The organism is Sporosarcina beigongshangi, assembly GCF_033485195.1.
In the GTDB taxonomy this organism is placed as follows: domain Bacteria; phylum Bacillota; class Bacilli; order Bacillales_A; family Planococcaceae; genus Sporosarcina; species Sporosarcina beigongshangi.
In genome coordinates, this window is sequence record NZ_JAWLIR010000006.1 from 171,655 (window position 1) to 229,325 (window position 57,671).

Annotated in this window: 57 protein-coding genes, 2 riboswitches and 1 other annotated feature (2 of these 60 only partly in view); of the genes, 44 read left to right on the forward strand and 13 right to left on the reverse strand. The window is 42.9% G+C overall.

The window, feature by feature from the left end; translation table 11 throughout:
- The 15 genes from R2B77_RS05300 to mdh all read left to right on the forward strand — a co-directional run.
- On the forward strand, positions 1 to 921 hold the 3' portion of the coding sequence (locus R2B77_RS05300; RefSeq protein WP_203247478.1) for a sensor histidine kinase. The gene continues 537 nt to the left of window position 1, outside the view; 921 of the gene's 1,458 nt are visible here — the last part of the coding sequence; its start codon lies beyond the left edge, outside the window; it ends in the stop codon at positions 919 to 921.
- Complete coding sequence (locus tag R2B77_RS05305; protein WP_203247479.1) at positions 896 to 1,465, forward strand: ANTAR domain-containing response regulator; 570 nt, start codon at positions 896 to 898, stop codon at positions 1,463 to 1,465. The genes R2B77_RS05300 and R2B77_RS05305 overlap by 26 nt, the downstream gene beginning before the upstream one ends.
- A gap of 141 nt (positions 1,466 to 1,606) precedes the next feature.
- Positions 1,607 to 2,875, forward strand: coding sequence for an ethanolamine utilization protein EutH (gene eutH, locus R2B77_RS05310; RefSeq protein ID WP_203247480.1), 1,269 nt, complete (start codon positions 1,607 to 1,609; stop codon positions 2,873 to 2,875).
- 33 nt (positions 2,876 to 2,908) lie between these two features.
- Positions 2,909 to 3,250: an ethanolamine utilization microcompartment protein EutS gene (gene eutS, locus R2B77_RS05315; protein WP_203247481.1), complete on the forward strand. Its 342-nt coding sequence runs from the start codon at positions 2,909 to 2,911 to the stop codon at positions 3,248 to 3,250.
- A gap of 15 nt (positions 3,251 to 3,265) precedes the next feature.
- Positions 3,266 to 3,787, forward strand: coding sequence for a EutP/PduV family microcompartment system protein (locus R2B77_RS05320; protein WP_203247482.1), 522 nt, complete (start codon positions 3,266 to 3,268; stop codon positions 3,785 to 3,787).
- A 147-nt stretch (positions 3,788 to 3,934) separates the two neighbouring features.
- A complete protein-coding gene (locus R2B77_RS05325) occupies positions 3,935 to 5,383 on the forward strand; it encodes an ethanolamine ammonia-lyase reactivating factor EutA (RefSeq protein ID WP_203247483.1) in 1,449 nt (482 codons plus the stop codon).
- Between the two features lie 16 nt (positions 5,384 to 5,399).
- Entirely contained in the window at positions 5,400 to 6,764 is a 1,365-nt protein-coding gene (locus R2B77_RS05330) for an ethanolamine ammonia-lyase subunit EutB (RefSeq protein WP_203247484.1), read from the forward strand.
- Positions 6,765 to 6,776: 12 nt separating this feature from the next.
- On the forward strand, positions 6,777 to 7,754 hold the full coding sequence (gene eutC, locus R2B77_RS05335; protein WP_203247485.1) for an ethanolamine ammonia-lyase subunit EutC: 978 nt from the start codon (positions 6,777 to 6,779) through the stop codon (positions 7,752 to 7,754).
- 16 nt (positions 7,755 to 7,770) lie between these two features.
- A complete protein-coding gene (eutL, locus tag R2B77_RS05340) occupies positions 7,771 to 8,418 on the forward strand; it encodes an ethanolamine utilization microcompartment protein EutL (protein WP_203247486.1) in 648 nt (215 codons plus the stop codon).
- Between the two features lie 16 nt (positions 8,419 to 8,434).
- Positions 8,435 to 9,943, forward strand: coding sequence for an aldehyde dehydrogenase family protein (locus R2B77_RS05345; protein WP_203247487.1), 1,509 nt, complete (start codon positions 8,435 to 8,437; stop codon positions 9,941 to 9,943).
- A gap of 22 nt (positions 9,944 to 9,965) precedes the next feature.
- The gene (locus R2B77_RS05350) at positions 9,966 to 10,253 is read left to right on the forward strand and encodes a BMC domain-containing protein (protein ID WP_203247488.1); all 288 of its coding nucleotides are present in this window, start codon (positions 9,966 to 9,968) and stop codon (positions 10,251 to 10,253) included.
- Positions 10,254 to 10,287: 34 nt separating this feature from the next.
- Positions 10,288 to 11,160 (forward strand): phosphate propanoyltransferase, encoded by an 873-nt coding sequence (gene pduL, locus R2B77_RS05355; protein WP_203247489.1) that lies wholly within the window; start codon positions 10,288 to 10,290, stop codon positions 11,158 to 11,160.
- 16 nt (positions 11,161 to 11,176) lie between these two features.
- Entirely contained in the window at positions 11,177 to 11,479 is a 303-nt protein-coding gene (locus tag R2B77_RS05360) for a EutN/CcmL family microcompartment protein (RefSeq protein ID WP_203247490.1), read from the forward strand.
- Positions 11,454 to 11,795: a BMC domain-containing protein gene (locus tag R2B77_RS05365; protein WP_203247491.1), complete on the forward strand. Its 342-nt coding sequence runs from the start codon at positions 11,454 to 11,456 to the stop codon at positions 11,793 to 11,795. The genes R2B77_RS05360 and R2B77_RS05365 overlap by 26 nt, the downstream gene beginning before the upstream one ends.
- A gap of 29 nt (positions 11,796 to 11,824) precedes the next feature.
- Positions 11,825 to 12,766, forward strand: a complete 942-nt coding sequence (mdh, locus tag R2B77_RS05370; RefSeq protein WP_203247492.1) for a malate dehydrogenase — start codon at positions 11,825 to 11,827, stop codon at positions 12,764 to 12,766.
- A 381-nt stretch (positions 12,767 to 13,147) separates the two neighbouring features.
- Here mdh and R2B77_RS05375 read toward each other — a convergent pair whose 3' ends face one another.
- The 4 genes from R2B77_RS05375 to R2B77_RS05390 all read right to left on the reverse strand — a co-directional run bounded on the left by R2B77_RS05375 (position 13,148) and on the right by R2B77_RS05390 (position 18,240).
- On the reverse strand, positions 13,148 to 15,004 hold the full coding sequence (locus R2B77_RS05375) for a ribonucleotide reductase N-terminal alpha domain-containing protein (protein WP_203247493.1): 1,857 nt from the start codon (positions 15,002 to 15,004) through the stop codon (positions 13,148 to 13,150).
- A 213-nt stretch (positions 15,005 to 15,217) separates the two neighbouring features.
- A riboswitch (cobalamin riboswitch) is annotated at positions 15,218 to 15,399 on the reverse strand.
- Positions 15,400 to 15,569: 170 nt separating this feature from the next.
- On the reverse strand, positions 15,570 to 16,487 hold the full coding sequence (locus R2B77_RS05380) for a glycine betaine ABC transporter substrate-binding protein (protein ID WP_232843460.1): 918 nt from the start codon (positions 16,485 to 16,487) through the stop codon (positions 15,570 to 15,572).
- Positions 16,460 to 17,113 carry an ABC transporter permease gene (locus R2B77_RS05385; protein ID WP_203247495.1) on the reverse strand — a complete coding sequence of 218 codons (654 nt, stop codon included), beginning with the start codon at positions 17,111 to 17,113 and terminating at the stop codon, positions 16,460 to 16,462. Before R2B77_RS05385 ends, R2B77_RS05380 begins: the two co-directional genes overlap by 28 nt.
- Positions 17,110 to 18,240, reverse strand: coding sequence for a betaine/proline/choline family ABC transporter ATP-binding protein (locus R2B77_RS05390; RefSeq protein WP_203247496.1), 1,131 nt, complete (start codon positions 18,238 to 18,240; stop codon positions 17,110 to 17,112). The genes R2B77_RS05385 and R2B77_RS05390 overlap by 4 nt, the downstream gene beginning before the upstream one ends.
- Before the next feature lie 247 nt (positions 18,241 to 18,487).
- Between R2B77_RS05390 and R2B77_RS05395 the strand changes: the two genes are divergently transcribed.
- The 4 genes from R2B77_RS05395 (at position 18,488) to R2B77_RS05410 (ending at position 23,127) form a co-directional block, all read left to right on the forward strand.
- Complete coding sequence (locus R2B77_RS05395; protein WP_322555658.1) at positions 18,488 to 19,171, forward strand: response regulator transcription factor; 684 nt, start codon at positions 18,488 to 18,490, stop codon at positions 19,169 to 19,171.
- Between the two features lie 18 nt (positions 19,172 to 19,189).
- A complete protein-coding gene (locus tag R2B77_RS05400; RefSeq protein WP_203247497.1) occupies positions 19,190 to 20,227 on the forward strand; it encodes a sensor histidine kinase in 1,038 nt (345 codons plus the stop codon).
- A gap of 160 nt (positions 20,228 to 20,387) precedes the next feature.
- A complete protein-coding gene (locus tag R2B77_RS05405; protein WP_203247498.1) occupies positions 20,388 to 21,164 on the forward strand; it encodes an ABC transporter ATP-binding protein in 777 nt (258 codons plus the stop codon).
- Positions 21,151 to 23,127: an FtsX-like permease family protein gene (locus R2B77_RS05410; RefSeq protein ID WP_203247499.1), complete on the forward strand. Its 1,977-nt coding sequence runs from the start codon at positions 21,151 to 21,153 to the stop codon at positions 23,125 to 23,127. Before R2B77_RS05405 ends, R2B77_RS05410 begins: the two co-directional genes overlap by 14 nt.
- Positions 23,128 to 23,293: 166 nt before the next feature.
- On the opposite strand, the gene argS is transcribed toward R2B77_RS05410, so the two are convergent.
- Together argS and R2B77_RS05420 are read right to left on the reverse strand one after the other, a co-directional pair.
- Positions 23,294 to 24,958, reverse strand: coding sequence for an arginine--tRNA ligase (gene argS / locus R2B77_RS05415; RefSeq protein WP_203247500.1), 1,665 nt, complete (start codon positions 24,956 to 24,958; stop codon positions 23,294 to 23,296).
- Positions 24,959 to 25,011: 53 nt separating this feature from the next.
- Positions 25,012 to 25,217: a binding site (T-box leader), on the reverse strand.
- 98 nt (positions 25,218 to 25,315) lie between these two features.
- Positions 25,316 to 25,813, reverse strand: coding sequence for a DUF3231 family protein (locus tag R2B77_RS05420; RefSeq protein WP_203247501.1), 498 nt, complete (start codon positions 25,811 to 25,813; stop codon positions 25,316 to 25,318).
- Positions 25,814 to 26,080: 267 nt separating this feature from the next.
- Between R2B77_RS05420 and R2B77_RS05425 the strand changes: the two genes are divergently transcribed.
- The 17 genes from R2B77_RS05425 (at position 26,081) to R2B77_RS05505 (ending at position 45,546) form a co-directional block, all read left to right on the forward strand.
- Positions 26,081 to 26,938, forward strand: a complete 858-nt coding sequence (locus R2B77_RS05425; RefSeq protein ID WP_203247502.1) for an MBL fold metallo-hydrolase — start codon at positions 26,081 to 26,083, stop codon at positions 26,936 to 26,938.
- Between the two features lie 149 nt (positions 26,939 to 27,087).
- Positions 27,088 to 27,276 (forward strand): hypothetical protein, encoded by a 189-nt coding sequence (locus R2B77_RS05430; RefSeq protein WP_203247503.1) that lies wholly within the window; start codon positions 27,088 to 27,090, stop codon positions 27,274 to 27,276.
- A gap of 410 nt (positions 27,277 to 27,686) precedes the next feature.
- A riboswitch (cobalamin riboswitch) is annotated at positions 27,687 to 27,868 on the forward strand.
- Positions 27,869 to 28,035: 167 nt separating this feature from the next.
- Entirely contained in the window at positions 28,036 to 30,258 is a 2,223-nt protein-coding gene (locus tag R2B77_RS05435; RefSeq protein WP_212391452.1) for a ribonucleoside-diphosphate reductase subunit alpha, read from the forward strand.
- The gene (locus R2B77_RS05440) at positions 30,243 to 30,683 is read left to right on the forward strand and encodes a flavodoxin (protein WP_212391454.1); all 441 of its coding nucleotides are present in this window, start codon (positions 30,243 to 30,245) and stop codon (positions 30,681 to 30,683) included. The genes R2B77_RS05435 and R2B77_RS05440 overlap by 16 nt, the downstream gene beginning before the upstream one ends.
- Positions 30,638 to 31,699, forward strand: coding sequence for a ribonucleotide-diphosphate reductase subunit beta (locus R2B77_RS05445; RefSeq protein ID WP_203247506.1), 1,062 nt, complete (start codon positions 30,638 to 30,640; stop codon positions 31,697 to 31,699). Before R2B77_RS05440 ends, R2B77_RS05445 begins: the two co-directional genes overlap by 46 nt.
- Before the next feature lie 265 nt (positions 31,700 to 31,964).
- Complete coding sequence (gene ric / locus R2B77_RS05450; RefSeq protein WP_203247507.1) at positions 31,965 to 32,663, forward strand: iron-sulfur cluster repair di-iron protein; 699 nt, start codon at positions 31,965 to 31,967, stop codon at positions 32,661 to 32,663.
- Between the two features lie 241 nt (positions 32,664 to 32,904).
- Complete coding sequence (locus R2B77_RS05455; RefSeq protein ID WP_203247508.1) at positions 32,905 to 36,591, forward strand: nitrate reductase subunit alpha; 3,687 nt, start codon at positions 32,905 to 32,907, stop codon at positions 36,589 to 36,591.
- Positions 36,581 to 38,188, forward strand: coding sequence for a nitrate reductase subunit beta (gene narH / locus R2B77_RS05460; protein ID WP_203247509.1), 1,608 nt, complete (start codon positions 36,581 to 36,583; stop codon positions 38,186 to 38,188). Before R2B77_RS05455 ends, narH begins: the two co-directional genes overlap by 11 nt.
- Positions 38,181 to 38,750: a nitrate reductase molybdenum cofactor assembly chaperone gene (narJ, locus tag R2B77_RS05465; protein ID WP_203247510.1), complete on the forward strand. Its 570-nt coding sequence runs from the start codon at positions 38,181 to 38,183 to the stop codon at positions 38,748 to 38,750. The genes narH and narJ overlap by 8 nt, the downstream gene beginning before the upstream one ends.
- Positions 38,743 to 39,423: a respiratory nitrate reductase subunit gamma gene (gene narI, locus R2B77_RS05470; RefSeq protein WP_203247511.1), complete on the forward strand. Its 681-nt coding sequence runs from the start codon at positions 38,743 to 38,745 to the stop codon at positions 39,421 to 39,423. The genes narJ and narI overlap by 8 nt, the downstream gene beginning before the upstream one ends.
- 52 nt (positions 39,424 to 39,475) lie before the next feature.
- The gene (locus tag R2B77_RS05475) at positions 39,476 to 39,940 is read left to right on the forward strand and encodes a GAF domain-containing protein (protein ID WP_203247512.1); all 465 of its coding nucleotides are present in this window, start codon (positions 39,476 to 39,478) and stop codon (positions 39,938 to 39,940) included.
- Positions 39,937 to 40,992 (forward strand): sensor histidine kinase, encoded by a 1,056-nt coding sequence (locus R2B77_RS05480; RefSeq protein ID WP_203247513.1) that lies wholly within the window; start codon positions 39,937 to 39,939, stop codon positions 40,990 to 40,992. Before R2B77_RS05475 ends, R2B77_RS05480 begins: the two co-directional genes overlap by 4 nt.
- A 7-nt stretch (positions 40,993 to 40,999) precedes the next feature.
- Positions 41,000 to 41,647 (forward strand): response regulator, encoded by a 648-nt coding sequence (locus R2B77_RS05485; protein ID WP_203247514.1) that lies wholly within the window; start codon positions 41,000 to 41,002, stop codon positions 41,645 to 41,647.
- Positions 41,648 to 41,665: 18 nt separating this feature from the next.
- Positions 41,666 to 42,193 carry a hemerythrin domain-containing protein gene (locus R2B77_RS05490; RefSeq protein ID WP_203247515.1) on the forward strand — a complete coding sequence of 176 codons (528 nt, stop codon included), beginning with the start codon at positions 41,666 to 41,668 and terminating at the stop codon, positions 42,191 to 42,193.
- A gap of 122 nt (positions 42,194 to 42,315) precedes the next feature.
- Positions 42,316 to 43,830, forward strand: a complete 1,515-nt coding sequence (locus R2B77_RS05495; protein ID WP_203247516.1) for a nitrate/nitrite transporter — start codon at positions 42,316 to 42,318, stop codon at positions 43,828 to 43,830.
- Positions 43,831 to 44,001: 171 nt separating this feature from the next.
- Positions 44,002 to 45,021 (forward strand): ThiF family adenylyltransferase, encoded by a 1,020-nt coding sequence (locus tag R2B77_RS05500; RefSeq protein WP_203247517.1) that lies wholly within the window; start codon positions 44,002 to 44,004, stop codon positions 45,019 to 45,021.
- 15 nt (positions 45,022 to 45,036) lie between these two features.
- Complete coding sequence (locus R2B77_RS05505) at positions 45,037 to 45,546, forward strand: MogA/MoaB family molybdenum cofactor biosynthesis protein (RefSeq protein ID WP_203247518.1); 510 nt, start codon at positions 45,037 to 45,039, stop codon at positions 45,544 to 45,546.
- 76 nt (positions 45,547 to 45,622) lie between these two features.
- Here R2B77_RS05505 and moaC read toward each other — a convergent pair whose 3' ends face one another.
- The gene (moaC, locus tag R2B77_RS05510) at positions 45,623 to 46,114 is read right to left on the reverse strand and encodes a cyclic pyranopterin monophosphate synthase MoaC (RefSeq protein WP_203247519.1); all 492 of its coding nucleotides are present in this window, start codon (positions 46,112 to 46,114) and stop codon (positions 45,623 to 45,625) included.
- Positions 46,115 to 46,174: 60 nt separating this feature from the next.
- Here moaC and R2B77_RS05515 point away from each other — a divergent pair, with 60 nt between their 5' ends.
- The 6 genes from R2B77_RS05515 to moaA are packed head-to-tail and all read left to right on the forward strand — an operon-like array spanning position 46,175 to position 50,184.
- The gene (locus R2B77_RS05515) at positions 46,175 to 47,431 is read left to right on the forward strand and encodes a molybdopterin molybdotransferase MoeA (RefSeq protein ID WP_203247520.1); all 1,257 of its coding nucleotides are present in this window, start codon (positions 46,175 to 46,177) and stop codon (positions 47,429 to 47,431) included.
- Complete coding sequence (gene mobB, locus R2B77_RS05520) at positions 47,419 to 47,937, forward strand: molybdopterin-guanine dinucleotide biosynthesis protein B (protein ID WP_203247521.1); 519 nt, start codon at positions 47,419 to 47,421, stop codon at positions 47,935 to 47,937. The genes R2B77_RS05515 and mobB overlap by 13 nt, the downstream gene beginning before the upstream one ends.
- Entirely contained in the window at positions 47,924 to 48,370 is a 447-nt protein-coding gene (locus R2B77_RS05525) for a molybdenum cofactor biosynthesis protein MoaE (protein ID WP_212391458.1), read from the forward strand. Before mobB ends, R2B77_RS05525 begins: the two co-directional genes overlap by 14 nt.
- A complete protein-coding gene (gene moaD, locus R2B77_RS05530) occupies positions 48,367 to 48,600 on the forward strand; it encodes a molybdopterin converting factor subunit 1 (RefSeq protein ID WP_203247523.1) in 234 nt (77 codons plus the stop codon). Before R2B77_RS05525 ends, moaD begins: the two co-directional genes overlap by 4 nt.
- A complete protein-coding gene (gene mobA / locus R2B77_RS05535) occupies positions 48,600 to 49,169 on the forward strand; it encodes a molybdenum cofactor guanylyltransferase (RefSeq protein WP_203247524.1) in 570 nt (189 codons plus the stop codon). The genes moaD and mobA overlap by 1 nt, the downstream gene beginning before the upstream one ends.
- Positions 49,170 to 49,173: 4 nt before the next feature.
- Positions 49,174 to 50,184 carry a GTP 3',8-cyclase MoaA gene (gene moaA / locus R2B77_RS05540; protein WP_203247525.1) on the forward strand — a complete coding sequence of 337 codons (1,011 nt, stop codon included), beginning with the start codon at positions 49,174 to 49,176 and terminating at the stop codon, positions 50,182 to 50,184.
- Between the two features lie 77 nt (positions 50,185 to 50,261).
- Here moaA and R2B77_RS05545 read toward each other — a convergent pair whose 3' ends face one another.
- The 5 genes from R2B77_RS05545 to R2B77_RS05565 form a co-directional block, all read right to left on the reverse strand.
- Positions 50,262 to 51,788: a tripartite tricarboxylate transporter permease gene (locus R2B77_RS05545; protein ID WP_203247526.1), complete on the reverse strand. Its 1,527-nt coding sequence runs from the start codon at positions 51,786 to 51,788 to the stop codon at positions 50,262 to 50,264.
- A gap of 22 nt (positions 51,789 to 51,810) precedes the next feature.
- On the reverse strand, positions 51,811 to 52,260 hold the full coding sequence (locus R2B77_RS05550; protein ID WP_203247527.1) for a tripartite tricarboxylate transporter TctB family protein: 450 nt from the start codon (positions 52,258 to 52,260) through the stop codon (positions 51,811 to 51,813).
- Between the two features lie 56 nt (positions 52,261 to 52,316).
- On the reverse strand, positions 52,317 to 53,357 hold the full coding sequence (locus R2B77_RS05555) for a Bug family tripartite tricarboxylate transporter substrate binding protein (RefSeq protein ID WP_203247528.1): 1,041 nt from the start codon (positions 53,355 to 53,357) through the stop codon (positions 52,317 to 52,319).
- Positions 53,358 to 53,495: 138 nt separating this feature from the next.
- A complete protein-coding gene (locus tag R2B77_RS05560) occupies positions 53,496 to 54,188 on the reverse strand; it encodes a response regulator (protein WP_203247529.1) in 693 nt (230 codons plus the stop codon).
- Positions 54,157 to 55,761, reverse strand: a complete 1,605-nt coding sequence (locus R2B77_RS05565) for an ATP-binding protein (protein WP_203247530.1) — start codon at positions 55,759 to 55,761, stop codon at positions 54,157 to 54,159. The genes R2B77_RS05560 and R2B77_RS05565 overlap by 32 nt, the downstream gene beginning before the upstream one ends.
- Positions 55,762 to 55,899: 138 nt before the next feature.
- Here R2B77_RS05565 and R2B77_RS05570 point away from each other — a divergent pair, with 138 nt between their 5' ends.
- Both R2B77_RS05570 and R2B77_RS05575 read left to right on the forward strand, forming a co-directional pair.
- A complete protein-coding gene (locus R2B77_RS05570; RefSeq protein ID WP_203247531.1) occupies positions 55,900 to 56,862 on the forward strand; it encodes a 2-hydroxyacid dehydrogenase in 963 nt (320 codons plus the stop codon).
- A 21-nt stretch (positions 56,863 to 56,883) separates the two neighbouring features.
- The gene (locus R2B77_RS05575) at positions 56,884 to 57,300 is read left to right on the forward strand and encodes a VOC family protein (RefSeq protein WP_203247532.1); all 417 of its coding nucleotides are present in this window, start codon (positions 56,884 to 56,886) and stop codon (positions 57,298 to 57,300) included.
- Positions 57,301 to 57,552: 252 nt separating this feature from the next.
- On the opposite strand, the gene gltS is transcribed toward R2B77_RS05575, so the two are convergent.
- Positions 57,553 to 57,671, reverse strand: partial view of a sodium/glutamate symporter gene (gene gltS / locus R2B77_RS05580; protein WP_203247533.1) — the 3' end only. The gene runs 1,072 nt beyond the window's last position; the window shows 119 of its 1,191 coding nt (coding positions 1,073-1,191); the start codon falls outside the window, past its right edge; the stop codon is at positions 57,553 to 57,555.

A 57,671-nucleotide genomic window follows, 5' to 3' on the forward strand; every position in this document is an offset into this window, starting at 1 on the left:
AACGAAAATAAATTAATCTATGCTAATCCAGTAGGTGTAAAATTCATCACTGAAATGAGTCGTACAGAAGAAATTCAAAATAGGAATTTAGTAGAATTATTGCCCTTCTTAAATCCGGTTTACAATCAGCAAGACGATGTGTTTGTTTTTGAATTAACAGTAGATCACAAAAACTTAGTTGTGAAAAAGGTACGGTTACGCAAGAAGGATAAGATGAGAGGGACGTTGCTCATTATCCAGGATTTGACGGAGCTACGAACGAAGGAAAAAGAGCTGATGATGAAATCAGTCGTTATCCAAGAGATTCATCACCGAGTGAAAAATAATCTTCAGACAGTTGCAAGTTTACTCAGATTACAAATGAGAAGAGGATTTCCAGAGGAAAGTAGATCTTATTTTGAAGATACTTTGAATCGTATTTTCAGTATTTCTTCGGTGTACGAGCTCATTCTTGCCAATGAAGATGCAGAAGACGATGATGTCAATATCGTTGAACTGACAAGGAAAGTCTGCTCGACAATGGTAGTAAATGAGCTACATAAAAAAGTTAACTTGATTATTTCTTCAAATGGCAATAGAATATTAACATCATCTAGGAAAGCGGTTTCAATTGCTTTAATTGTCAATGAGCTCGTTCAGAATTCATTAAAACATGCTTTTCCAGAAGATGTACAAGGTGAAATTGTTGTGGATTTTCTATCAAACAAAGATTTTTTGGAGCTTCATATTTTCGACAACGGCGTTGGGATGAGGGAGCCTAAAACTTCACTTGGATTGGAGATTGTTCATAACTTAGTAGTCAATGATTTAAATGGTGAATTTAGTTATTTACCGGAAAACATAGGAACACATGCAGTCATTACGTTTCCAGTAAGTCCGGAGGTTATTATTTATTATGAGAAAGAAAATACTGATAGCTGAAGACGAATCCATTATTCGGATGGATATTAAGATGATGCTAGAGGATCATGGTTACGAAGTAGTTGCTGAAGCGGGAGATGGGGACAGAGCGATCGAGTTAGCTTTTCTTCATAGACCGGATCTTGTACTGATGGATATAAAAATGCCTAAAATCAATGGATTGCAGGCCAGTCAAATTATCGGAAAACAATTGGATCTGCCGATTCTAATTATCACGGCATACAGTCAAAAGGAGTTTGTTGCGAAAGCCCAACAGGATAATATTGTGGGGTATTTAGTTAAACCGATTGCAGAGTCCAATTTAATTCCCGCGATTGAAATTGCCTTGCATCAAGCTGATAAGGCGAAACGATTAAAGGGAGAAATCAGCGAAGCTCAACGGGAAGTTGAAAAGAGAAAGCTGATTGAACGGGCGAAGGGACTTCTGATGACGAGGGATCAGTTGACAGAACAGGAAGCATTCAAGGTAATGAGAGATTCAAGCATGTCTAGGCAACTGACAATGGAGTCGATTGCGGAGGAAATTATTGCAGCACACAAGTAAATACCGACAAGCAATGGCGCTTAAAGAGGATGTTCTTTAAGCGTCTTTTTGTGGTTTTTAAAGGGGGTGATGTCAGTTAAATTGGAAGCAGGCAATGTTGTGAAAAGGGAATACATAATTAAAAAAAAGGGGGAATTTTAAATGGCGATGATTGGAACGGTAATTGTATATATTATAATGGTTTGTGCAATCTTAGGGGCATTCGCAGCGATTAAAAATCCAGAAGAAGGTCTTGGTAAAGAATTCATGTCGGGTATGCATGCAGTAGGCCATATTTTTATTCCGGCAGCAGGTATCATGGCGTCCATTCCATATTTGACGTGGTTTATTAGTAAATTTATAGGACCTCTATTCGATGCGATTGGTGCGGATCCTGCAATTGCTGCGACAACAATCCTTGCATCGGATATGGGAGGCTACCAGTTAGCGAACGCTCTGAAAACGTCCTATGAGGGTTGGGTCATGGCGATGATTGTTGGTTATATGGCGGGAGCGACGATTGTATTCTCGATTCCTATGGGACTGGCAATGCTGGATAAAAGAGATCATAAATACATGGCGCTAGGTGTAATGTCGGGTGTCTTGACGATTCCAATCGGTGCATTTATCGCTTCTGTATTGGTTGTATTATTCAACACGGAAATTAGAGATGTCATCAGTACAACAACAGATTCTACGTATGAGTTTGTCATCAGCTACGGGCAAATTCTCATTAACCTATTACCTCTACTCATTTTTGTAGTCGTTATTGCGGCAGGCTTAAAGTTCTTCCCGCGTGGCATGATTGCTGGGTTTATGGTATTTGGCCGCGTTATGGACGCAGCGATTAAACTTGTGCTGGTCTTTTCTATCGTTGAAATTTTCACAGGTGTATTCACGACTGTATTTGGTGCATGGGGCTTCGACCCAATCATGGCAGATGAGGCAGATCAGTTCCGTGCACTTGAAACAGCAGGTTATATTGGAATTATGCTAGCAGGTGCGTTCCCGATGGTATACTTACTTCGTAAGTATGCTGCTAAACCATTGGAGGCGGGAGGTCGCAGGCTTGGACTTTCTTCAGTAGGTAGTGCAGGGATTTTAGCAACGATGGCTAATATTTTAGCGATGTTCTCATTGGTCAGATATATGAGACCTAAAGATAAAGTAATTAATATCGCTTTTGGTGTCTGTGCTGCCTTTTTATTAGGCGACCATTTATCATTTACAGCTAATTTCCAACCGAATATTATTTTACCGGTTATTATTGGTAAATTAGCTGCGGGTATTTGCGCCATTGGAATTGCGTACTGGCTATCTGTTCCAACAGCTCTTAAACTAGAAGAAAAAGACCGTGCTGAAGGTGTGATTCGACCAGGGGAATACCTAGAGGATGACAATGCCGAGGAAGTACTTAAAGCTCAGTCGTAATCTCTGTTTAGGCAGATGAAAGGAGTGAGTAAAATGAGTGAAGAGAAGAAAAGATTTATTCAGGAATTTGTACCAGGTAAACAAATAACATTAAGTCATTTAATCGCTAATCCGGATCCTGACATGTTTCAGAAGCTAGGGATTCAAGAGGCTGGCGCTTTAGGCATAATGACTTGCACGCCGAGTGAAACAGTTATTATCGCAGGGGATTTAGCCACAAAATCAGCGAGTGTTAAGATTGGTTTCCTGGATCGTTTTACAGGGAGTCTCGTCATTGTGGGCAGTGTTTCTGAAGTGGACGTGGCAATGAATGAAATTAATAAATTTCTTTCTGAAAGACTTGGATATACGCCAGCATTCATCACAAAGTCATAAGGATGTGTTCTGCAGATGAAAAATAGAGCCATGCTAATTGGTGCGATTGGTGCTGGGAAATCTACGTTGACGAATGCGTTACTAGGGAAAAAAGTGGAGGCTGTTAAAACGCAGACACTCATTTATCATGATTGGATTGTAGATACACCTGGAGAATATACAGAAAATCCATTTTTCTATAAGAACATCATGGCAACTGCTTTAGAAGTCACTCATGTTTTGTATTTACAGGATGCAACAAATGGTAAAATTATTTTTCCACCTGGATTTAGTTCAGGAATAGCGAAGCTGCCGATTGGTGTCATTACTAAAAGTGATCATCCCAATGCAGACATTGATCGAGCCATTGAAATGGTGAAGTCAGTCATGCCAAGCGGGCCAATTGTCATTACCTCATCAGTTGAAGGAACTGGCATTGAGTATGTAAGAGAATTGGTAAAGTTAAATGATATGGCTGTCATGAAAGACTTTGTGATGAGCGCTAAAGATGAAAAACTAATATTTACGGACTACCTTTACAATTCGCGTAATGTTTGATATGTTTAGGCTATTAAAAGTTGATAATTTGGCAAAGGCGCCTTTACTGCTCGAGGATACTTCTTCGGGTCTGTAAAGGCGCTTTTTTATCTTCATTCAGCGGAAGACTTTTGGCAAATATCACAGACTTTTTTCGGAGGTGTGAGTGTGAACAATTTCAAGCGAAAGCAAGAGACGATGATTAGTGCTGGGATTGACATTGGCACAAGCACAACGAAACTAATCATTAGCCGTTTTTCATTAATGAATGTAGCGGGTACATCGCATGTTCCTAGAATTGAAATTGTGGATAAAGAAGTTTTGTATAAAAGTCCTATCTTTAGAACACCATTAACGGATCCTTTTACAATCAATGTAGCGGAAGTTGAAAAAATCATTCGTTCTCAATATCAGCAAGCTGGTATTGAAGCTTCCCAAATTGAAACAGGTGCGGTCATTATTACAGGTGAAACAGCGACGAAGCGTAATGCCAGTGAGATGCTCCATTATTTATCGGGTGAGGTTGGCGATTTCTTAGTTGCCACGGCCGGACCTGATTTAGAAGGAATTATCGCAGCTAAAGGCTCCGGTGCCTATGACTATTCAGGGCAAAGTGGAAAAGTGATTGCCAATATTGATATTGGTGGAGGAACAGCTAATATTGCAGTCTATAAAGACAAGGTTCTCCTAGGGACATGTACGATGCATATCGGAGGACGGCTCGTCGAATATGAAGGGAAAAAAATTCGTTCGATTTCCCGACCGGTTCAAGAGCTCTTAGCTGAAAATAATCGTTCCTTGCAAATTGGCGATTCTCCGGAGGCGGCCAGTATAGAGTTTGTAACCGATTTCATGGCTGAATCGCTTGGTAGAGTATTAAATAATGAATTGCAAGAAGAGGATTCGGTACTTTTGCTTGGACATCGCCCTAACTGGACAGAGGAAATTGAAGTGCTTGTTTTCTCAGGTGGTATTTCTGAATGTATGTACAGTCACGAATCAATCGGTGGGCAGCTAGCTGAGTATGATGATATAGGCGTGCAATTAGCGCAGGCCCTACAAAGAAATGAAGTATTGCAAAGTTTTCTGTGGATGGAACCCGTTGAAACAGTCCGAGCGACTGTACTTGGAGCGGGTACGCAAACAACGGAAATTAGCGGGGCTACGATTCAAGTGGCGCCTCAAGAATTACCGTTAAAAAATCTACCAGTTTACAATTATGCCTTTCAGTCAGACCTTCAAAAAGGATTGGAAAACTTTGAGGTTGCTATCAAACATGCAATTGACATGTTTGATGCATCAAGAGAAGGGCAGAACTTTGCCCTCTACATTTCAGAGCTACCCTACATGGGATTCCGAGATGTCCAACAGTTGGCAGCAGCTGTCATTCAAGTGATGGAACAACGCCCTGACCCAAATCAGCCGATTGTGCTGGTGCTGCAATCAGACCATGCAAAAGTAGTTGGTCAGACGCTGATGGCAATGAATGTGAGGCAAAGCGTCATTTGTATCGATCAAATTTCTGTTGAACAAGGTGATTATATCGACATTGGGAGATCCCTTGAATCAGGCGTTGTCCCAGTAGTCGTTAAAACATTAACATTTCACTCGTCGTGAAGGAGGGTGTTAACCAGTGAATTTAAAAACAGTTTTAGGCGGAGTAAGCTATACATTCGCTGATTTGAAAGAAGTAATGGCAAAAGCTAATGAAGAAAAATCGGGAGACCGCCTAGCGGGTGTCGCGGCAGAAACCGTGCAAGAACGAATTGCGGCAAAAACGGTCCTCAGTGACATCTTATTAAGTGAAATTCGTAACAACCCGTTAATTCCAATCGAAAACGATGAAGTTTCTCAGATTATTGAGGGAGACATTAACGAAAGAATTTATGCTGAAATCAAGAATTGGAGCGTCGCTGAATTAAGGGAGTACATTCTAAGCCATGAAGTCGGCGACCGTGAACTAAAACGCATTAGTAGGGGATTGACCTCGGAAATGATTGCGGCAGTTGCAAAGCTGATGTCGAACTTGGATTTAGTGCATGCTGCAAACAAAGTAGAGATTTTAACAACCTGTAATATTACGATTGGTCATAAAGGAACAATCGCATCCCGCCTACAGCCCAATCATCCAACGGATAACGTAGATGGAATGCTTGCTTCACTGAAGGAAGGGTTATCATACGGTGTCGGGGATGCAGTAATTGGCATCAACCCGGTCGATGATTCAGTTGAAAGTGTAAAACGTCTATTGCATGCCACAAAAGATTTCATGAACGAATGGGAAATTCCGGCGCAAAACTGTGTGTTAGCGCATGTGACGACACAGATGAAGGCGATTCAACAAGGAGCCCCTGCGGATATGATTTTCCAAAGTATTGCAGGAACTGAGGTTGCGAACCGTTCGTTTGGGATATCTGCTGAATTGATTGCAGAAGCAAAAGACCTTGCGTTAAAACAAGGAACGGGATCGGGTCCACAAGTGATGTATTTTGAGACGGGACAAGGTTCGGAATTATCGGCGGAGGCACATTATGGAATTGACCAATTGACGTTAGAGTCGCGTAACTACGGTTTCGCAAGACATTATGATCCATTTATTGTGAACACGGTTGTTGGTTTTATTGGCCCAGAGTATTTGTATGACAGTAAACAAGTGATTCGTGCAGGGCTCGAAGATCATTTTATGGGTAAAATGCATGGTCTTCCGATGGGTGTCGATATTTGTTATACAAACCATATTAAAGCGGATCAAAATGACATTGAGGATTTAGGCGTTTTATTATCAGCGGCGGGTGTGAACTTCATCATCTCAGCTCCAATGGGGGACGATGTGATGCTAAATTACCAGTCGATGAGCTATCACGATATCGCGACGCTTTTACAAACGTTTGGTAAAACACCATCACCTGAATATCTCAAATGGCTTGAAAAAATGGGGATTTACGAAAATGGTCGTCTAAGCGCTCGCGCTGGAGACGCTACTATATTCACACGTTAGGAGGTGATATCTGTGAACGAACAACTGATTCAACAAATTACGAAGTTAGTTGTTGAAAAATTACAAGCGAATCATTCGGATACAAGCAGTTATAAAAATAACAACGAGCCACTCGTTAACCTGTTTCAACCTACACCAGTAGGAACTAGTCTGGGCGAAGAAAAAATACGTGAGACACCTTCTGGAGAAGTAAAGTTTTTCGGTACAGTTGCTGAGGAAAAGAAGCCTAACCTAACAATGGCGAAGGTAAGCAAAACGGAAACTTCGGTAAGTGATGAGAAAAAAGAAGCCTATTTGGCAGAGCTCCGTAAAAAAACACCTGCTCGAATTGCAGTTGGCAGAGCTGGCTCAAGACCTAAAACAAATACGTGGCTTCAATTTCGTTATGACCATGCGGCCGCTGTAGACGCAGTATATGGTGAGGTGCCAACTGAAATTTTGGATCGTTTAGACTTCTTCCAAGTTCATTCAAAAGTACAGGACAAGGAAGAGTATATTAGACGTCCGGACTTAGGTAGACGTCTATCGGATGATTCCAAGACGACAGTGAAAGCAAAATGCCAGCATGCTCCAACAGTTCAAATCGTTGCTTCGAATGGTTTAAGTGCAATCGCCATTGAAGAGAATTTGGAAGACGTCTATCTTTCTTTAAAGCAATCGTTAGCCAATTTGAACATTGAAGTAGGTACGAGTTTTTATGTCGATAAAGGCAGAGTTGCTTTGATGGATGAAATTGGAGAAATCCTGCAACCGGATATCGTCATTATCTTAATTGGTGAACGTCCTGGACTCGTTTCGGCTGAGTCACTTAGTGCTTATATATGCTACAAACCACGTATTGGAACGATTGAAGCGGATCGCATGGTTGTTTCCAATATTCATAAAGGTGGAATTCCACCTGTTGAAGCGGGAGCCTATTTAGGAACAGTGATTCAAAAGATCTTGAAGTATGAAGCAAGTGGCGTTTCACTCGTGAAGAAGGAAGGATAGGAGGCGTGCAGATGTCATGAAGAAAATTCATGCAGAAATTTTGTCTATGCAAGTGATCCCGAATGTAGATGCTGGGTTAGCAGCGAAGTTCAATTTAAAATCGCATCAGCGAAGTTTGGGGTTGTTTACAACGACGATTGATGACGTTGGTTATACAGCCGCCGATCAGGCGACAAAGGATGCAGATGTTGAAGTGGTCTACGCAAAGAGTTTTTACGCAGGTTCAGCACATGCATCAGGTCCACTCTCGGGAGAATTTATCGGTATCATAGCTGGTTCTTCTCCAGACGAAGTGAAAAGTGGTCTTGATTCAATTCGGCTGACAGTTGATAGTGCGGCTTACTTTGAAGCGATTAATGATGATGACAACCATGCATTGTATGCACATACGATTTCAAGTTGCGGTCACTATTTAGCGGAGGTTGCGGGTGTTGCGACAGGACAATCGCTCGCGTACTTGATCGCTCCACCTATCGAAGCAATTGTAGGACTGGATGCGGCATTAAAGGCGGCGGATGTTAGCGTATGTGAATTCTTTGCCCCACCTTCTGAAACAAACTTTGGCGGCGGATTATTAACAGGCAGTCAGTCTTCTTGTAAGGCGGCAGCGGATGCGTTTCGAGAGGCTATTTTGAATATGGCGAATCGGCCCTTGGAGTATTAAGAAAGGAGGGAGTGCAATGGTAACAGCGATAGATGCTGATTTATTAGCTCTCCAGGAAATGCGTACGGCTGTGCAAACGGCTAAAGAAGCGCAATTGGCTTATATGAGTTTTACACAAGAGCAAGTGGATCGAATTGTGAAGGCAGTTGCGGATGCAGCTTATGCACAGTCAGAGCGACTTGGTAAGATGGCAGTAGAAGAAACAGGAATGGGTGTAGCTGCCCATAAAACGATTAAAAATGAAGTTGGCTCAAGAGATGTTTATGAAAGCATCAAAGACTTGAAAACAGTCGGTGTGGTTGGAGAAGACAAAGTAAAAAAAGTGGTGGAGATAGCAGCTCCTTTTGGTGTAGTAGCGGCTATTATTCCGACAACAAACCCAACGTCAACGGCATATTTTAAAACCTTGATTGCCTTAAAAACAAGAAATTCGATTGTCGTCAGTCCGCATCCATACGCAGTCCAATGTACGCATGAAGCATTGAAGGTTTGTGATGCAGCGGCAGTGGCGGCAGGTGCACCAAAAGGGTTAATCCAGTGTTTAACAATGGCTTCGATGGGGGCAACGCAACAATTGATGACGCATCCCGATGTGAATTTAATTTTAGCTACGGGTGGTAGTGCGTTGGTAAAAGCGGCTTATAGTTCTGGGAAACCTGCATATGGAGTCGGTCCCGGCAACGTTCCTGTTTATATTGAACGTTCTGCCAACATCGAAAAAGCGGTAAAGAATATTATTGATAGTAAATCTTTCGATTACGGAACGATTTGTGCGACAGAGCAGGCGATGGTGGTAGATCGTAATGTTGTCGAGCTGGTGAACCGTGAATTAAAGAAAAATGGTGCCTATATTTTATCAGATGAGGAAAAGCGTATCATGGAAAAAGTGGTTTCACCTATTCCAGGAAAAGTGAATCCGAAAATTGTTGGCAAAAGCCCACAATTCATCGCGCAATTGGCAGGCATCACACTCCCAGAAGGAACGCGTGTCATCATTGGGATGGAAACGAAGGTGGGGAAGGATATTCCTTTCTCTCTTGAAAAGTTATCGCCTGTTTTCGCTATGTATGTAGCGTCGGATTTGAATCACGCCAAGGAGCTTTGCTTGTCCTTATTAAATTTGGGTGGTCGTGGGCACTCACTTTCGATTCATACAGAAACAGATGCGATTGCGCGTGAATTCGCAGTAGATATGCCTGTTTCACGTATTTTAGTTAATACGATGTCATCTGTTGGGGCAGTCGGTGGGACAACTGGCCTAATGCCCTCTATGACGCTTGGTTGTGGGTCATTCGGTGGTAACATTACATCTGATAACGTAACAGCGAAGCATTTGTTGAACATTAAACGAATGGCTTATGGTATTAAAGAAGCTCAGCTTCCACAACATACAGCTGATTCAACCGAAGACATGACACAGCAAGTCGTTTCACAAGTATTGAAATCTATGGATTCAAGTGATGCGATCAATCCCGAAATGGTGAAAGATCTAGTCAATGAAATTGTAAAGAAATTATCAAACTAAAAATTACTAGGAGGAAACAAACATGAGCAGAGAAGGATCAGCATTAGGAATGGTAGAAACTAAAGGATTAGTCGGTGCAATTGAAGCAGCGGACGCAATGGTGAAGGCAGCAAGTGTAAATCTAGTTGGAAAAGTACATGTAGGTGGCGGAATTGTAACAGTTTTAGTACGTGGAGATGTAGGCGCAGTGAAAGCAGCTACAGATGCAGGAGCAGCAGCAGCACAACGTGTAGGAGAATTGCTATCTGTTCATGTCATTCCAAGACCACATGATGAGTTGGAAATGCTACTACCTAAATCAGACAACTAATTGTAACGTGCTGTAAAGGAAAGGCGGTAACGACATGGATCAGCAATTGATTGAAAAAATTGTGGGGGAAGTACTTGGTCAGCTAACAAAAGTAGACAGCGGACCAAAACAACAGCCTGTACTTTCTGCTAATACAATTCCAATCGCTGTTTCTGCTCGTCACGTCCATTTGTCGCAAGAACATGTGGAGATACTGTTTGGCAAAGGGTATGAGTTGACAAAGAAATCCGATTTGTCCCAACCAAACCAATTTGCTGCGAATGAGACAGTAGTCATTGCGGGACCAAGAGGGAGCATTGAACGTGTTCGTGTACTTGGTCCTGCACGCTCGTTGACGCAAGCAGAAGTCAGCTGGACAGATGCTATGAAGCTCGGCATTAAAGCACCGCTCCGTGAATCTGGAAATATTGCAGGTTCAGGAGCATTTACGTTAATCGGGACAAAGGCAAGCCTTTATCTCGAGGAGGGCTTAATCATTGCCCAAGCACATATTCATATGCAACCCCAGGATGCTACGGAATTGGGTGTACAGGATGGCGATTATGTAACGGTAGAAGCAGCTGGTATACGACCAATTGCTTATCAGAATGTAAAGATTAGAGTTTCCGAGCGCTATCGTTTAGAAATGCATATCGATACAGATGAGGCCAATGCGGGTTTAATTACACAGGGGACAATTGGTTATGTTGTTCGTCCTGGTGAGGCTAACCGAAAAGTAGTAGAGGAGCATAGAGCTCCTGAGAGTATTGTTAACAAGCAGTATAACTTTACCAAGAAATTACTGTCCAATGATGATGTCAGAGATATTGAAGAATCTGAAATTGTCGTGGAAAAAGGTACAATCATTACAGCACTTGCACGTGATACAGCTAGAGATTTAGGTAAATCTATTTCCGTTAGAAAATAGAAAAAGGTGATAGACTATGCGTCTAGGAAAAGTGATTGGCAACGTTTGGGCGACACGTAAAGAAGAAGGACTGCAAGGTGTGAAGCTGTTAATTATTCAACCTGAGGATGCCTATGGAAATGCGGTTAGAACCCACTTCGTCGCAGCCGATCGACTCGGTGCCGGAATCGGTGACCAAGTCATTGTAACGAGTGGGGGTTCATCACGTTATATTGACAAAGATAACCCTATTCCGATTGATGCAGTAGTGATTGGAATAATTGATTCAACAGAAGTGAAGAGAGGTGAAATTGATGAGTCAAGCGATCGGAATGATTGAAACAAAAGGATTAGTTGGTTCCATGGAAGCGGCAGATGCAATGATTAAAGCGGCCAATGTAAGGCTCATTAAACAAGAGTTCGTGGATGGTGGAATTGTAACGGTTCTAGTTCAAGGTGACGTAGGCGCTGTGCAAGCCGCTGTCGAGGCTGGTCGTGAAGCTGCCAAGCGTGTAGGAGAGCTGTTAGGATCACACGTCATTCCGCGCCCGGATGAGTCCGTTTATAATTTGGTTAAACCTCTTGACCCGAAAAAACAACAGACGAAATCCAAACCGGCACCTGCTGCTAAAGCACAAACGCCGAAAAAAGACTGAGGAATAATCGTGTGAAAGGGTGAGTATAGTTGGCTTTTCGAAGACATAAAATCGCCGTCATTGGTGCGGGATATACCGGCGCCACTGTAGCTTTACTGTTAGCACAAAAAGAATTGGGGGATATTGTTTTACTCGATATTCCTGAACAAGAAAGCCCGACAAAAGGAAAGGCGTTGGATATGCTTCAAACGGGACCTATTCAACGTTTTAATGTGAAAATTACGGGAACGTCAAATTACGAAGATATACAAGATGCGGACATGGTTATCATTACTGCGGGGATCGCAAGAAAACCTGGCATGAGTAGAGACGACCTTGTCACGACGAATGCGAAAATCATGCGTGCTGTATCTGAGCAAGTGAAAAAATATGCACCAGAAAGTACAATTCTCATTTTAAGTAATCCGGTAGATGCCATGACCTATGTGTGCTATAAAACGACTGGATTCCCTAAAAATCGGGTAATTGGTCAATCGGGTGTACTGGATACAGCACGTTTTAATACCTTTGTTGCTGAAGAGTTAAATATTTCAGTGGAAGACATTTCGGGGTTTGTTTTAGGGGGGCACGGGGATGATATGGTGCCACTCGTTAGATATTCTTATGCTGGTGGTATACCTTTAGAGAAACTCATACCACAGGATCGTCTTGATGCAATTGTGGAGCGCACAAGAAAAGGCGGAGGGGAAATTGTTTCCTTACTTGGCAATGGAAGTGCCTATTATGCACCTGCAGCCTCACTCGTCGAAATGGCAGAAGCAATTATTAAGGATAAAAAGAGGATATTGCCTTCGATTGCTTATTTGGAGGGTGAATACGGCTACAATGGGCTGTATTTAGGCGTCCCTACTGTGATTGGTGGCAATGGAATCGAAAGTATCATTGAACTACCGCTGACAAATGAAGAGCAGATAGCGCTTGATAAATCGGCAGAGGCAGTTCGTTCAGTCATTGACATTTGCAATCGTTAAGAACAAGGTGAGCAACTATTATGCATAGTTGCTCACTTTTTTTGTTTAAATCAATTTCATAATTACTTATTTCTGTTAAAAAGACGAATAATTATTTATCAATCCGATTTAGTGTTCGTCAATATGATATTGTAATCTTGTTGATTGGAGCGTAAGGCGGCGACTCCAGCGAAAGCCGTTACGAAGAACGGCTTTTGCGAACAAAAGCGAAGCGTTGAGAGCAGGATGCCTTAATTTCCGCAAAGAACGCAGAAATACGGCAAATCGAACCCTACGCTGTTCGATTGGCTGAAGCCGTGCCCGCGGAAAGCGTCCGCCTGAAGCGGAAATCAACATTGTTCGTGTTATTTGCTTAAAAGTTCTATTATGAAATTGATTCGTTTAAATAGAAATAGCATTGTTCAAAAAGTAGGGAGAATTCATATGCGACTGGATGGAGCCTGTCATCTTCAGGCCGCTTTTCCACGCGCTTATATGCAGGGCGAGTAGTTCAGTCGCTTGAATGGTATTCGGCACGTATAGGTTGAGTGAAATACATTGATCGATATGACGTTGGCGGGCTGCATTTTGCTTCAATGTCCATTGTTGGTCGATGAAATAGGCTGATTTATAAAACCAACGCGTTTCCGGATTTAAATCGGGTGCAATGACTGGAATGGCTCCATCTAGCTGTTCTTCCACATAATATTTTTGAGTGATAGGTTCAACGCCGATGGTAGTAGCTGCTAGGGGCGCTGTCGATGAATGGGATGCTACTGCTGTCATAGAGCCGTTCCGCACCCCGTTTAACGCAACATCTGTCCGAAGTGATTGCCACGTTTTTGAATGGTATCCCCTCTTTTCAAAATACGCTCCGTTATGCCAGTCTGATTCTTTGAATAGTGGATAAGCTCCTTTTTCTTTAGCAAGCGTCATCGAAGCAGCTATCGTTAAATAGGCGATGTTCTCATATAATTTATCGGCGAATGCTACTGCCTCTGTTGATTCCCAACGGATTTTAGATAAAGCAAGTAAGTGGTGCCAGCCCGTTGTGCCGAGTTGTAGACCACGAAAATGAATATCTTCTGGTGTTGAATGAATGTTTAGGTCAATGGCATTGTCGAGCATACGCACTTGAATTGTGATGAGACGCTCCAATACACCAGCAGGCACCGCGCGGCCAAGGTTGATGGACGAATGGGTAAGCTGAGTTGGTTGTGTAGCGACAATCCTGACTTCAGATTTATCTACATGTTTATTTACTTTTTTCCGCTGGACTTCATCCTTATAATACATATGTGGAAAGCCTGTTGTCAGTTGGTTATGCATGATTTGCTTCATAAGGTCAATAGCGAAAATGGTCTTTTTGCTAAGTTTGGGATGTTTCACACACGCCATGTATTTTTCACGGAATGAGCCTCCCCCCTTCTGTTCATCATAAAAATCCTCAAGGGAATACCCCATAACCGCCCGCACCTCATATGGGTCGAACAAATACCAATTGCCACGGGATTCAACTTGTTCCATAAATAAGTCGGGGATATAGATAACTCTGTCACCTGTCGTACCATCAAGAAACTTGAAAATATCAATGTGGTGGACATCTAGGTAACTAGTAAATGTTGTTTGCTTGTTGTCACCCTGTTTTTGAAGTTTTCCAGCGTTCAGCAAGCTCGGTAATTCGGCAGTCATATATAGATGACTCATTGCCCAATAGGCCTCTGCTATTTTTTCAAGCCGTTGCTCTGTCTCATTTTGCATCAGAATCATTGCGATGATGAGCCATCGTTCTTGAGGAAGTTCAACAGGTTCATTGTCCGTATCCTTAGTAATATAGTTACTCATCATCATTTGCAAGGCACTGTAACTGAATAGTTTGTCGCGTTCCGGGGCGATCAAATTCCCAATAAACCGAAGCTCTTCTTGTGAATAACGTTCAACTAAAATCGGGTCATACGAACCAAGTGCTACCAGCCGAGTAATATGTGTCGCAAAATCCGTGTAAATGTTCGAGTCACGCTGTCTAGTATAGAGGTCATGAAGATGAATTCGTGTTGCGATAAAGGTCCAGTGTGGTTCGTGCTCACTCAATTGGCTAAGAGCGTGCGAAATCATTGATTTCGACCAATCTGCGTGGCTGCCGTTAGGGAATTTTTTGATCCATAATGTACTTTCTTCCAATAAAGAGGCTACTGCCTTCGTCCCAAAATCCATGGATAATTCAGTTAATAAATCTTGCTGTTTTGTTTGGCTAGACATTTTTTGTCTCCTTCCATGATTGTTGTTCAGAATCAAGCTGAATTCGCTCTTCAAAACAAAAAAGCAATAGTTCTACCTTTTCGGTAGAGCTATTGCTCATGGATCATTCGTTGGAAACAGAAGAGGGCCGTCCACATCATTTAAGATAGTCGCAGAACGACAGATTGATGGCGGGAACCTGCTCGCTTCCACCTCTCAACCCCCGAAGAAAGTGTCGCTTGACGATGGAGGGCAGGTCTTCTGGCTTGCGCTTCATTCTTCCGGCCAGCCTTCCCATGGATATTTCCACAGTGGCTTCTTTGGCGGTCGTCAGCGCTAACAGTTGCGGGGACAGCTCCGGATTTTCCGGATTCCCTTTTAAACCGATATCGGTACCCATTCATCGTTCAATAACTATATAGTGTGTACAATTTGCTAACTTAACACTACCATGTAGCCGGCAAAACGTAAAGGAGGAAGGGGCAATTTTGCAAGGCGGTCATAAGGTGGCTCATGCCGGTCATAACGCCCGTACCGCTGTGAAAAAACCGCACCCCTTCAACAAGAGGTGCGGCTCCGCATTTCGTCATTCTTCAATTAACCCTGACTCGATCAAAAATTCCTGTGCCACTTTTTCAACCATCATGCCTTCATTATCAACTTTAGCGTTCATTTTCTGCATCGCTTCTTCGTCGATCATGCCTGCTAGCTGCTTGAGTACCTCTTCAATTTCAGGGTACTCTTTAAGTGTTTCTTTTCGTACAAGCGGCAGTGCATGGTAGGGCGGGAAGTAGGATTTATCGTCCTCCAATACGCGCAAGTCGTAATCCTGTAACTGACCGTCTGTTGTGTAGGAGTTGATGACGTCGACTTCTTTGGCGCCGATGGAACGGTACATAATACCATGGTCCATTCCTTTGACGTCTTTAAATTTCAAGCCATATTCATTCTGAAAGCCGGGCAAGCCGTCTGGTCGGTCAATAAATTCAAAGACAGCACCGAGTATGAAGTCTTCGGAAACTTTGGCGAAGTCGCTGAACGTCTTGACGCCAAGTTCTTCGGCTTTTGATTCATCTAACGCTAATGTGTACGTATTATTGAAGCCAAATGTGTCGAAGGCGATAATGCCATCTTCATTGACAAGTCGTTTCGTAGTCGCGAGTGTCTCCTCGGCCGTGCCAGGATCTTCATGGTAATAGTTGACGACAATTGTCCCGGTATAATCGGGTATGACATCGATGAGACCATTCAACATAGCATTCCAGACGACGTTCGAGCCGCCGAGATTTTCTTTGTAAACGACTTCAATATCTGTTTTATGTTCAATTAATTGCCCCATAACATGGGACAAAATAATGCTTTCTGTATTGTTTCGAGAGCCTAGTGTTAGTGAATCTTTTTCGATGAAAATACAGCCTGACAGCATGCTGGCTACAAGTAGTGTCAGCATCAATACGATGAATTTATTTTTCATACTTACTTCAATCCTTCCGGCGTTGTCCATTTTTCAATTGCACCGAAGAGGGTTTCAAGTACAATCGCAAGAAGTGCAGCTGGAATTGCGCCAAGTAAAATCAAACCATCAATGCCACGTGTAATACCTAGGAAAATGAAATCTCCAAGTCCACCTGCGCCAATAAATGCTGCCAGTGTTGCTGTCCCGACGTTAATGACCGCGGCAGTTCGAATACCAGCCATAATGACAGGAAGGGCTAATGGCAGTTCCACTTTAAATAGAATTTGCATACTTGTCATGCCCATTCCTTTCGCCGCTTCAGTCGTCGCTTTGTCGACGTCTTTAATACCGGCGTACGTGTTGCGAATTATTGGCAACAAGGAGTACAGAAATAGTGCCGCGATTGCCGTTTTCACACCAATCCCAAAAATCGGGATCATGAAACCGAGCAAGGCAAGACTTGGAATCGTCTGCATGACACCAGCACCGCCAAGTACGACTGTTGTGAGTTTTGGAACACGAGTAATCAAAATACCGAGCGTAATCCCAAGAGCGATGGCAATGAGCATCGAGAAAAATACAAGTTGAATATGGACGGAAGTTGCTTCAAGCACTTCTTTCCATCTCATTTGTGATTGTTGAGCGAGTTGTTCCCAAATTGTTAAGTTATTCATTGGCTTTCCTCCGTTTCTGTCCACTGGCTGGACATAGCGGATAGCAGTGAACCTCGTGTCACGACACCTAATATTTTTTGATGTTTATCAACGATTGGAATAATACCTAAAGGTGCGTTATCCATCATAATAATAGCGTCTTTAGCGGTAGCTTCCTCGTGTAAGAACGGCTCCCGTGACCCCATAATTTCATCAATCGCTTGAATAGTATCTAGTTTTTTAATCAAATCATACGCGGAAACAATTCCGAGTAATTTATTGTCATCATCGACCACAATAAGGCTTGTAATTTTGCGCTGCCGGATAAGAGAAAGTGCTTTTTCCGGAGAGCGTTGAGGAAGAGAGGTAACGACCGATTCCGACATAATTTCGGTAACTGGCATGAGTTCAGGATTTTGGGTAATTCGATGTTTCCCAATGAACTCCTCTACAAAGCCGTGGGCTGGTTCATGTAGTAATTTCTCTGGAGTGTCCAACTGTAGAAGCTTACCGTCTTTCATAATAGCAATACGATCGCCCATTTTTAACGCTTCGTCCATATCATGTGTCACGAAAACAAATGTCTTATTCAACTTTTTGTGCAATGCACTTACTTCTGCTTGCAGTTGATCGCGTGTTAGTGGATCTAATGCGCTGAATGGTTCGTCCATTAAGATGATGTCGGGATTGCCTGCAAGAGCTCTTGCGATGCCAACACGTTGCTGTTGACCACCTGAAAGCTCCTTTGGGTAGCGTGTGGCAAATATGTCTGGATCAAGACCGACTAAATCGAGAAGCTCGTTGACACGGGCTTTGACTTCCTTAGGATTCCAGCCTTTTAGTTGGGGAACAATCGCGATGTTTTTTTCGATGGTATAGTGGGGGAAAAGACCAATTTGTTGAATGACATAGCCTATGTTTCTACGTAATTCTGACGGATTATAGGAATTGATATCTTTGCCGTTGATAGAAATCGTTCCACTTGTATGTGGTTCCATCTTGTTAATCATTTTCATCGTTGTCGATTTACCCGAACCACTTGGTCCAATCAACACGAGAAATTCACCTTGCTGAATATCAAAGCTGACAGATTTTACAGCTTGGAATCCATCACCATACACTTTGCTTACGTTTTCAAATTTTAGCATACGTACCTCCTGTAGTTTTTAAAAGAAGAAAAATATTTTTAAAAGTAGATGAAAAAATAATTTCTACTCAATAAAAAAGAAGCTCTATTTAGCTCCAATACTTGCTGGAACAATGCCTCGTATATACAGTATATCATAAATCGTTAAATTTTGCACTATTTACACTTGTTTCTATTATACGCTCTATTTATTGCTCGGTCGCAACAATTTCAATTAGAATGGACGAAGGGAAGGAAGTGTATCGTAAATGGATATGACGATTTTCATTGTTGAGGATGATGTCGCGATTTTTAATTCATTGAAAGAACGGCTTGGACAATGGTCACTTCATGTAACAGGACCAGATGATTTTCATGATGTTATGGGGGCTTTTGTTCAAGAGAAGCCGCATTTGGTGATGATGGATATTCAGTTGCCTGCCTACGATGGTTTTCATTGGTGCCGTGAAATTCGTGCAGTGTCGAAAGTGCCCATCATTTTTTTATCATCCCGTGATCATCCAATGGATATGGTCATGGCGATGAATATGGGAGCGGATGATTATATTCAGAAGCCGTTTCATACAGATGTGTTGCTGGCGAAAGTTCAAGCGATTTTACGACGTACCTATGCCTATGGGGAAGAGACGTCAGATGTACTGGAATGGAATGGTGCAATCATTGATATGAAGCGTGGTATTATTCGAAAAGATGGGACGGAAGTGGAATTGACGAAAAACGAGTTTTTTATCTTGGCAGTACTCGTCCAATCGACGGATGAGATTGTATCGCGTGACGATTTGATTCGCAAACTGTGGGATGATGAACGGTTCGTCAATGACAATACGCTGACTGTCAACGTGACTCGATTGCGTCAAAAGCTTACAGAGCTTGAGCTTGGCGAAGCAATCGTTACGAAAAAAGGGCTCGGCTATATGGCGGTCACAGTTTAGAAAGGGGCAACTATCCACATGTTCAGAAGTTATTTAAAAGATATGGCTAGCTGGATTAGTTTTTTCTTGTTGTCACTTGGCTTTGCAGATATGATAATTTGGCTTGATCAGGGAATCGACACGAAATTTTCGTCTGTGTTGTATGTGAATATTTTACTGATTATAGCCCTTATTCTATTTGTTTATTGGCGGTATAGAAAAGAAATGACGTTTACAAAAGAGTTAGTCACGTTCACAGGTGGTTCTACGATTGATTGGCATGAAGCATTGCCAGAAAGCCCTTTTAAGCGTGATGAAATAACGAAGGAAGTGTTGCAAGTAGCGGCGTTATCCTTTTCAGAGAAATTGGCTACTATTAAACAGGCAAATGTTATTGAAAGTGATTATACCGCTGCCTGGATACATGAAGTGAAAGCGCCGCTTACCGCGATGAAACTACTAATTGACGCTCATCGAACAGATCCGGCTATTCGCAAACTGGAAGCGGAATGGCTACGCGTCTATCTGTTGATTGATCAACAATTGTATATATCTCGCCTGCCGACCCTCGAATCGGATTATCTTGTAGAAGCTACTGCTATTCAACGATTGGCCGCTGCGGAAGTACGGGAATTGGCTACATGGTGTATGGAGAAAAATATTGCTGTTGAATTTGAAGGGGAAGACGCGAGGGTAGTAACCGATGTTAAATGGAGTCGATTCATTATCCGTCAAATCTTGACGAATGCAGTAAAATATAGCAGTGCGGGCAGTACGATTTGCATCTTAACTAGTATCAAGTCAAATGGTAACGTTGCACTGACCATAAAAGATGAAGGTCCAGGCATAAAATCGCACGATCTTCCCCGCATTTTCGATAAGGGATTTACTGGGGGGGCGGGACGACTTCAAAATGCCGCAACAGGACTCGGACTTTATCTAGCAAAAACAGTGGCGGATAAGCTTGGCATCACTTTGGCTGCAGAGTCAATTGTGAATCAGGGTACGACGATAACGATGATATTTCCGACTGAAAATGAATTTGATAGTATACAAACGCCGAGTAAGAATGGCTAAAAAATCCGTAAAAGTGATAGCTGCTTTTACGTTTTTTTTGCGTGAAAAGCCGAACATGACAACAATGTCACATTACCTCACAAGTTTGTCATGCAAATCGCACGACTGTAGTTTCAAACCGAGGTACGATAAGGACATGAAAAATAGGGAGGCATACAGGATGGACCAACATAAAACCGTTTTACATGCACAAAACGTGCGGAAATCATATGGTGCGCGAGGCAATGTTCAACAAGTATTAAAAGGAATCAATCTCCGTGTCGTTGAAGGAGAATTCGTCGGCATTATGGGATCATCTGGGGCAGGAAAGACAACATTACTCAATGTGCTTGCGACAATTGACCGTGCGACGGAAGGAGCAATCCTCATTGGGGGTTCTGATATTTCCAAGATGAAGGACGCAGAGCTATCCGCATTCCGGCGTGACAAGCTCGGATTCATATTCCAAGATTATAATTTACTCGATACATTGACAGTGAAGGAAAATATATTATTGCCCGTTTCACTAGGGAAAATGAAGAAAAGGGTGGCAGAGGCGGAGTTCAACAGTATTGCCGATATTCTGGGCATTAAGGATCTCGCCAACAAATACCCACATGAGATTTCAGGAGGGCAAAAGCAACGAACATCTGCGGCGCGTGCCCTTATTAATAAACCATCGATGGTATTTGCAGATGAGCCAACTGGAGCGCTAGATTCTAAATCGGCATCATCATTGCTCGGCACGATGGAGGATGTCAATAAGAAGCGTGGTGTCACAATTATGATGGTGACACATGATCCGGTGGCATCAAGCTATTGTAGTCGGGTTGTCTTTTTAAAGGACGGCAATATCTACTCGGAGCTGTATCGTGGCGATAAAACACGACAAGCTTTCTTCCAGGACATCTTGAACGTTCAAGGCGTTCTCGGGGGTGACAGCGTTGACACTATTTGACCTTGTAATTCGTAGTATGCGGAAAAATATTAAGCATTATTATTTGTACTTTTTCGCGCTTATTTTAAGTGTGGTGTTGTACTTTGTCTTTGCGACGCTACAATACGATGAGGCAGTTAGTGCTGGCTCAGGTGCCAAGATGGACACGGCATTTTTGGCAGCAGGTATACTTCTGTTATTCATCGCGGGTATTTTCGTTGTGTATGCAAATGCCATCTTTTTGAAAAGGCGAAGCCGGGAAATTGGTTTGTATCAATTGATTGGCTTGTCGAAAAGCAAGGTTTCCCGTCTGTTAATTACTGAAAACGTATTATTGAGTACAGGAGCGCTCATTATTGGAATTGGTGTAGGCCTGCTCGTGTCGCGCTTGTTTTTACTTTTACTAGTAAAACTTATAGGGTACAAGGAGTTCATTACAGTATCATTTTCATTCATGGCAGTTATTCAAACAATGGTCGTATTCGTGGCGATTATTGCGCTGACATCTATACAAATGCTGTTGACTGTTCATCGAAGCACGCTCCTCAGTTTATTCAATGCTGATAAAAAAGGAGAGCATCCGAAAAAGCCGAAAGCACTTATTTCGGCTGTACTAGCTCTGCTCGGGATAGGGCTTATTGTTTTCGGATATTGGTTGTCAGGCCGCATGTTGGTATCGGGGATTTCAATGCTATTGTTCAATATGTTAGCGGTGCTTGCATCAACCATTTTGGGAACATATCTTGTGTTCCGTGTCACAATTAGTTGGTTGTTTTATCAAATTCGAGTGCGTAAGCAAGGACATCTAGGACTGAGTAACAGTTTGTCGATTGCGCCGCTCATGCATCGTATGAAAGGCAATGCTAACTCGTTGACAATTATTTCGGTGTTGTCTGCGATGACGCTTGCTATGTTGGCAGGCTCGTATTCACTCTATTACTCTACAGAGAAAGAAGCGCGTTATATAATGCCATTCGATTTCATGTTTGAGGATGAAACATCCAAATGGTTTTCAGCTGATGATTTATCGGTCGAGGATTTCGAAGCAGGTTTACAAGAAAGTGGGATTGAGTATACAACTGAAACAATTGAATTACTTGGAGTGGAAGGGACTTATGAAAAAGATGTTTTTCCTGCATTTCTTGACAGAAGTGAAGCAATTTATAATACCTATATTGTAAATGCTGAGCAATTACAACAAGCGGGCCTTCAAGTCGAAACACCACAAGATGGATCCGTCATTTTTCATAGTGCATCCATGGGGGCTCTGGCAAAAGATATAAAGATGCCATTCGAGATGTATATTACTAGTGGTGAAAAAGGAAAAGTACTTACCGCTGTGAAATATGGCGAAGGAGATGTTATGAACGCAAGTTGGGGACCTCAACTAGTAGTGAGTAATGCTGACTTTGAACAGTATAAAAAAACGATGGTTCCAGAAAGTATAAAAGAGATGGATCCAAGCAATATTGTGAAAAATGTTCGGGTGTTCAATATCACTGACAAAGATCAACTCGCTATTGCCTCAGATATCCGCAACCAAAATAGGGAGGATGGTACTTGGGCGTATGGTGTAGATTATTACACGATGTATGAAAGGTCAATACAGGGCAATGGCTTGCTCATCTTCATCGCAGGCTTCCTTGGACTTGTCTTCCTAATCTCGACAGGTAGCATTCTGTATTTCAAGCAAATGACAGAAGCAGAGCAGGAGAAACAAGGCTATGCAACTTTGCGTCAGCTAGGTTTCACAGTGCAGGACATTATGCGCGGCATTATCCGTAAGCAAGTATTTGTCTTTGGCGTGCCGTTGCTCATAGGTTTGCTACATTCGATATTTGCCATTAAAGCCGCGTCATTTATGTTTATGTCTGATATCACTGTGCCGGCTTCGATTGCGATGGGCTTGTACGGATTGATTTATTTAGTGTTTGCTTTCTTGACGGTCGGCTACTATAGGAAGACTGTAAAAGCTGCCCTTTAGGAGGGGAAATTGCCCATGGCGGTGATAAAGTGTCTTAAGACGGTGATAAACCTCTCGATGGCGGTGATAAAGTGTCGCGAGGCGGTGATAAATACATCCGTGCCGGCAATAAGCTCGTTAGCAATAATAAAACACCGGAGTCCAATGTGGATTCCGGTGTTTTCGATTACATTTCCTCAGGTGCTTGCATGCCTAAAAGCTTCAGTGCTTCTTTCAAAACAATTGCCACACTTGAGACAAGCGAAATTCGATACGATCTGTGCGCCTCATCCGACAGTACGTGTACATTCCCATAAAATGAGTTGAAAGCTTGTGCAAGGTCAATCGCATATTTCGCGATGATAGAAGGGTTCAATTCATTTGCGGCACGTTGGACACTATACGGGAACTGTTCAAGCACTTTGATGATTTCCCATTCGAAATCATTTACTTCATCGACTGTAAACAAAGTTGCTTCTCCAGCTTTCTTTAACATAGCACTGGCACGCGCATATGCATATTGGATGTAAGGACCCGTTTCGCCTTCTGTTTGCAGCATGCTTGCTAGGTTGAATTCGATGTCGTGTTTTCTGTGCTGCTTCAAGTCGCTAAAAATAATTGCGCCGACGCCAACCGCTTTGGCAACTTCCGCTTTATGTAACACATTTGGATTTTTCGCTTCGATCGTGGACTGGGCAAGTGCAATCGCATCATTCAAAACCTCTTCTAGCAAAACAATTTTTCCTTTACGAGTCGACATCTTTGTGCCGTCCTTCAAAATGAGTCCAAAAGGTATGTGCTCGATTGTATCAGCCCAGTCGTAGCCCAGTTTGCTAAGCACCTGCTTCACTTGTGCGAAGTGCAGACTTTGTTCATTGCCAACGACATAAAGTGATTTCACAAAATTATACGTTATTTTTCTATCAATAGCGGCGCTTAAATCGCGAGTCGCATACAATGTTGCTCCGTCTGATTTTTTTATCAAACAAGGTGGCATGCCTTCCTCTAGCTCTACGACTAATGCACCGTCCGATTCTATTAACAATTTCTTGGCATTCAACTCGTCGACAATTGGCTCCATCTTATCGTTGTAATAGGCTTCGCCGTTATACGAATCGAATGTAACCCCAAGCAAATCATAAATGCGTTGAAATTCCTTCAATGATTCTGATTTGAACCAATCCCATAGTGCAAGCGCCTCCGCATCCCCGTCTTCTAGGGCTTTGAAAGCAGCTCTGCCTTCAACATTCAGCGAATTATCTAGCTCGGCTTCTTCATGGAAACGAATATATAATTTCAATAATGTTTCGATGGGGGCATTTTGAACTTCTTGTTCGCTGCCCCATTTACGATATGCTGTTAGCAACTTGCCGAACTGTGTTCCCCAATCGCCAATGTAATTAATCTTGACAGTTTTGAAACCATTCTTTTCGAGCAATAAAGCAATCGAGTTCCCAATGACGGTGGAGCGGAGATGCCCCATGGAGAACGGTTTGGCAATATTAGGGGAAGACAGATCAATCGTGACTACTCCGCCATTGCCATCATTATTCGAACCGTAGGCCGTTGATTGAGTGTGGATTGTTTTTAGTAATGAGTCCGTAATGACAGAACGATTAACAAAAATATTCACATATCCACCAGCAGCTTGTGCTTTTGAAATGAGTGGATGATGAATTGCCTTTGCTAGTTCCTCGGCGATGGCCACGGGTGGTTTTCTAAGCTCCTTGGCAAGCGAAAAACAAGGTAAAGCTAAATCACCTAAATTGGTATGGATAGGTCGTTCAAGCATACTTTCGTTTAATAGAATCGGACTAAATTTTTGTAGCACTTGCAAAATATCTTTTTTCATCGCCAACACTCCTCGCATATTTATTTCAATAAAAAAAGCCCCCGTCTCAAATTTAATGAGACGAAAGCTGTGCTTCCGCGGTACCACTCAGATTGCCCGTATAAGGCCGCTTCTTCATAACGGCGAGACACCGGCTTTCCCTACTACATTCAGAAAAGCATCTTCGAAGTGCGTTTCACAAGTATTCTTTACCAGGCTTCCACCGACCCCGATTCGCTGAAAAAGAAATAATTGCTACTCTCTTCGTCAATGATATTGTATGTGAATATAGCAAAACGACGTGTAAGTGTCAATGAGTTACCTAAAGTGATTATGCGTGAATGATAAACACATGACAACAATCGGTAATAATCTTTTTTATTCACGATGAAGCGGTGGTGGAATAATCCATCCTTTTTCTTTATTTAATCGCAACAGCTTTAGGCCGAACAGTGCTCGTTCAACATGATATTTTCCGAACATCGTTGCAATATCCTCTCTGAGGCATTGAGCCATTACTTGGCTGCAGGATACAAGCCCTTGCCCGACATTTATGGACACAGCGGCACTAATTTCAGGATCTGAAAACCTCGCACCAGCGGGAATTTCTTCAGCGTTCGCCTTGGGACGTCCGGGTAAAGAAGGGGGTGGAGCGATGCCATTATCTTTTAAAACCTGTTCGATTTCCTTACATTCGGCTTTCATCATTTTGATGGATCCTTCAAGGAGCTTGATTAGTTCTTCATCACCTGCGTGATTAACAAACGCCTCATACCCACTGATTAATCCATTGTTTGCCCCAATAAATGCCCATATGCCTATTATTTCTCCGTAATGCATCGGTTCATCTTGAGGATTACCATTCATAATGCCCAATAAAAACACTCCTCTTACTGATATTTTTTGGTTCTAACGTGTACGATGTGTAACTTTTAGTTATCTATACGGTAACTATGTGAAAAGATACAAATTCAATTGTATGAGTTATTGTTTTTGTGATATAAAATTGCGCCACTTTGGATTAAGAAGTAAATAAGCTATTGACCTCATTTTTTTCGTGGTAATTCAATCTTTAGCAAGTGGTATAAAAAGTAGGTCTCGTAATAAGCTAATGAGGATCTAGGTCATGAAGGAGGAAGAATTTTGGATAACAATTTATCTTACGGAGAGGATTATAAATTCATCCCTGCAACATCAGTAGAAAGTGGAAACGGGACGGAGGTTCTTCCGGATTTATACAGCTATACCGTACAAATCGTGAACATTGTATTAGTCGGGCATCCAGGTGAAAGGGAATTTGTTTTAATTGATACGGGTATGCCTTATTCAGCTGATAAAATCATCTCTATTACTGAAAAACGTTTTGGCGCTAATAGTCGTCCAGCTGCCATTATTTTAACTCATGGGCATTTTGATCATGTAGGTTCAATTATTGAATTAGTGAAACACTGGGACGTACCCGTATATGCCCATGAACTAGAACTTCCTTTTCTGACTGGCGAGAAGAGTTATCCCAAACCCGATTCCAGCGTGGAAGGGGGGATGATTTCCAAAATGTCGCCCATTTTTCCGATTGAGGCGATTCAACTAGGAAATCATGTACATCCTCTTTCTAAAGATGGAACTGTCCCCTATCTACCAGAATTTCGATGGATTCATACACCCGGACATTCTCCCGGACATGTCTCACTGTTCAGGGAAAAGGATAAGGCCCTTATTGTGGGTGACGCTTTTGTAACGGTTAAGCAAGAATACCTTTATAAGGTATTAACTCAAGAACAGGAAATTAGTGGACCTCCGCGTTATTTAACGACCGATTGGGAAGCTTCTCGGGAATCCGTGGAGAAATTAGAAGCATTGAAACCTGCTGTTGCAATAACGGGGCATGGGTTACCGATGGCTGGTGACCTGTTAAGAGACAGTTTGCAAAGGCTTGTGCAAGAGTTTGACCGCATCGCTGTCCCTGATTACGGAAAATACGTTGATAAAAGTGCTGAATGACTGGCTGGATCGTGACGTTCCCTTAGGCATTCAATGATGGTGTAAGTTGGTAATGAAGAAATGAGGATATATTTCTAGGTGTAGGAAATCCTATTGCTTGTAGGTGGATTGATAAGATTCGCTTAACTATGAAAAGGGAGTGCTTTTACATGAGGGAAGACAGAAATCCGGACCGACAAAATCGATTGGATCAACAGGACCGTCGAGATAGGGAAACCCGAGATCGAGATCGGGAAATCGATAGCGTCGAATTCGGAAACGACTTTTTTAATGACCTTCCAGATCGTACTGAGACTCGGGATAGGAACCCCGAAAAAAACAACGAACGTAAAAAATAATTAAACAAAACCTGTGCCGCAAAATGTAGTAGCTTGCGGTACAGGTTTTCTAAGGATTAATAGAACCGGGAAACTTGTCGCATTCTATCGTGAGGCGGATAGAAGTATATCTCCATGATGCAACACCAGAAGCTGCACTGAAGCAACGCTGGTGTTTTATAGTGTAGAAAAATGAAATAAAAAATCTAGCTAATCTAAACAATATGAAGATAATTTTTTAGATTTTTGCAATTTTGTTTATAACTTTAAAGATGTCTAGAACAATGCCGATGAAGACGGTTGTGAGAATGTGGAAAAGTTAACTGTGGATATGTGGATAAGCACCTGTTTAGTGAGTGAGGGAACTTTCTGCCTATTTACGTGTGAACCACAACATGTTAGGGTATAGAAAGAAAACGAGGCACTATATATAGTATGGAGCGATGAAAAGGTACCGACATCGGTTTGAAAGGGAATCCGTAATTATGGAGCTGTCCCCGCAACTGTAAACGCTGACGACCGCCGTATAAGCCACTGTGGAGAATTCTATGGGAAGGTAAGGTAGGAAGAACGAAGCGTGAGCCAGTAGACCTGCCCTTCATCGCCAAGCGACACTTTCTTCGGGGGTTAAGAGGTGGAAACGAATAGGTTACGTCTGTTTTTTTGACAATGCTATTCTGTTTTCAACAACAAACCCATGAGCGACAGCTCTACCGATTTGGTGGAGCTGTCGATTTTTGAATAAAAATAACAATACATACATAAAAGGAGCTGGTCATGATGACAATTAAAATGGCAAAAACCAACACTGATCGACTATTGGATGAATTACAAAGTGAATTTGGAGTAGCGCAAATCGAAGCACTTATTGTTGCGGGTGAACGCTGGCAACAGAAATATCCTGAGGGATCTGAGTCCGAATGGGCGAAGGCAATGACGTTAGAATCATTGAGTAATTTGGATGAGGCAGCGACCTATTGGACATTTGTTGCAGCGCGTATCCACCTTCATGATGTGTACGCTCGTCAGGAGCAGCTGCGTGGTGCGAAAGTCTATACAGACTTCGCTAGTAATGTTGTCAGTCTTGTTAAGCAAGGACTTTACACGCCTGTACTAACAGAAAAATATTCTCAAAAAGATCTTGAACATCTGGGTCATTTGATTGAACCAGAGCGGGACAAGCTATTCACATATATCGGATTAAAAACACTAATGGACCGCTATGTTGCGGTTGATTACAATAACCAATCAGTTGAACTTCCACAGGAGCGTTGGCTAATCATTGCAATGACGCTGATGCAGGATGAGACTGAAAATCGTCTGGATAAAGTGGCGGAATCATACTGGGCAATGAGTAACTTATACATGACAGTGGCAACACCAACATTGTCGAACGCTGGGAAACCGCATGGTCAGCTATCGAGCTGCTTTATCGACACAGTCGACGATTCTTTGCAAGGTATTTACGACAGTAATACCGATGTTGCGAACTTGTCGAAATATGGTGGCGGTATTGGCGTTTACATGGGGAAAGTACGAAGCCGCGGTGCCTCTATTCGAGGATTCAAGGGGGCGTCGAGTGGTGTCCTCCCGTGGATCAAGCAGCTAAATAATACGGCAGTAAGTGTTGATCAGCTTGGTCAACGTCAAGGTGCTATTGCTGTTTATCTTGATGTTTGGCATAAAGATATTTTCACATTCCTTGATTTGAAATTAAATAATGGAGACGACCGTCTGCGTGCGCACGATATTTTTACAGGTGTTTGCCTGCCGGATGTTTATATGGAACAAGTCGAAGCACGTGGTGATTGGAATTTATTTGATCCGCATGAAGTGCGTACAATTATGGGCTACTCTCTTGAGGACTTTTATGATGAAACAAAAGGGACAGGTTCTTTCCGAGAGAAGTACGAGGAATGTGTCAACCATCCAACGCTAAGCAGAGAAACCGTTCCTGCTATCGATCTGATGAAACGCATTATGCGTAGCCAGCTCGAAACAGGCGTGCCGTTCATGTTCTACCGCGATGAAGTCAATCGTGCCAATGCAAACAAGCATGAAGGAATGATTTATTCTTCAAACTTGTGTTCAGAAATCATGCAAAACATGAGCGCAACGAAATTTGAATCGGTCACATTAGAAGATGATGTCGTCGTGACACGTTCTAAGCCTGGTGATTTCGTCGTGTGTAACTTATCATCTATCAACCTAGGAAAAGCTGTTCCGGCAAGCGTTTTGGAAAGACTTATCGCAATCCAAGTGCGGATGCTCGATAATGTGATTGACTTGAATAAAATTCCTGTCGTTCAAGCACAGCGGACAAATTCTCGTTATCGTGGAATCGGTCTCGGAACATTCGGCTGGCATCATTTGCTGGCACTACAAAACATTCAATGGGAATCTGACGAAGCGGTGGATTACGCCGATAAACTATATGAAAAAATCGCTTTTCTAACAATCAAAGCTTCTGCGGAACTGGCAAAGGAAAAAGGGGCTTATCCTTTATTTGAAGGCTCTGATTGGCAATCCGGATTTTATTTCGAAAACAAGGGCTATGATTCGAAGGAATGGCGTGAACTGCGTATCGATGTGGCAACGAATGGTGTGCGTAACGGCTATTTAATGGCAGTTGCACCGAATAGCTCGACGTCTGTTATTGCAGGGTCAACGGCGTCCATCGATCCAATCTTTAAGCCGTTCTATCATGAAGAAAAGAAAGACTATAAATTGCCTGTCGTCGCGCCTGATCTTAATCACAATACCTATGACGTCTATCGCCGCTCAGCCTATATTGTCGATCAACGTTGGTCGATTAAACAAAATGCAGCAAGACAGCGCCATATTGACCAATCGATTTCATTCAACCTGTATGTACCGAACTCGATTCGTGCTTCAGTGCTTCTCGACCTTCACGTGCAAGCATGGAAGTCTGGTATGAAAACAACATACTACACGCGGTCAACCGCGACAGATATCGAAGAGTGCGAATGGTGTCATTCCTAATTGCCTACGCTTCTTGGAGTGGGAATACGCAAGAAGTTGCTGACATGATTGAGGAAATATTGGTCAAGGAAAATGTCGACGTAACGACGTATCGAATTGGTGGGGGCATTATGCCGAATCCCCGTCATTTCGATGCGATGATTATCGGCTCATTTACGTGGGACCAAGGTGCAACGCCTGATGAAGTAAAGGATTTCGTTGCTGACGTTGGTTATAAACCGGACAATGTCTATGTTTTTGGAACGGGGGACACCCAATTCGGCGGCGATGCACTATTTTGCCACGCCGCTGTGAAATTGGCCCGGTTTTATGCATCGACTTATGAGCCATTAAAAATTGAACAAAGCCCACGTGGCGTACAACATTCAACTGTTATCGAATGGTCGAAAGGGGTCATCAAGCATTGGAAAAACTTACACGAGTAAAGGTACTAGAACCTGCAAACCCAAATAAATCAACAGCTATTTTTGGTGGCAAAGCGAGTGGGATTCTTAACTGGAATGACCTCGCACATCCACATTTCTATACATTGCGACAACGAATTCGGTCACTATTTTGGACGGCCAATGAAGTCGATATGACACAGGACGTTAAGCAATTTTCGTCGCTGACAAAGCCGGAACAGGATGCATTCCTTAAAATTATTGGATTGCTGGCAACGCTTGATGGTCCACAAACAGATATCGCAGCAAAAATTGCCCAGTACACGACAGATCCCTCTGTTAAATCGCTGATGGCCACCATTGCGGATCAGGAGAGTGAGCATAATCATAGCTATGCCTATGTATTATCCTCCGTAACGACGCTCGACAAACAGCTAGCATCGTTTGAAATGGGACGCACAGATGAAGTGCTTATGCGTCGTAACGAGCGGATTGTTGATGTTTATAATGAATTTGCAGAAACGCCAACGATTGAATCAGCTTTAAAAGCGATGGTTTATACAACGTTACTGGAAGGTTTATTCTTCTATAGCGGCTTCGCCTTCTTCTACAACTTAGCGCGCAATCAGAAAATGGTCGGCACATCGACTATGATTTCGTATATTAACCGTGATGAATTGCAGCATGGTAAGGCGATTAGTGATGTTTTCCGTGCGGCACTTGCGGAGAATCCAGAACTGAATACAGATGCATTCACTGAATGGATTTACGACCAATTCAAGCACTCTGTCGAACAGGAAGTTGCATGGAGCCGTTATGTGTTAGCTGATATTGACGGCATCGACCTAGTTGAAATGGAAGGCTATGTGAAATACCGTGCCAATAAAATGCTGCGCATGCTTGGACTCAGCGAAATTTACCCGGAATTCACCGATAATCCAATGAAATGGATCCGTGCCTACGTCGACAGCTTCGATGAAACGAAAACAGACTTCTTTGAGCAAACTTCAAGACAGTATGTGAAAACTAGTGATTTGAATGGTTTTGATGATCTATAATTCAAAAAGCGTACACGCTACTAATCGTGTACGCTTTTTCATTTGTGAAAAATTCATGACAATAGCTGAAATGTGATATATATCACATTCCCTTATATTCGCGTCCATTATGATAGAGGTAGTAAAAAAAGTAAGTGTAGTACGTATTGAGAAACGTCGTTATGGATATCTAGGGGAATCCCTAGTAGGAACAATGGCAGTAGGAACGTATACTTATTGGTGAGAATGCTTCTCACTAAAAATTGATTAGGGGAGGAACACGATTATGAGTCAACTAACGCTTGAAACACAAGTTTGCGATATCGTCACAGCACTTCCACAAAGTGCGGATCTATTTAGGAGTCTTCGTATCGATTTTTGCTGCGGAGGAAAAATTCCGTTGAAAGATGCAGCGGAAGACCGTAATTTAAATCCGGAAGAAGTATTGGTAAGTATTCAAAAAATAGAAGAAAAAAGAGAGCAGGTTGGAAGCGCACACCCGACTTCATTCGGCAATCGCACGCTTGTCTCTTACATTCAAGAAAATTACCATGCAGGTCTTCGTGAAGAATTGCCACAGCTTGCACCGTATATTACGAAAGTCGTTAAGGTTCATGGAGAAAAGCATCCACATCTAGTGCGCATCCAAGAAATTTTCAAAGAATTACGTGCAGAGCTTTTAGAGCATACAGCTGACGAAGACAAAAATGTATTCCCTGTCATTCTAGAATTTTTAGAAAATCCGACACCAGAACTAAAAGAACAAGTTAAACCACATGTGATGGAATTAGAAGCAGAGCACGAGCATGCCGGTGAATTATTATTTGAAATTCGTGATCTCACAAATAACTACACTCCGCCAGCAGAAGCTTGTGGTACTTACCGTGTTGTCTACGCTCGTCTTGCGCAGCTTGAAAAAGACACATTTGAACATGTCCACCTTGAAAATAACGTTCTATTCGATCGAGTACGTGCTGCAATCTAATAAGTAATATTCAAAAAAGCTGCCCTCGGGTAGCTTTTTTTGTCTAGCTCTGGGCACCCGTGCATCTAAACGGGCGCCCTCCGCATTTCTTTATTGTCGAATGAGGGAACTCCATATGTGATATAGGACTTTCCCTAATAGGAAGGTATTGGATTAATCTATAGAATTAGGGGTATATGAATGAACGTAATGATGTAATCCCTCATTGGTTCATTATTCTGAAAAGGAGTGAGTTTTCTCGATGAAGAAAAAAAGTGTACTGAAAAGTGGACTACGATACTTCAAACCCATTGAACGCTACTCAGGGAATTGGTCAATTCTAGAAGAGAAAAGCCGAGATTGGGAGAATATGTACCGTCAACGTTGGTCGCATGACAAGGTAGTACGTACAACACATGGTGTCAACTGTACCGGATCATGTAGTTGGAAAGTGTTTGTGAAAAACGGCATTATTACTTGGGAAAACCAACAGATTGATTACCCTTCTTGTGGTCCTGATATGCCTGAATTTGAGCCTCGTGGATGCCCGCGTGGTGCTTCGTTTTCTTGGTATGAATATAGTCCACTTCGCGTGAAGTACCCTTATATTCGAGGGAAACTATGGCGGATGTGGAGTCAAGCATTGACTGAAATGAAGGACCCTGTGAAAGCATGGGCAAGCATTGTGGAAGATCCCGAAAAAGCGAATGAATACAAAAAAGCCCGTGGAAAAGGTGGACATGTCCGTGTCAATTGGCGCGATGCTACGATGCTTATTTCCGCACAACTCATTTATACAATCCGAAAATATGGTCCAGACCGCATCGCCGGGTTTACACCGATTCCGGCAATGTCGATGGTTAGTTATGCGTCAGGTGCACGTTTCATCTCCCTTTTGGGTGGGGAAATGCTTAGTTTTTATGACTGGTATGCAGATTTACCGCCAGCTTCTCCACAAATTTGGGGTGAGCAGACAGACGTTCCTGAATCGAGTGACTGGTTTAATGCAGGATATATTATTATGTGGGGATCTAACGTACCACTGACACGAACACCAGATGCACACTTCATGACGGAAGTTCGTTACAAAGGTACAAAGGTTGTATCTGTTGCACCGGATTATGCAGAAAGTGTGACACATGCTGATGATTGGATTGCTGCAAATCCTGGTACGGACGCAGCCGTTGCACAAGCGATGACGCATGTTATTTTAGATGAATTCTATGAGCAACGGAAAGAGCCAATGTTCCTCAATTATGCGAAGCAATATACGGATATGCCGTTCTTAATTATGCTGGATGAGCATGAAGGGTCATACAAAGCGGGTCGTTTCTTAAGGGCTAGTGACCTTGGTAGCGCTTCAGAACACGCAGAATGGAAACCGGTTATTTTCGATGAAACAACGGACGAAATCATCGTTCCGAACGGTACAATGGGGCAGCGTTGGGAAGAGGATGCTAAATGGAATCTAATTCTTGATAACGCAGATGGGACGCGCGTTGAACCTGCATTATCTGTTGCAGATCATGGTGCAGAGTGGACAGAAATGGTCTTCCCTTACTTTGACAATATTGCGAATGGGACATTTAAGCGTCCGATTCCTACGAAAAAAGTAACATTTGCAGATGGGACAGAAAGACTTGTCGCAACTGTTTACGATTTAATGCTGAGTCAATATGGCGTGCGTCGTATCGGCAGTGATTTAGAAGCGACTGGCTATGACGATGTTGACTCCATTTATACACCAGCTTGGCAACAAAAAATCACTAACGTTAAACCGGAGCTTGTGACACAAATTGCACGTGAATTTGCACAGAACTCCCTCGATACGGGTGGTCGTTCCATGATTATTATGGGGGCCGGTATTAATCACTGGTTTAATAGTGACACGATTTATAGATCAATCTTAAATCTAGTAACACTGACAGCTTCCCAAGGTGTCAATGGCGGCGGCTGGGCACATTATGTTGGTCAGGAAAAATGTCGTCCGATTGAAGGGTGGAGCACGATTGCCTTTGCGAGAGACTGGCAAGCGCCACCACGTCTACAAAATGCAACGTCATTCTTCTACTATGCAACGAATCAGTGGAAGTACGAGGAAGCTGGAGCAGAAGTGCTAATGTCACCAACTGCTGGAAAAGCGCGTTATGAGCATCCAGCTGACTATAATGTCTTGGCTGCAAGACTAGGTTGGCTACCATCCTATCCGCAGTTTAATAAGAATAGTTTACTATTTGCTGAAGAAGCAGCGGCATTAGGGAAAACGACAACACAAGAAATTGTCGGCCACACACTTGAACAATTAAAGTCGGGCGACTTGCAATTCGCTGTAGAAGACCCTGACGCACCGGAAAACTTCCCACGCTCACTATTCATTTGGCGTTCTAACTTAGTTTCTAGTTCTGCAAAAGGACAGGAATACTTCATGAAACACCTTTTCGGAGCATCTGATGGTTTGCTAGCTTCTCCAAATGATGAGGTAAAACCAGAAGAAATGGTATGGCGTGATGAAGTGGAAGGGAAGCTTGATTTACTTGTTGCACTGGATTTCCGTATGACAGCAACTCCGATGTATGCAGATATCGTTCTTCCAGCAGCAACTTGGTATGAGAAAGTGGATCTTTCATCAACGGATATGCACCCCTTTGTGCATCCATTTAACCCGGCAGTAGACCCACTATGGGAATCACGTTCGGACTGGGATATTTATCGCTCGATTGCGCAGACGTTCTCGGAAATGGCGAAAGTTCATCTGCCAGGCGTTTACAAGGATCTTGTCACGACTCCACTGGCTCATGATTCTATTCAGGAAATTGCTCAGCCTTATGGCGAAGTGAAAGACTGGAGAAAAGGCGAAGTCGAAGCGATTCCAGGGAAAACAATGCCTGGTATGACAATTGTCGAGCGTGATTATACGAAAGTTTACGATAAATACGTCACTCTCGGTCCTTTATTATCAACAGGAAAAGTCGGTGCGCATGGCGTTAGCTTCTCTGTTGCAGAAGAATACGAAATGATGAAAGGCATCAACGGCACTTATTTTGATGAAACCATCAAAAATGGATTGCCGAAATTGCATACAGCGAAACATGCTGCTGAAGCAATGCTGACATTATCATCTGCAACAAATGGTCGAGTATCGCAAAAGGCATATGAAGCAGCAGAACAAGATTCAGGCGTTGAGTTGAAAGATATTTCGGCAGACAGAGCTGCGGAACGTTTTACGTTTGCTAGTATTACCGCACAGCCTCGTGAAGTTATTCCGACACCCGTGTTTAGTGGATCTAATAAGATGGGACGTCGATATTCACCATTTACAACGAATATCGAGCGACTGGTGCCATTCAGAACACTGACAGGAAGACAGCATTTCTATATTGATCACGAGCTATTCCTTGATTTCGGAGAAGCATTGCCGGTCTATAAACCAACATTACCACCAATGGTATTTGGACCACGTGATAAGCAAATTATCGGCGGACAGGATTCTCTTGTACTAAGATATTTGACACCGCATGGTAAGTGGAATATTCACTCGACCTATCAAGATAACCAGCATATGCTAACGCTATTCCGTGGGGGTCCTACAGTATGGATTTCCAACGAGGATGCGGAAGAGCATGATATTGACGATAACCAGTGGTTGGAGGTTTACAATCGAAACGGTGTTGTAACGGCACGGGCAGTTGTCAGTCATAGAATGCCAAAAGGTACGATGTTCATGTATCACGCACAAGACAAGCATATTCAAGTACCTGGCTCTGAAATTACGGAAGAACGCGGCGGTAGTCATAATGCGCCTACACGTATTCATATGAAACCAACACAAATGGTCGGTGGTTACGCGCAGTTAAGTTATGGATTTAACTATTATGGACCAATCGGAAATCAGCGGGATGTCTACGTCGCAGTCCGCAAGATGAAGGAGGTAAACTGGCTTGAAGATTAAAGCACAAGTTGCAATGGTTATGAATCTTGACAAATGTATTGGCTGTCATACGTGTAGTGTCACATGTAAAACTACTTGGACGAACCGTGAAGGTGCCGAGTATATGTGGTTTAACAACGTAGAAACAAAGCCGGGAATTGGCTATCCAAAACGTTGGGAAGACCAAGAGCTTTATAAAGGCGGCTGGAAACTGAACAATGGAAAATTGGAATTGAAGTCGGGTTCTAAACTATCGAAAATTGCATTAGGTAAAATTTTCTATAATCCAGACATGCCGGAAATGAAGGATTATTACGAGCCATGGACTTATGACTATGAAAAATTAACGATGGCAGGTGATAGTAAGCATACACCTGTTGCACGTGCAAAATCAGTTGTTTCAGGGGAATATATGGACCTGGAATGGGGACCGAACTGGGAAGATCAGTTAGCAGGGGCACATATTACTGGACCGACAGATCCGAATATCCAAAAGATTGAAGAGGATATAAAATTCAACTTTGAACAGGCATTCATGATGTACTTGCCACGTCTTTGCGAGCACTGTTTAAATCCAAGCTGTGTGGCATCTTGTCCTTCTGGCGCAATCTATAAGCGTGATGAGGATGGGATTGTCCTTGTTGACCAAGACGCATGTCGCGGATGGCGTTATTGTATGACGGGTTGCCCGTACAAGAAGGTGTACTTCAACTGGAAAACAAATAAAGCAGAGAAATGTACATTCTGCTTCCCACGTATTGAATCTGGTCTACCAACGGTTTGTTCTGAAACATGTACGGGTCGTATTCGTTATTTGGGTGTTCTTCTTTATGACGCTGACCGTGTACTAGAAGCAGCTTCGACACCGGATGAAAAAGATTTGTACAAAGCACAATGTGATTTGTTCTTAGACCCAAATGATCCAGCGGTTATAGAGCAAGCACGAAAAGATGGCATATCGGAAGAGTGGATTGAGGCTGCACAAAACTCGCCCGTTTATAAACTAGCAATCGAGTATAAGCTGGCATTCCCACTTCATCCAGAATACAGAACGCTACCGATGGTTTGGTATGTGCCACCACTTAGCCCAATCATGAACTATTTTGAAGGGAAAGATTCTATCAAAAATCCTGATATGATTTTCCCAGCAATTGATGAAATGCGTATACCGATTCAATACCTAGCGAATATGTTGACAGCTGGAGATGCCGAAACTGTGAAGCAAGGCTTGCAAAGAATGGCTATGATGCGTTCTTATATGCGTGCCATGTCTTCTGGGAAAGAATTTGATGAGTCGCGTCTAGAGCGGGTTGGACTTACGGCCCAACAAACAAAGCAGATGTATCGTTTGCTTGCGATTGCAAAATATGAGGATCGCTTTGTCATTCCGACTGCTCATAAAGAAGGTCATATGAATATGTATCGTTCTCAAGGATCTGCTGGTTATACAGATATGGCAGGAGATTACGCAATGGATCCATCATCATCACCAAGTCAATTTAGCTACACGGGTATGGGCGAAAATGGCGATTGTGATGGTTGTAGTCCAGCAGTACCAACGAAAACAGGTAAGGAAATTTATGAAGAGAACTTCTACGGGGGGATCTGGCGTGATTGATCTGAAGAAATTGTACGAAGTAAAGCAAACTTTTGGTTTCTTTGCAGATCAGTTGTCTTATCCTGAAAAGCTTACATTTCATCCGTCGGTATTGGAGGAGTCATTTGACTCTTCCGACCCGGCTTATGCTGATATTAAAGTATTTTGGGATTTGATGCATGATTATAGTCTTGATGAAATTCAGGAGATGTATACGTATACGTTTGACTTTCAAACAGAAACAACATTATTCATGACCTATGTGAAGTATGCAGATGCTAAAGAACGTGGTCAGATGTTGGCGAAGCTGAAAGTATTGTATGAAATGTTTGGTTTGAATATGCCAGATGGAGAACTATCTGATTTTTTACCGCTCATGTGTGAGTTCATTTATGCAGCTGAGTGGTTAGGTGATCCAAGAGCACAACAAAGTTTTTCGATGCTTCTAGCGGTTATGGAGGATGGATCGTACAATTTGATGAAAGCACTTGAGAAGCATAATAGCCCTTACTTCCATTTGATTAAGGGGATGAGGGAAACATTTAAGTCTTGTATCCGTCAGGAGGAACCAGCCAATGACTAATCAGTTTTTATGGGTCATTTTCCCTTATGTTTGTATAGTGACATTTATTGTGGGACATATATTTAGATATCGTAACGACAAATTTGGTTGGACGGCAAAATCTAGTGAATTTATCGAGAAAAAGCAATTAATGATTGGAAGTGTGTTATTCCATATAGGAATCATTCCCGTTATTGCCGGTCATGTTGTAGGACTTGGTATCCCTAAGGAATGGACTCGTGCACTTGGTGTGAGTGACCATTTGTACCATATGGGAGCTGTTTGGGTTGGAGGATTCTTTGGATTTGTCACGCTTGCAGGTATGCTTATTTTGACGGCTAGACGTTTTATGCTGAAAAATGTTCGTAAGTTGTCGTCTGCTTCTGATTTAATCGTCAATACATTACTATTACTGATTGTATTTTTAGGGATTTACAGTGTGGTTGCAACAACTGCTGCACAGCCTGATTTTGATTATCGTGATTCGATTTCGGTGTGGTTCCGTTCGTTGCTTATTTTACGTCCTGAGGCAAATTTGATGTCAGTTGTTCCAGTCGCTTTTCAGTTACATGTATTATCTGGATTTCTTATTTTTGCAATGTGGCCTTTTACAAGGCTTGTTCACGTTTGGAGTGTTCCGTTGAATTATGTTGGAAGAAGCTATATCCTATATAGAAAGAATAAAGTGAATTGATGGAGAGAAAAGGCCGCAACAGCCTTTTTTTTCTATGTAGGGAGTATAGATTATGGACGAATTAAATGGTTTTAAATACCAAGAAGAAATCGAATGTTTAAGAGCCCAATTTGGTTTCGATTTTGTTGGAGTGGCGCTTGTACAATCAGCTGAACGCCATTTTGAACTAAAATGGAAGTTTGTAACGGGCAATCAAAGTGAGCGTTATCGAAGGATAGTTTTGCAAACCGGAAAAGGTGTTGCCGGACATGTTTTCAAGACGGGTAAGCCGTTTCTGGTGGAGGATGTGGAAGAAACGCTCGAGGAGAGAAACTTGTACAATTATCCAATTGTCGTTTCGGAAGGATTAAAGAGTTTCGGTGCAATTCCTTTATATAAATATAATTGGGTTAAAGGTGTATTACTCGTCGGATATCGTGACGGGAAGAAATTATCATCACAAGAATTTGAGAATTTTAAAGAAGTAATCGGTTCGAATTTTGGTCCGTTTTACAACAGGGAGAAGGTGAAGGATTGATACGCCTAGCAGATTTTCAGTTATCTGATTTGTTACTGAAGATGTATAACAATTCAGCTGAACCTATCTTCTTTTTTGATCGTTATCGAAAGGTGATTTCGATGAATAGCGCTGCCGAGCTTATTCTAGATCCTGAAGTACTTGACCGTATAGCGGTGGGGGATAATGAGGCCATTTGTTTGTCTTGTAAAGGGTATACAAGTGAGCAGGAGCTGCAAACATGCTTGGCGTGTTATATCAAAAACCCGCAACAGGATTTAAGCTCTTTCCAGGTATACTTGGATACGAAAGGCAAAGGAGTTACTCCGTATACGGGTAGCTACCAGACCATTGATGAAGAAAATGGTATCCGTGTTTTCATGCTTCGCGATTTGACCAAGCAATATAAAACGCAGGAATCACTAAACCAAAAAATGATGATGAAAAATATTATAAAAGCACAGGAAGATGAACGGAAAAGGATTTCTCGGGAGCTTCATGATAGTGTGGCACAGGAAATGCTGAGCTCGTTGGTTGAATTACGTGTGTTGAAATATATGAATATCGATACAGAGGTAATGAAGAAAGTTCAACAGACAGAAGGCTCACTGATGAGACTATTAGATGATATTCGTCACCTTTCCGTTGAATTACGCCCTGCGACCTTAGATGATTTGGGGCTTGAGGCAGCGTTTAGAACACATTTTAAATGGATTGAAAAAAATTATGGGTTAGTTGTCCACTTTACTTCTGAGCTTCAGTCAAAAAGATATGGCGGGGAAATTGAAACGGTTGTGTATCGAATTTGCCAAGAGGCTGTGTTTAACGCGTTGAAATACGCAAATACAGATGAAATTACCGTTCGTCTATTTGAGAAGGGTGGCTACTTGAAATTGCATGTTGTTGATGAAGGGCAAGGTTTTGATTTGAATGCCAATGATCCGAGGGGTACTGGACTAGGTTTGTATGGCATGCGGGAAAGAGCTGCGCTAGTTGGAGGGGATATTATCATCCTTTCTGAATTAGGGAAAGGCACTATTGTTCGACTAGAAATACCATTAACAAAGGAGTGATCGACGATTGAAAATCATAATTGCAGATGATCACGCAGTCGTTCGTAGTGGGTTTATGCACATTTTAAACTTTCAAAACGATATGGAAGTCGTGGCAACTGCCGCAGATGGCTTGGAGGCATATAATTTAGTCGCCAAGCATCGTCCTGATCTGCTACTGATGGATTTAAGTATGCCTCCCGGGGAAAGCGGTCTCATTGCAACGGGGAAAATTAAAGAGGATTTTCCGGAAACTAAAATTCTTATTTTAACGATGTATGACGATGAGGAATATTTATTTCACGTCTTGAAAAATGGGGCATCAGGTTATGTCTTGAAAAACTCTCCAGACGAAGAATTATTCGATGCAATTCGTATTGTCCATGAAGGGGGGACGTACATCCACCCAACAATGGCGACGTCACTCGTCCGAGAGTTCGTCAAAAAAGATGGAGATGGCATAGAAACAGACCCATACAAAATTCTGTCTAAGCGTGAAATCGAAGTTTTACCACTTGTAGCAAAAGGGTATGGCAATAAAGAAATTGCAGAAAAACTATATATATCGGTTAAAACAGTGGAAGCACATAAATCTAAAATTATGGAAAAGCTTCAGCTGAAAAGTCGTCCTGAACTCGTTGAATATGCATTGAAGAAAAAGTTTCTAAACTTTTAAAGGTGAGGTGCGGAATCGGTGGCGAAAGAGAAGAAGTTCAAGTTTGATTTACCTGCATTGCGTGTACTAGAAAATGAGCATAATTATTTGTTGCATGTAATGGAAGGATGGCATTTAATCGTCCTTGCTTTTGAACGCGATATGTACACGCTTGAAGAAGGGCATGAGGCATTACAGACTCTTCGAAAGCTAATAATCGAGTTTATTGACCCATTGAAAAATCATACGGAGAAAGAGGAGGAATTCCTTTTTCCCTTACTAGCTAAGTACGTAGGTACTGAACAAGGACCTGTTAATGCAACTGAAGAAGAACATGAAGAAATCGATGCGTATATTGGTCATTTCCTGCATCATACTCGGGGAGATTTAACTAGCCTGACGATGCAAAATATGAAGGATGTCGTTCGGGATGCGGGGGAAGCGTTCGAGGTGATTACAGTCCATTTCGTGAAGGAAGAGTCGATTCTGTTCCCAATGGTTAACAATATTTTACGAATTGAAGAGCAGGATAAGCTTTACGAGCAGCTTTATACGTCTATTCTGTGACAAAGGTTAGTGGTTAGGGATTTCCCTAGCGCTTTAGAGGGAGAACCCGATAGTTTTTAAGAATTGCAGTCGTTACAATCGAGTTATAGCATTAGCAATTAATTAGGATTGGACTGATTGGGATGATTAGAAAAGCACAGTTGCCGTTGCAGACGGCGAACTTAGTAGTCGGTTTCATGGTATGGGTACTCATATCTTCACTGCTGCCATTCATTACAGAAGATATTGCAATTCCAGCGGAAAAACTTGCTATTGTAACGGCTGTGCCAGTCGTGTTAGGGTCTATTCTTAGAATTCCGTTAGGCTACTATGCGAATGTATTTGGTGCCAGAGTAATCTTTTTAGTAAGTTTCATATTATTGCTATTTCCAGTGTTCTATATAAGTGAAGCGTCAACGTTTACAGATTTAATTATTGGTGGAACATTACTGGGAATTGGTGGAGCTGTGTTTTCCGTAGGGGTTACATCATTACCGAAGTATTACCCGAAAGAGAAGCATGGTCTCGTCAACGGAATTTATGGAATGGGGAATGTGGGGACAGCGGTATCCACATTCGCAGCACCTGTCATTGCCACACAAGTCGGTTGGTCGATGACTGTTAAATTTTATCTGATTATACTATTGGTTTTTGCGGCATTAAACTTCATATTTGGTGATCGTAAAGAAGTGAAAGTGAAAACACCTATTGTAGAGCAAATTAAAGGTGTCTATAAAAATGAGAAGCTGTGGTTCTTCTCGTTATTCTATTTCATCACGTTTGGTTCATTCGTTGCCTTTACGATATTCTTGCCAAACTTTTTGGTCACTTTTTTCGAGTTAGATAAAGTGGATGCAGGGATGCGGACAGCTGGATTTATTGTGGTGGCGACATTCCTTCGCCCGGTTGGCGGATGGCTTGCAGATAAATTCCAACCATTGTTTCTGTTAATGGGTGTTTTTTCCGTTTTAACATTTGCATCATTTTTACTTGCATTTTCACCGTCGATTCTGTTGTATACAATTGCAAGTATGTTGATTGCGACTTCAGCTGGAATTGGGAACGGGGTTATTTTTAAACTTGTGCCTTTCTATTTCAACAAGCAGGCAGGTATTGTCAACGGAATTGTATCTATGATGGGTGGTTTAGGTGGATTTTTCCCGCCATTATTATTATCTGCCATCTTTACATTGACAGGATCCTATTCGATTGGTTTCATGGCATTTTCTCAAGTGGCGCTTGCAAGTTTAGTGCTTGTCGTTTGGCTCTATTATATGGACCGCGTCTCGAGTGCTACGGAAGTGTTTAATTCGACTGGACAAGGAATTCTCGTAACGAATCCTGCGGGTACCATTGAGTTAGTGAATCCGGCTTTTACAAAGCTCACAGGCTATACTCCAGAAGAAGTAGTTGGAAGAAACCCGAATATACTTAGCTCTGGCAGACAATCCTCAGAGTTCTACACGACGATGTGGAGTCAGATTGGGCAAGAGGGCTCTTGGCAAGGAAAGGTTTGGAATAAGAAGAAAAATGGAGAAGAATATTTAGAGTTTCTGTCCATCAATGCGGTGACAGATGACTCTGGAGAACCAATCCGATACGTTGGGACGTTCAGCGATATAACGCCTCCAGGCGAAGAGGGCAGCCGGTCAAATTGACCGGAAGCCCTCGCTTCATTTTATCTTCAATCGGTGGGTCGCCCACCGATTGAAGATAAAGCCTCCGGCGGATGCCACAGATTTTGAAGGGAGTTAATAGCGCAAGCGCAATTCAAAATCTGGACGCAATCACGCCAAGGCGTAATTGATAATGAGTAGAGGGTGATCTATTTGGAAAACCGTTATTCAAGACAAGTACTGTTTAAACCAGTAGGACAGCTTGGACAGGATAAGTTAAGTGCATCCCATGTTGTCATCATTGGCTGTGGCGCATTAGGGTCGGCTATTTCAGAGACACTTGTGCGAGCGGGTGTTGGTAAATTGACGATTGCAGATCGAGATTATGTCGAAGCAACAAATTTACAAAGGCAACAACTATTTGTCGAACAAGATGCACGTAAGGGTGTACCGAAAGTGGTGGCAGCTGAAAGACGGTTGAAAGACATTCGGCAAGACGTTGACATCGTAACAGTGCTCGACCACATTGACGGACCACTTATAGAAGACATCACAAAAGATGCTGATTTGATTATGGATGCGACGGATAATTTTGAAACGCGTCTTCTGATGAATGATATCGCATGGAAAATAGGTATTCCCTGGGTGTACGGGGCATGTGTAGGTAGTTCAGGTACGGTTTTTCCCTTCATTCCAGGGAAGACTGCTTGCTTCCGCTGCCTACTTCCGGTATTACCGTCTGTCAATGAAACATGTGATACGGCAGGGATTATCGCACCAGCAGTGCAAATTGCTGCCGCACATCAAAGTGCAGAAGCGTTAAAATGGCTGACGGGGAATGAAGAGGCAATGCGAACGAAAGTCTATCATTTTGATGTTTGGAACAATACGCATGTCGAAGCAGGGATTTCCCGTATGCGTAGCGAAGTATGTGAAACATGTGGCAAGACGCCAACATACCCAACGCTACATCGCGCAGACGGAACTGGATATGCAGTTTTATGTGGTAGGGATACTGTGCAGATTATCCCGGATAGTGCACGTCCTTTGACGATAACAGATGGAGAAAATGTCGCCAAGCGTTTAGGTACACCTTATAAAGTAACCCCTTTTTTTATAGAATTTCATGCGAGTGGTTATCGCTGTATTTTATTTGGCAATGGAAGGTTATTAATTCACGGATTAAAGGATATGAAGGTTGGACGCAAACTGTACCACCAATTTTTTGGATGAAGTGGGGGAAGTCTTTTGTCGACTGTACATAATGAAGAAAAGCAGTTGGTTTGCTGTGTGTTGACGATTAGTGACACACGGAATATTGCGAATGACCGAAGTGGTTGGACAATCCGGACTAAGCTTGAAATAGCTGGTCATAAAATTTTTGAAACATGGATATGCCAGGATGATAAAATGGAAATTGAGTCGATAGTAGAGGAATGGCTGAGAAATCCCAATGTGAATGCCATTATTACAACAGGCGGAACGGGCATTGGTTTCCGTGATGTTACGGTTGAAACGCTCACACCTTATTTTACAAAAACACTCGATGGTTTTGGTGAATTGTTCCGTTATTTGAGCTATACAGAGGATGTTGGATCGAAAGCACTGCTAAGTAGGGCAATTGCTGGGACTGTGAAAGAAAAAGTGGTATTTGCACTTCCGGGTTCAGAAAAGGCAGTGAATTTAGCGATGGATAAGCTGGTTGTGCTTGAGCTACCTCATATTATTCACGAGCTGACGAAGCATCTAGACGACTAACAAAAGCGCAAGCGCCTGTTCAGCCCTGACAAGCGCTGGAGTCTAGACGACTAAAAAAAGGATGCTTTACGCATCCTCATAACTGTCGATGATAATCGCCATTTTTGCCGCCTGTTTTTTGAACTAACATGGTCGGGCCGATGATCATCTCTTTACCGGCAGCTTTACACATGTCGTAAATGGTGAGTGCAGCGGCAGAAGCAGCAGTAAGTGCCTCCATCTCTACACCTGTTATACCCTTTGTTTTGGCTTCAGCTTGGATGTGGACTTCATAATGTGCGATTATCTCATCGATGTTCCATTCAAATCGAATGTCGACGCCTGTTAAGGGAATCGGATGGCACATCGGAATAATCGCAGATGTGTTTTTTGCCGCCATGATTGCGGCTACTTGGGCAACTGCAAAGACATCACCTTTCTTATTTGTCCCTTCCGTAATTTGAGAATGGATGGTTTTATTGACGATAATCGAGGAAGCTGCAATAGCTGTTCTAATCGTTTCGGTTTTATCGGAAACGTCAACCATCTTTGCGCGTCCTTGTTCGTTAAAATGTGTGAGTTCAGACAATGGATTCATTCCTTTCGAACAATATACTGTTAGTATACCAGAAGAATGTGAGGGATTAGCATGGTAGAAATGAGAAAACCAATTCCGGTAGCAGAGGCAGTTCGGCTTGTGATGGAGCATATACATATACTTGGAACGGAAATGGTTCCGCTTGAACATACATATGGTAGAATTCTTGCCCAACCAATTATCGCGCGGCATGATGTCCCGTCTTTTAATCGATCGCCGTATGATGGCTTTGCAGTTCGTGCACAAGATACAGCTGGCGCATCGGGTGATAATCGGGTTGCATTCGATGTCATTGGTGAAATCGGAGCTGGCTATGTGGCAGAGCGAGCAATCGGCGAAAGGGAAGCCTACCGAATTATGACGGGCGCACCGATTCCCGACAATGCGGATGCGGTAGTAATGTTAGAGCAAACTGTTGAGCAAGCAGACGGCTTTACATTACGAAAGGCATTCACTTCTGGTGAAAATATTTCCTTTAAAGGCGAAGATGCAAAAGAAGGCGAGCCGTTAATAGAGGCGGGAACGGTCATTCATCCGGGGACAATTGCACTTCTCGCGACGTTCGGTTATGCACATGTGGAAGTGGCTAAGCGCCCTACTGTTGGGATTTTATCGACAGGGACAGAGCTGTTAGGAGTAGATGAGCAGCTGGTGCCAGGAAAAATACGTAACTCAAACGGTCCAATGATCGCGGCACAGCTGGATCGCATGGGCATTCGCTATCAGTCCTATGGAATGCAGGTGGATGATTTGGATGCATGCACGGCAATTGTTGAACAAGCGCTCACTGAAACGGATATCCTCATTACAACGGGTGGTGTTTCGGTCGGTGATTATGATTATTTACCTGCGATTTATGAGCGTTTAGGTGCTAAGGTTTTATTCAACAAGGTGGCGATGCGGCCAGGTAGTGTGACGACGGTCGCTGTGCTTGGGAATCGGCTATTGTTTGGTTTGTCGGGCAATCCCTCAGCTTGTTTTACGGGGTTTGAATTGTTCGCTCGACCGGCAATTATAGGGATGATGGGCGGAACGGCGCCGTATATGCCGCGCATGACAGCGAAGCTTGGTGAGGATTACTTAAAACCAAATCCGTTCACGCGCTTTGTTCGTGCAATTTGGGATATGACGCCCGAAGGAATTGTTGCAGTGCCTGCCGGTTTTAATAAATCAAATGCGGTGTCTTCTATCGCACGAGGGAATTGTCTAATTGTCTTACCTGGTGGGACGCGCGGTTTTACAGCAGGTATGCAGGTTGATGTTTTGTTACTTGGAGCCGAACAAGGCGTTGGTGAATGGACGTTATGAAGACGCTTCATATTGTGGGCTTTAAAAACAGTGGCAAGACGACACTCGTTGCGAGATGGGTTCGTTTATTGAAAGAAAAGGGACTATCAGTTGCGGTATTGAAGCATCATGGTCATGGCGGACAACCTGCCATGCCGGATGCTTCGACGGATACGATGCAATTTTTCGACAGTGGAGCAGATATTGCGGTCGTTGCAGGCGGCGGTGCGGTTCAATTGCTGGTCAATGAAGAGCCGGAGTTCGCGGAGCTGAAAGAGACGGTGGCAATGAGGCGGCCGACTATTTTACTTGTAGAAGGGTATAAGGAACAACAAGGGGATAAAGTGGTTTTGTTAAGGAATGCGGAAGATTGGGAGTCCTTGCAGAACTTGTCGGGCATTCAGCTGGTTATCGGTTGTCCAGAAATTGTGGCGAGCAGTAGACGTATCGCATCAAGGACGGATGTCGAGCAACTGGATCACTGGTTCCTTGAGTGGATGGAGGAGGTTGACAATGAAACCGTTTGAAATTGTGGAAACACCGATTGATACACAGAAATATTCGGATTATGTTCTCCATGCGGGTGCAGGCGCTGTAACAGTTTTTACGGGGCATGTGCGGGAATGGACACACGGAGTTCGTACATTATATTTGGCATATGAGGCGTACGTTCCGATGGCGGAAAAGAAATTAGCGCAAATTGGTGCTGAAATGGAGGCTAAATGGCCAGGGGTGAAAGTAGCGATAGCGCACCGAATTGGTGAGATGCATATTTCTGATATCGCTGTACTCATCGCCGTATCGTCACCACATCGAAAAGCAGCCTATGAGGCGAATGAATATGCCATCGAACGCATTAAGGAAGTCGTGCCCATTTGGAAGAAAGAGATTTGGGAAGACGGCGAAGAGTGGATTGGTGGACAGAAAAAGTATCCTGAAAAGGGGAGTGTAGAACAGTGATCAAAGTAAATTATTTTGCCAGACTACGCGAATTAACGGGCAAGGCAGAAGAAACAATTGAACAACAATCCATGACAGTGACAGAATTGTTGGATTGGGCAGAAGCTACTTATCCGGGTTTTGGCAAAGATACGATGCATGTTGCGGTCAATGAAGAGTATGCTTTGAAGGAAGATGTAATCCGATCGGGTGATATTTGCGCCTTTATTCCCCCGGTAAGTGGAGGATGATGAGGACAGTCGGCATCGTACTTGCAGGTGGGGAGTCAAGACGATTCGGTTCTCCAAAAGCATTTGCGAAGCTAGGTCAGCGATATTTTTACGAGATTGCGATAGATGCTTTGAAAGTGTGCTGTGATGAAGTGATAATCGTGACTCGCCCAGAGCTTGTCGACAACTATCCTGTCGAGGTAGGGGTCATTACTGATGTAGCTGAATTTGCAGGACTCGGTCCGCTTGCAGGGATCCTGTCTGCGATGGAATCTGTGGAAGCGGACCGCTATATCGTGTTGCCTTGCGATATGCCATATGTCGATGAAGCGGTAATCGGGAAGTTATTGGTGCAACACGAACAAGCTGTAACGGCGGTTGTCGTAGATGGGCGGCAACATCCGCTAGTGTCTATTTGGGATCGTAGTGTGAAAGGCAATCTCCGAGAAGCATTGGATAATGGACAATTACGTGTCATGCCTGTTCTTAAAAGCAGCGGAGTTAGGTGGATAGATGGCAGTTTGTTGACGGACGATGAAAAGCGGGTGTTTACAAATATGAATACACCTGAGGTATTGGAAAGGGGCTGAGTAGATGGAAGCAATCGTAGATAAGCTGGGACGACCGATTCGAGATCTACGGATATCGGTAACAGACCGCTGTAACTTCAGATGTTCCTATTGCATGCCGAAGGAAATATTCGGTGATGATTATGTATTTTTACCGAAAAAAGAATTGCTGTCGTTTGAAGAAATTGAACGATTTTCACGTTTGTTTGCCTCATTGGGCGTCAAAAAGCTTCGTTTAACAGGAGGCGAACCGTTAATGCGCCGTGATCTTCCTGAATTGATTGCGAAGCTGATGGGGATTGAAGGCATTGAAGATATCGGTTTGACGACGAATGGCGTCCTACTCAAGCAATACGCACAGCGGCTTTATGACGCAGGCCTTCGTCGTTTAAATATGAGCCTTGACGCATTAGACCCAGAGATTTTCGGCAAATTAAACGGGCGGGGCATTAAACCGGAGCTCATTCTTTCCAATATCGATTATGCACAAAAAATTGGCTTTGAAATTAAAGTCAATATGGTCGTTCAAAAAGGCGTCAATGAGGGTGAAATTCTACCGATGGCGGCCTACTTTAAAGAGCGAGCCATTACGCTGCGCTTCATCGAGTTTATGGATGTTGGCAATGACAATGGCTGGAGCTTTGAAAAGGTGGTTACGAAAAAAGAGATTTACGAGATGCTGAAAGCTGAATATGAAATGGAATCTGCTGATCAGGATTATTACGGGGAAGTTGCGAAACGCTATCGGTATACGGAAAACGGTGCACAGGTTGGCTTCATCACATCTGTTTCGGAATCATTCTGTTCGACTTGCACACGGGCGAGGTTGTCATCGGATGGTAAATTGTATACGTGTTTGTTTGCTTCAGATGGATTCGATCTGCGGGAATTGATTCGCAGCGGATTGTCGGATGCGGAGTTGCTTGACTCGATTTCGGGTGTTTGGCAACGCCGCGCGGATCGCTATTCGGATGAACGGACGGAGCAGACGGCGAAAAATCGTAAGAAGATTGGTATGAGTTATATTGGTGGGTGAGGCGCTACCGGAGTAAAATAAAAAGGCATTATTCACTCGGGTTATAGAGTGGGTAATGCCTTTTTTATATTTAACTATTAACCTTCCTCTTCCACAATAACCGCACGACCTCTTAGTTTTAGCAACAACGGAATAAGTAACCATGCTGCTGCAGCGATAAGAAACACTAGTGATAGCGGCTGCGTGAAGAAGATACTGAATTCACCGTTTGAGATCGTAAGGGCGCGGCGCATGTTGTTTTCAATCATCGGGCCTAACACGAGCGCTAAAACGAGTGGAGCGACAGGATAATCATTTTTGGATAATAAATAACCGGCTACACCACATCCGAGTAGTAAATACAAATCGAAAATGGTGTATTGCACGGCGTATACGCCAAAAAATGAAATAGCAACAATGATCGGTAATAGGTATTTCTTTGGTGTTTGAATGACTTTCGCAAACACACGGACGAGTGGCATATTGAGTACTAACAGCATCAAGTTACCGATAAACATACTGGCAATCAGTCCCCATGCGACCTCAGGGTGCTCGTCAAAGAGAAGGGGACCTGGCTGGATGTTGTACATAATCAGTGCGCCCATCAGGATTGCCGTTGTACCGGAACCCGGAATCCCTAATGTGAGCAAAGGAATCATAGCGCCACCAGAAGCTGCGTTATTGGCTGATTCGGGGCCAGCTACACCTGCGATGTTACCTTTCCCGAAGCTTTCGGGGTTTTTACTGAATTTTTTTTCTGTCATGTAAGAGAAGAAAGAAGCAAGTGTTGCGCCTGCACCTGGAAGAACTCCGATGAAAAATCCGAGTAGGGAGCCCCGCACGATTGGGACAGCGCTGTCCTTCATATCTTGTTTTGTGGGCATAATTCGATTGATTTTTGCGATGGCACCGTCCTCGCTATCCCGTTCTAAAACAGTTTTGAACACTTCACCAAGTGCAAACAAACCAACAGCAATCGTTAAAAATTCTAGTCCAGAGAAAAGAATCGGTTGATTGTATGTAAAGCGGGCAATTCCTGAAACGGCATCAATGCCGATTGTGCCAAGGATAAGTCCGAAAACAGTCATGATTAAAGCCTTCGTCATAGACTTACCAGCAAGTCCACTAACTGCGGCTAAACCTAATAGCATTAGAGAGAAGTATTGAGCAGGACCGAAATTTACGGCAACTTTGGACAGCGGCTGTGCTAGCAGGACGAGGCCGATGAGTGCAATGATTCCGGCGCAAAATGAGCCGATTGCCGAGATGGCTAACGCCGCACCGGCACGTCCTTGTCTCGCCATCTGATAGCCGTCAAGTGTTGTGACGACGGATGATGACTCACCGGGTGTGTTTAACAATATAGACGTGGTGGAGCCTCCATACATGGCGCCGTAATAGACGCCGGCTAGTAAAATAATAGAGCTAGCTGCTGCTGCGCTTGTCGGCATACCAGAAGTGATTGTTGCGGTAACTGGGATGAGAAGGGCAACCCCGCTCATTGGTCCAATGCCAGGCAGGACACCGACAGCTGTTCCGATGATGACGCCGACTAAGGCAAATAATAGATTTTGCCATTGAAAAGCAATTGCAAATCCATCCGCTAAAAATTGTAATGTACTCATAGCTTAAGTTCCTCCTTTCTCCTTAAAATGAAGGGAATCCGGGCAGTGATCCGCCGAGAAGTTCCGAAAATAAATAATAGATACCAACTGAAAATGCGAATGCAATCAGGATGGACCGCAGTATTCGACCACGTTCCATCGTTTGAAAGGCGATGAGTAAGAAGCCGAATGTTGAAATGACATAGCCAAGCTTTTCAAGTGTAAATGCGTACAAAATAGCACCAATAAGAATAATGGCAAATTTTTTATATTGAAATTTCTCTTTCGTTGCCGATGCAGATTTGTACTTGAACGTTTCGTACAGTAAACGTAAGCTCAAAATGAGTAGAATGGCACCAAGCCACATTGGAAATATTTTTGGCCCTACGGCTGATCCGTATGCGCTATCAGGGATTTTTTGACTTTCCAAGACAACGACAAGACCAACTAATAAAAAGGCAATGCTGGCATATCGATCGAATGTTTTACTCATAGTCTTTTCCACCTCCTAAAAGAAAAGGCGGCCGTTATAGCCGCCTATACTAGCAGTTATTTTTGCATGCCAAGCGCTGTTAACAATTCCACGATGACTTTATCTTGGTCTTCTAAGTAAGAAGTGAAATCGGCAGAATCACGATATTCATACTCCCAACCATTTTTCTCTAATTCGGCAGCCCACTCATCTGTCATGACCATCTTTTTAAGATTGTCGTTCCAGTAATTAAATGCAGCTTCGGACATGTCTTTCGGGCCGAATAAGCCACGCCAAATTGTGAACTCTGCGTCAATCCCTTCTTCTTGGAAGGTAGGGACATCTGCTAATTCGCCTTCTAGCCTTTCAAGTGAACTAACAGCCAAAACTCGGACATCGCCAGATTTTACATAGGATCCAATTGCAGAAGCATCGGTTGCGATAACATCCGCATTACCACCGAGTAACGCTGCAATGGCTTCACCACCACCATCATAAGAGACATACTTGACAGTCTTTGGATCAATGCCATATTTGAATGCAGGAAGTACGCCGACAAGATGGTCCATAGAACCTGGAGCGGATCCACCAGCCAATGTGACAGCTGTTGCGTCAGCCTTAATCGCTTCCAACACATCCTTTAATGTATTGAATTCCGAATCGGCTTTGACAACAATCGCTCCATAATCACGTGTTAACTGTGCCAAAGGTGTTGTATCTTTATAGCCATAAGGGCTGTTTCCTTCCGCCTTATTATGATTGATTAGGATAGGTGGAGATTTAACAAGTAGGACATGATCATTTTTTGCTTCCTTCGTAGCGTATTCCGCCATGTAGACAGCGCCACCACCGCCAGGTTTGTTTTCAACGGTAATAGACTTTTCGACTAGCTTTGTTTCGCCCATTGTTTTCGCAATTGCTCGAGCAGTTAAGTCCCATCCACCGCCAGCCCCTGAAGGTGCAACAATTGTGATGTTATTCTTTGGGTAATCAGGAGCCTTGGCAGCAGTAGCGGTACCCTCATTTTCACTACTACTACCGCCGCTTGAAGTACATGCTGCAAGACTTAATGCCAATAAACTTGTTAGTGCAACTGTCGTAAACTTTTTCCATTTCATTTTCTACTCCCCCTTAAAATAAAAATTGATGACAGCGCTTTCAAGCGCCTGTCATCAATTTATCAGAAGATTGGTTGAATTCAATGTTTATGGTAATAAGTTTGATAATGGGAGTAAACGTCATTTTGTTCATACTGTTTACCGTTTTTTTATAAAGTACCTTCTTTCAGGACGTCCAACTGATCCATATAACAGTTCCGTAAATGCCCGTTTCTCGGAGACGAGGTATTCGAGGTAACGTCTTGCCGTTGAGCGACTCACACCGATTTCCACTCCAAGTGCTTCAGCAGTAATTCCGCCTTCGATTTTTTCGATATGTTGAACCACTTTTTCTTTTGTTATCGGATCGATGCCTTTTGGTGGAACGGGATCTATGTCTTGTTCGGTTGTGTTTGTTTGATTCCAAAGAAGCTTGATAGAGTCCTCCTGCATGGTGCCTTCGCCAGCAAGTGTCTCCCTTTTGTTTTTATAAGAAAGCAGACTTTCTTGGAAACGGTCAAATGTTAATGGCTTCAAAATATAATCGATAACACCTCGGCGGTAGGCTCTTTTGACAATTTCAATTTCTGCCGCTGCTGTTATGAAAATAATATCGGTTTCTGGACTATTTTCATGAATGAACGTCATCAGTTCGATGCCAAGCGTGTCAGGTAAATAAACATCTAATAACACAAGGTCTGGCTGTAAGGCTGAAACCCAATCCTTTGCCTCTTCCCCGGTGTATGCTGAACCAATAACTGTGAAGCCTTCAATTTTTTCGATGAATCGTCGATGAATGTCCGCGACACGTTTGTCATCTTCAATAATTAAAATCTCTATCGGAACGGTCATGCAAAACTCCCCCTTTTGGAATAGAAATGATAAATAGCGCGCCGCCTAAGTCGCCTTTTTCTAGCGTGATGGAGCCCCCGAGATCTTTCACGTTATCAGCAACTTTTATCAATCCATATCCACGATCTGCCTCTTTTTTTGTAGAAACTCTTTCTTTGAAGAATGCCTCAAGCATATGTGAGGCGATACCTTGTCCAGAATCCTCTATTTCCATCAATATCTCTTCTCCATTATCGATAATCAGAATACGGACTGTTCTTTTGTCCTTAGGATAGGAATCGACTGCTTCAAAAGCGTTAGTGACTAAATTACCAATGATGGAAACGAAATGATTTTTTTCTAAATGTGATGGTAATTTAGCAAGAAAGCTGTCTTCATCCAGAATAAATCGAACTTTTAACTCTTTTGCTCGATTGAAAAAACCGATGACAATCCCACCGAGAAACGGATCCTGCAAGCGATTGGTCACGAACTGAATGAGGGATTGATGCTCGGCAGTTTCATGATGGATAAGACTCAAAGCCTCGTCATAGGAGTTCAGTTGAATAAGGCCGGAAATGGTATATAAAAAGTTATTGTATTCATGTGTCTGTGCCCGTAATGCTTCCGAATAGCGTTTTACTTGTGATAACTCCATCGCAAGGCGATCAATATCTGATTGCAGTCGGAAAGTAGAAACCGCTCCAACGATTTGTTTGCCAACCCGAATAGGGATTCGGTTGACAATGACCTTCTTACCGCGAATTTCCATCGGTCGATCAAGATGCTGCTCCCCGGTTTCAAGTACAATTGGCAAAAGAGAATTCGGCAGTACTTCCTGAATGGTTACACCAATCAGGTCAACCTGATCAGGTAAAGATAACGTATCATATGCCGCAACATTCACAGTCGTAATGATTCCCTTTGCATCTACCATGATAATTCCTTCACGAACCGATTCAATGAGTGCGTTGCGTTCGGTGAATAAATTAGCAATTTCTGCAGGCTCAAGATTGAATAATTCTTTTTTTATATTACGAGCCAGGATGCTTGAACAAATAACGCCGATAAAAATAGCAATAAGAACAATATAGGAAATGTTATCAACATACTGAAAGAAAATTGTAGAATTATTTTCTTTCAAAAATCCAACTGAAATGATGCCGATAATATCACCATTGTTATCGAAGACGGGTGCTTTACCGCGCAAGGCAGCTCCAAGTGTTCCTGTCGCTTCTGAAATATAGGATTCGCCGAGAACAAGGGCTCGTTCATTGTCATCGCCAACCATCTTTTTTCCAATCCGTTCAACAACGGGATGCGCATAACGGATGCCTTCAGTATTACCTATGACAATATATTCGGCCCCTGTTTTTAGACGGATTGCCTCAGCGATAGGCTGCAATGCATCCGATGGGTTTTCTTGTCCAAACCCCGCACGGATATCTGGACGATCTGCAGTTGTTTTCGCAATGCTTAGCGCTCGTTGTCCAATTTGTTGTTCAATGCCCTGTGACATCGTGAAGTAGAATGAAATCCCGATGACAATGGCTAGTAAAGAAACGAAAATAGCGCCATATAAAAAGATGCGCATTTGTAATGAAATAGATTTAATGACGAGAATCGCCTCACTATCTGCATAGATATGATGTACAGTGCCAATGGATGCGCCATGAAGATAAATCTCTTTATATGTTACACTATTATAAATAGTTAAAATAGGGGGATATTCATGAAACTAAGAATCTTTGTGACAAGAAAGCTAGATGATAGCGTGATAGCACCACTTCGAGAGAAGTTCGATGTGCGGATGTGGGAGTCGGAAAGTGAATCGGTACCGCGCGATATTTTATTGAAAGAAGCTGCAGAAGCGGATGCGCTTTGGACGGTTTTGGCAGATAGCGTCGATCGCGAATTGTTTGAAATAGCGCCGAAGTTGAAAGTTGTGTCTAATTTAGCGGTTGGCTATAACAATATTGATCTTGAGGTAGCGAAGGAACGTGGTGTTATTGTGACTAATACGCCAGGCGTGTTGACGGAAACGACAGCGGATCTTACTTTTGGACTGCTCCTTGCGACTGCGCGTCGTCTGATGGAGGCAGAAAATGATATTCGGACGGGCAATTGGACGTCATGGTCCCCAATGGGCTACACAGGCATGGATGTCGGAGGTGCGACGCTTGGTATTATTGGTATGGGACGGATTGGAGAGGCGGTAGCACGTCGGGCAAAAGGATTTGATATGCGCGTTTTGTATCATAATCGCAGTCGAAAAATGGATGCGGAAGTCGAGCATGGTTTTGAATATGTCGAATTGGATACACTGCTGAAGTCCGTGGATTACGTCGTGATTCTTGCGCCGTATACACCGGAAACGGCGGGATTGATTGGTGCAAGGGAACTTGGGATGATGAAAAAGACTGCGGTTGTTATTAATGTTGCGCGTGGAGGAATTGTCGATGAGACGGCGCTCTATGAAGCATTGAAAAACGGAGACATTTGGGCGGCAGGTCTCGATGTATTTGCCACGGAACCGGTGCCGCAAGATAATCCGTTGCTGACACTACCCAATGTGACGGTATTGCCGCATATCGGAAGTGCAAGCATTAAAACGCGAATTGAAATGATGAACTTGAATGCACAAGCGATTATGGATGTGTTAGAAGGAAGAGAGCCTGCGAATCGGGTAGTGTGAAGTGAAAATTAGGAGGAGTGAATGATGAAAGGTTCGGCAATCCCGTATTTAACGTTTTATGGACAAGGTAAAGAAGCAGCTGATTTCTATGCAAAGGTATTTGGGTTGGAGAACCTTGGGATGCAAAAGTACGGCGATGCCGATTTCCCGTCACCACCAGAAGCGGCGGATTATTTGCTACATTGCCACCTGCAAAAAGACGATTTTCAAATCATGCTTGCAGATTCTGTCGATAAACAGCCAGACAACATCAGACATGGTCTGTCACTTACCGTTCAATGTGACGGAGAAGAAGAGGCACAGCGTTTATACGATGGTTTACGTGAAGAGGGTGAAGTGCTTATGGAACTGCAAGATATGTTTTGGGGAGCAAAGTTCGGAAAAGTGAGGGATAAGTTTGGCTTTGTTTGGGATTTGAATTATGAGAAGGAAAGGTAAGTCATTGAGGTAAGAAAGGGCTGTCTAATAAGTATTAAGGAACTCGTTTTACAGGGGTTATGATAATTATGATTGTAGTGGAAGCGTTGTGAGCAATAAGGCAGATGCTTTTGCTGTCCGATTGGTTGAAGCCAAGCCCGCATCCGCCACCGGAGCGTAAATCAATATTTCTATAATTGAAAAGGGACTGCCGGCTTGTTAATTTGACTTTTCGGACAGCCCCTTCTTTGATGGAGCTAGTTGTTTTGTTTATCAGTTAAATATATTAATGGTTGTAATAATAATCGGCATTGCGAAGACGTCAATTAGGAAAGCGCCGACGATTGGGACGATAAGAAATGCTTTTCGTGAAGGGCCAAATCGTTCAGTGA

Excerpts from the sequence above, each read along its gene's own strand:
- R2B77_RS05305 (WP_203247479.1), top strand. The coding sequence starts at position 896 with ATGAGAAAGAAAATACTGATAGCTGAAGACGAATCCATTATTCGGATG.
- eutH (WP_203247480.1), top strand. The coding sequence starts at position 1,607 with ATGGCGATGATTGGAACGGTAATTGTATATATTATAATGGTTTGTGCA.
- eutS (WP_203247481.1), top strand. The coding sequence starts at position 2,909 with ATGAGTGAAGAGAAGAAAAGATTTATTCAGGAATTTGTACCAGGTAAA.
- R2B77_RS05320 (WP_203247482.1), top strand. The coding sequence starts at position 3,266 with ATGAAAAATAGAGCCATGCTAATTGGTGCGATTGGTGCTGGGAAATCT.
- eutL (WP_203247486.1), top strand. The coding sequence starts at position 7,771 with ATGAAGAAAATTCATGCAGAAATTTTGTCTATGCAAGTGATCCCGAAT.
- R2B77_RS05345 (WP_203247487.1), top strand. The coding sequence starts at position 8,435 with ATGGTAACAGCGATAGATGCTGATTTATTAGCTCTCCAGGAAATGCGT.
- R2B77_RS05350 (WP_203247488.1), top strand. The coding sequence starts at position 9,966 with ATGAGCAGAGAAGGATCAGCATTAGGAATGGTAGAAACTAAAGGATTA.
- pduL (WP_203247489.1), top strand. The coding sequence starts at position 10,288 with ATGGATCAGCAATTGATTGAAAAAATTGTGGGGGAAGTACTTGGTCAG.
- R2B77_RS05360 (WP_203247490.1), top strand. The coding sequence starts at position 11,177 with ATGCGTCTAGGAAAAGTGATTGGCAACGTTTGGGCGACACGTAAAGAA.
- R2B77_RS05365 (WP_203247491.1), top strand. The coding sequence starts at position 11,454 with ATGAGTCAAGCGATCGGAATGATTGAAACAAAAGGATTAGTTGGTTCC.
- R2B77_RS05375 (WP_203247493.1), bottom strand. The coding sequence starts at position 15,004 with ATGTCTAGCCAAACAAAACAGCAAGATTTATTAACTGAATTATCCATG.
- R2B77_RS05380 (WP_232843460.1), bottom strand. The coding sequence starts at position 16,487 with ATGGACAACGCCGGAAGGATTGAAGTAAGTATGAAAAATAAATTCATC.
- R2B77_RS05385 (WP_203247495.1), bottom strand. The coding sequence starts at position 17,113 with ATGAATAACTTAACAATTTGGGAACAACTCGCTCAACAATCACAAATG.
- R2B77_RS05390 (WP_203247496.1), bottom strand. The coding sequence starts at position 18,240 with ATGCTAAAATTTGAAAACGTAAGCAAAGTGTATGGTGATGGATTCCAA.
- R2B77_RS05395 (WP_322555658.1), top strand. The coding sequence starts at position 18,488 with ATGGATATGACGATTTTCATTGTTGAGGATGATGTCGCGATTTTTAAT.
- R2B77_RS05400 (WP_203247497.1), top strand. The coding sequence starts at position 19,190 with ATGTTCAGAAGTTATTTAAAAGATATGGCTAGCTGGATTAGTTTTTTC.
- R2B77_RS05405 (WP_203247498.1), top strand. The coding sequence starts at position 20,388 with ATGGACCAACATAAAACCGTTTTACATGCACAAAACGTGCGGAAATCA.
- argS (WP_203247500.1), bottom strand. The coding sequence starts at position 24,958 with ATGAAAAAAGATATTTTGCAAGTGCTACAAAAATTTAGTCCGATTCTA.
- R2B77_RS05430 (WP_203247503.1), top strand. The coding sequence starts at position 27,088 with ATGAGGGAAGACAGAAATCCGGACCGACAAAATCGATTGGATCAACAG.
- R2B77_RS05435 (WP_212391452.1), top strand. The coding sequence starts at position 28,036 with ATGACAATTAAAATGGCAAAAACCAACACTGATCGACTATTGGATGAA.
- R2B77_RS05440 (WP_212391454.1), top strand. The coding sequence starts at position 30,243 with ATGGTGTCATTCCTAATTGCCTACGCTTCTTGGAGTGGGAATACGCAA.
- R2B77_RS05445 (WP_203247506.1), top strand. The coding sequence starts at position 30,638 with ATGGTCGAAAGGGGTCATCAAGCATTGGAAAAACTTACACGAGTAAAG.
- ric (WP_203247507.1), top strand. The coding sequence starts at position 31,965 with ATGAGTCAACTAACGCTTGAAACACAAGTTTGCGATATCGTCACAGCA.
- R2B77_RS05455 (WP_203247508.1), top strand. The coding sequence starts at position 32,905 with ATGAAGAAAAAAAGTGTACTGAAAAGTGGACTACGATACTTCAAACCC.
- narI (WP_203247511.1), top strand. The coding sequence starts at position 38,743 with ATGACTAATCAGTTTTTATGGGTCATTTTCCCTTATGTTTGTATAGTG.
- R2B77_RS05475 (WP_203247512.1), top strand. The coding sequence starts at position 39,476 with ATGGACGAATTAAATGGTTTTAAATACCAAGAAGAAATCGAATGTTTA.
- R2B77_RS05495 (WP_203247516.1), top strand. The coding sequence starts at position 42,316 with ATGATTAGAAAAGCACAGTTGCCGTTGCAGACGGCGAACTTAGTAGTC.
- R2B77_RS05515 (WP_203247520.1), top strand. The coding sequence starts at position 46,175 with ATGGTAGAAATGAGAAAACCAATTCCGGTAGCAGAGGCAGTTCGGCTT.
- mobB (WP_203247521.1), top strand. The coding sequence starts at position 47,419 with ATGGACGTTATGAAGACGCTTCATATTGTGGGCTTTAAAAACAGTGGC.
- R2B77_RS05525 (WP_212391458.1), top strand. The coding sequence starts at position 47,924 with ATGAAACCGTTTGAAATTGTGGAAACACCGATTGATACACAGAAATAT.
- mobA (WP_203247524.1), top strand. The coding sequence starts at position 48,600 with ATGAGGACAGTCGGCATCGTACTTGCAGGTGGGGAGTCAAGACGATTC.
- moaA (WP_203247525.1), top strand. The coding sequence starts at position 49,174 with ATGGAAGCAATCGTAGATAAGCTGGGACGACCGATTCGAGATCTACGG.
- R2B77_RS05545 (WP_203247526.1), bottom strand. The coding sequence starts at position 51,788 with ATGAGTACATTACAATTTTTAGCGGATGGATTTGCAATTGCTTTTCAA.
- R2B77_RS05550 (WP_203247527.1), bottom strand. The coding sequence starts at position 52,260 with ATGAGTAAAACATTCGATCGATATGCCAGCATTGCCTTTTTATTAGTT.
- R2B77_RS05555 (WP_203247528.1), bottom strand. The coding sequence starts at position 53,357 with ATGAAATGGAAAAAGTTTACGACAGTTGCACTAACAAGTTTATTGGCA.
- R2B77_RS05560 (WP_203247529.1), bottom strand. The coding sequence starts at position 54,188 with ATGACCGTTCCGATAGAGATTTTAATTATTGAAGATGACAAACGTGTC.
- R2B77_RS05565 (WP_203247530.1), bottom strand. The coding sequence starts at position 55,761 with ATGCGCATCTTTTTATATGGCGCTATTTTCGTTTCTTTACTAGCCATT.
- R2B77_RS05570 (WP_203247531.1), top strand. The coding sequence starts at position 55,900 with ATGAAACTAAGAATCTTTGTGACAAGAAAGCTAGATGATAGCGTGATA.
- R2B77_RS05575 (WP_203247532.1), top strand. The coding sequence starts at position 56,884 with ATGATGAAAGGTTCGGCAATCCCGTATTTAACGTTTTATGGACAAGGT.